General features: G+C 71.6%; 37 protein-coding genes and 2 pseudogenes (1 of these 39 only partly in view). 22 read left to right on the top strand and 17 right to left on the bottom strand.

All coding sequences use genetic code 11. The features are described from left to right. The 7 genes from ACIBW9_RS12250 to ACIBW9_RS12220 all read left to right on the top strand — a co-directional run. The coding region (locus tag ACIBW9_RS12250; RefSeq protein ID WP_398953919.1) for an alpha-glucosidase C-terminal domain-containing protein at positions 1 to 393 on the top strand (393 nt) is incomplete at its 5' end. Positions 394 to 415: 22 nt separating this feature from the next. Next, positions 416 to 1,777 (top strand): maltokinase, encoded by a 1,362-nt coding sequence (locus ACIBW9_RS12245; protein WP_398953917.1) that lies wholly within the window; start codon positions 416 to 418, stop codon positions 1,775 to 1,777. A gap of 4 nt (positions 1,778 to 1,781) precedes the next feature. Continuing rightward, on the top strand, positions 1,782 to 3,992 hold the full coding sequence (gene glgB / locus ACIBW9_RS12240; protein ID WP_398953915.1) for a 1,4-alpha-glucan branching enzyme: 2,211 nt from the start codon (positions 1,782 to 1,784) through the stop codon (positions 3,990 to 3,992). 64 nt (positions 3,993 to 4,056) lie between these two features. Beyond that, complete coding sequence (locus ACIBW9_RS12235; protein WP_398953913.1) at positions 4,057 to 5,145, top strand: glutamate--cysteine ligase; 1,089 nt, start codon at positions 4,057 to 4,059, stop codon at positions 5,143 to 5,145. Between the two features lie 124 nt (positions 5,146 to 5,269). After that, on the top strand, positions 5,270 to 7,177 hold the full coding sequence (locus ACIBW9_RS12230; protein WP_398953911.1) for an AMP-dependent synthetase/ligase: 1,908 nt from the start codon (positions 5,270 to 5,272) through the stop codon (positions 7,175 to 7,177). Between the two features lie 234 nt (positions 7,178 to 7,411). Next, on the top strand, positions 7,412 to 8,788 hold the full coding sequence (locus tag ACIBW9_RS12225) for an NAD(P)/FAD-dependent oxidoreductase (protein ID WP_398953909.1): 1,377 nt from the start codon (positions 7,412 to 7,414) through the stop codon (positions 8,786 to 8,788). 78 nt (positions 8,789 to 8,866) lie between these two features. Further along, positions 8,867 to 11,110 carry an FUSC family protein gene (locus ACIBW9_RS12220; protein WP_398953907.1) on the top strand — a complete coding sequence of 748 codons (2,244 nt, stop codon included), beginning with the start codon at positions 8,867 to 8,869 and terminating at the stop codon, positions 11,108 to 11,110. Between the two features lie 11 nt (positions 11,111 to 11,121). On the opposite strand, the gene ACIBW9_RS12215 is transcribed toward ACIBW9_RS12220, so the two are convergent. From ACIBW9_RS12215 to ACIBW9_RS12195, 5 genes are all read right to left on the bottom strand, one after another. Continuing rightward, positions 11,122 to 11,553 (bottom strand): hypothetical protein, encoded by a 432-nt coding sequence (locus ACIBW9_RS12215; protein ID WP_398953905.1) that lies wholly within the window; start codon positions 11,551 to 11,553, stop codon positions 11,122 to 11,124. Positions 11,554 to 11,581: 28 nt separating this feature from the next. Then, positions 11,582 to 12,421: a DUF1206 domain-containing protein gene (locus ACIBW9_RS12210; protein ID WP_398953903.1), complete on the bottom strand. Its 840-nt coding sequence runs from the start codon at positions 12,419 to 12,421 to the stop codon at positions 11,582 to 11,584. Positions 12,422 to 12,515: 94 nt separating this feature from the next. Next, complete coding sequence (locus ACIBW9_RS12205; RefSeq protein WP_398953901.1) at positions 12,516 to 12,746, bottom strand: DUF5133 domain-containing protein; 231 nt, start codon at positions 12,744 to 12,746, stop codon at positions 12,516 to 12,518. A 26-nt stretch (positions 12,747 to 12,772) separates the two neighbouring features. After that, complete coding sequence (locus ACIBW9_RS12200) at positions 12,773 to 13,621, bottom strand: SigB/SigF/SigG family RNA polymerase sigma factor (protein ID WP_398953899.1); 849 nt, start codon at positions 13,619 to 13,621, stop codon at positions 12,773 to 12,775. Between the two features lie 176 nt (positions 13,622 to 13,797). Next, complete coding sequence (locus ACIBW9_RS12195) at positions 13,798 to 14,241, bottom strand: ATP-binding protein (RefSeq protein WP_398953897.1); 444 nt, start codon at positions 14,239 to 14,241, stop codon at positions 13,798 to 13,800. Between the two features lie 261 nt (positions 14,242 to 14,502). Between ACIBW9_RS12195 and ACIBW9_RS12190 the strand changes: the two genes are divergently transcribed. The 3 genes from ACIBW9_RS12190 (at position 14,503) to ACIBW9_RS12180 (ending at position 17,051) form a co-directional block, all read left to right on the top strand. After that, positions 14,503 to 14,715 carry a hypothetical protein gene (locus ACIBW9_RS12190; RefSeq protein WP_398953895.1) on the top strand — a complete coding sequence of 71 codons (213 nt, stop codon included), beginning with the start codon at positions 14,503 to 14,505 and terminating at the stop codon, positions 14,713 to 14,715. A gap of 70 nt (positions 14,716 to 14,785) precedes the next feature. Beyond that, complete coding sequence (locus tag ACIBW9_RS12185; RefSeq protein ID WP_398953893.1) at positions 14,786 to 16,273, top strand: aminotransferase class I/II-fold pyridoxal phosphate-dependent enzyme; 1,488 nt, start codon at positions 14,786 to 14,788, stop codon at positions 16,271 to 16,273. 268 nt (positions 16,274 to 16,541) lie between these two features. After that, positions 16,542 to 17,051, top strand: a complete 510-nt coding sequence (locus ACIBW9_RS12180) for a cyclic nucleotide-binding domain-containing protein (protein WP_398953891.1) — start codon at positions 16,542 to 16,544, stop codon at positions 17,049 to 17,051. On the opposite strand, the gene ACIBW9_RS12175 is transcribed toward ACIBW9_RS12180, so the two are convergent. Both ACIBW9_RS12175 and ACIBW9_RS12170 read right to left on the bottom strand, forming a co-directional pair. Beyond that, positions 17,039 to 18,337: an MFS transporter gene (locus tag ACIBW9_RS12175; protein ID WP_398953889.1), complete on the bottom strand. Its 1,299-nt coding sequence runs from the start codon at positions 18,335 to 18,337 to the stop codon at positions 17,039 to 17,041. The genes ACIBW9_RS12180 and ACIBW9_RS12175 overlap by 13 nt on opposite strands. Before the next feature lie 108 nt (positions 18,338 to 18,445). Then, positions 18,446 to 18,656, bottom strand: a pseudogene (locus tag ACIBW9_RS12170) (amino acid transporter); the annotation flags it as partial. Positions 18,657 to 18,658: 2 nt separating this feature from the next. Here ACIBW9_RS12170 and ACIBW9_RS12165 point away from each other — a divergent pair. Next, positions 18,659 to 19,387, top strand: a pseudogene (locus ACIBW9_RS12165) (LysR family transcriptional regulator). Positions 19,388 to 19,419: 32 nt separating this feature from the next. Next, positions 19,420 to 19,905, top strand: coding sequence for a winged helix-turn-helix transcriptional regulator (locus ACIBW9_RS12160; RefSeq protein WP_398953887.1), 486 nt, complete (start codon positions 19,420 to 19,422; stop codon positions 19,903 to 19,905). On the opposite strand, the gene ACIBW9_RS12155 is transcribed toward ACIBW9_RS12160, so the two are convergent. From ACIBW9_RS12155 to ACIBW9_RS12145, 3 genes are all read right to left on the bottom strand, one after another. Continuing rightward, the gene (locus ACIBW9_RS12155; protein ID WP_398953885.1) at positions 19,863 to 21,542 is read right to left on the bottom strand and encodes an MBL fold metallo-hydrolase; all 1,680 of its coding nucleotides are present in this window, start codon (positions 21,540 to 21,542) and stop codon (positions 19,863 to 19,865) included. The two genes, ACIBW9_RS12160 and ACIBW9_RS12155, sit on opposite strands and share 43 nt — an antisense overlap. 19 nt (positions 21,543 to 21,561) lie before the next feature. Further along, positions 21,562 to 22,977 carry a DHA2 family efflux MFS transporter permease subunit gene (locus ACIBW9_RS12150; protein WP_398953883.1) on the bottom strand — a complete coding sequence of 472 codons (1,416 nt, stop codon included), beginning with the start codon at positions 22,975 to 22,977 and terminating at the stop codon, positions 21,562 to 21,564. Positions 22,978 to 23,076: 99 nt separating this feature from the next. Then, positions 23,077 to 23,784 carry a TetR/AcrR family transcriptional regulator gene (locus ACIBW9_RS12145; protein ID WP_398953881.1) on the bottom strand — a complete coding sequence of 236 codons (708 nt, stop codon included), beginning with the start codon at positions 23,782 to 23,784 and terminating at the stop codon, positions 23,077 to 23,079. Positions 23,785 to 23,894: 110 nt separating this feature from the next. Here ACIBW9_RS12145 and ACIBW9_RS12140 point away from each other — a divergent pair, with 110 nt between their 5' ends. Both ACIBW9_RS12140 and ACIBW9_RS12135 read left to right on the top strand, forming a co-directional pair. After that, on the top strand, positions 23,895 to 25,109 hold the full coding sequence (locus tag ACIBW9_RS12140) for a saccharopine dehydrogenase family protein (protein WP_398953879.1): 1,215 nt from the start codon (positions 23,895 to 23,897) through the stop codon (positions 25,107 to 25,109). 110 nt (positions 25,110 to 25,219) lie between these two features. Continuing rightward, a complete protein-coding gene (locus tag ACIBW9_RS12135; protein WP_389079773.1) occupies positions 25,220 to 25,477 on the top strand; it encodes a WhiB family transcriptional regulator in 258 nt (85 codons plus the stop codon). A gap of 18 nt (positions 25,478 to 25,495) precedes the next feature. On the opposite strand, the gene ACIBW9_RS12130 is transcribed toward ACIBW9_RS12135, so the two are convergent. The 4 genes from ACIBW9_RS12130 to ACIBW9_RS12115 are packed head-to-tail and all read right to left on the bottom strand — an operon-like array spanning position 25,496 to position 30,267. After that, positions 25,496 to 27,322: a sensor histidine kinase gene (locus tag ACIBW9_RS12130; protein ID WP_398953876.1), complete on the bottom strand. Its 1,827-nt coding sequence runs from the start codon at positions 27,320 to 27,322 to the stop codon at positions 25,496 to 25,498. Beyond that, positions 27,319 to 28,017 carry a response regulator transcription factor gene (locus ACIBW9_RS12125; protein WP_398953874.1) on the bottom strand — a complete coding sequence of 233 codons (699 nt, stop codon included), beginning with the start codon at positions 28,015 to 28,017 and terminating at the stop codon, positions 27,319 to 27,321. The genes ACIBW9_RS12130 and ACIBW9_RS12125 overlap by 4 nt, the downstream gene beginning before the upstream one ends. Before the next feature lie 19 nt (positions 28,018 to 28,036). Continuing rightward, on the bottom strand, positions 28,037 to 28,801 hold the full coding sequence (locus ACIBW9_RS12120; RefSeq protein WP_398953872.1) for a L,D-transpeptidase family protein: 765 nt from the start codon (positions 28,799 to 28,801) through the stop codon (positions 28,037 to 28,039). Beyond that, complete coding sequence (locus ACIBW9_RS12115; RefSeq protein ID WP_398953870.1) at positions 28,798 to 30,267, bottom strand: M1 family metallopeptidase; 1,470 nt, start codon at positions 30,265 to 30,267, stop codon at positions 28,798 to 28,800. Before ACIBW9_RS12115 ends, ACIBW9_RS12120 begins: the two co-directional genes overlap by 4 nt. Before the next feature lie 151 nt (positions 30,268 to 30,418). Here ACIBW9_RS12115 and ACIBW9_RS12110 point away from each other — a divergent pair, with 151 nt between their 5' ends. Beyond that, complete coding sequence (locus ACIBW9_RS12110; protein ID WP_398953869.1) at positions 30,419 to 30,778, top strand: DUF488 domain-containing protein; 360 nt, start codon at positions 30,419 to 30,421, stop codon at positions 30,776 to 30,778. Between the two features lie 95 nt (positions 30,779 to 30,873). On the opposite strand, the gene ACIBW9_RS12105 is transcribed toward ACIBW9_RS12110, so the two are convergent. Together ACIBW9_RS12105 and ACIBW9_RS12100 are read right to left on the bottom strand one after the other, a co-directional pair. Then, a complete protein-coding gene (locus ACIBW9_RS12105; RefSeq protein ID WP_398953867.1) occupies positions 30,874 to 32,544 on the bottom strand; it encodes an FAD-binding dehydrogenase in 1,671 nt (556 codons plus the stop codon). Between the two features lie 56 nt (positions 32,545 to 32,600). After that, positions 32,601 to 33,227, bottom strand: a complete 627-nt coding sequence (locus ACIBW9_RS12100) for a TetR/AcrR family transcriptional regulator (RefSeq protein ID WP_398953865.1) — start codon at positions 33,225 to 33,227, stop codon at positions 32,601 to 32,603. Between the two features lie 127 nt (positions 33,228 to 33,354). Between ACIBW9_RS12100 and ACIBW9_RS12095 the strand changes: the two genes are divergently transcribed. The 3 genes from ACIBW9_RS12095 to ACIBW9_RS12085 all read left to right on the top strand — a co-directional run bounded on the left by ACIBW9_RS12095 (position 33,355) and on the right by ACIBW9_RS12085 (position 36,182). Continuing rightward, entirely contained in the window at positions 33,355 to 33,975 is a 621-nt protein-coding gene (locus tag ACIBW9_RS12095) for an alpha-ketoglutarate-dependent dioxygenase AlkB (RefSeq protein WP_398954011.1), read from the top strand. Between the two features lie 183 nt (positions 33,976 to 34,158). Then, positions 34,159 to 34,905, top strand: a complete 747-nt coding sequence (locus tag ACIBW9_RS12090) for an MBL fold metallo-hydrolase (protein ID WP_398953863.1) — start codon at positions 34,159 to 34,161, stop codon at positions 34,903 to 34,905. Between the two features lie 41 nt (positions 34,906 to 34,946). Continuing rightward, positions 34,947 to 36,182 carry a DUF4032 domain-containing protein gene (locus ACIBW9_RS12085; RefSeq protein WP_398953861.1) on the top strand — a complete coding sequence of 412 codons (1,236 nt, stop codon included), beginning with the start codon at positions 34,947 to 34,949 and terminating at the stop codon, positions 36,180 to 36,182. A 1-nt stretch (position 36,183) separates the two neighbouring features. On the opposite strand, the gene ACIBW9_RS12080 is transcribed toward ACIBW9_RS12085, so the two are convergent. After that, a complete protein-coding gene (locus ACIBW9_RS12080) occupies positions 36,184 to 37,056 on the bottom strand; it encodes a universal stress protein (RefSeq protein WP_398953860.1) in 873 nt (290 codons plus the stop codon). A 61-nt stretch (positions 37,057 to 37,117) separates the two neighbouring features. Between ACIBW9_RS12080 and ACIBW9_RS12075 the strand changes: the two genes are divergently transcribed. The 4 genes from ACIBW9_RS12075 to ACIBW9_RS12060 form a co-directional block, all read left to right on the top strand. Further along, positions 37,118 to 37,471 carry a VOC family protein gene (locus tag ACIBW9_RS12075; protein ID WP_398953858.1) on the top strand — a complete coding sequence of 118 codons (354 nt, stop codon included), beginning with the start codon at positions 37,118 to 37,120 and terminating at the stop codon, positions 37,469 to 37,471. A 103-nt stretch (positions 37,472 to 37,574) separates the two neighbouring features. After that, a complete protein-coding gene (locus tag ACIBW9_RS12070; protein ID WP_398953856.1) occupies positions 37,575 to 39,251 on the top strand; it encodes an FAD-dependent oxidoreductase in 1,677 nt (558 codons plus the stop codon). Beyond that, positions 39,248 to 40,705, top strand: coding sequence for an ATP-binding protein (locus tag ACIBW9_RS12065; RefSeq protein ID WP_398953854.1), 1,458 nt, complete (start codon positions 39,248 to 39,250; stop codon positions 40,703 to 40,705). The genes ACIBW9_RS12070 and ACIBW9_RS12065 overlap by 4 nt, the downstream gene beginning before the upstream one ends. Further along, on the top strand, positions 40,702 to 40,839 hold the 5' end (the start) of the coding sequence (locus ACIBW9_RS12060) for a UBP-type zinc finger domain-containing protein (protein ID WP_398953852.1). 213 nt of this gene lie beyond the right edge of the window; only the first 138 of its 351 coding nucleotides appear in the window; its start codon is at positions 40,702 to 40,704; the stop codon falls past the right edge of the window. Before ACIBW9_RS12065 ends, ACIBW9_RS12060 begins: the two co-directional genes overlap by 4 nt.

Genomic DNA, 40,839 nt, shown 5'->3' with positions numbered 1-40,839 from the left:
GGCTACCAGGTCACCAACGTCGAGGCGTCGATGTCGTCGCCCTCCTCGCTGCTGCACTGGACCCGCCGCATGATCGAGATCCGCAAGCAGAACCCCGCCTTCGGCCTCGGGTCCTTCACGGAACTCCCCTCCTCCAACCCGGCGGTGCTGGCCTTCCTGCGGGAGTACGGCGACGACCTGGTGCTGTGCGTGAACAACTTCTCCCGGTTCGCGCAGCCCACCGAGCTCGATCTGCGGGCCTACGACGGGCGACACCCCGTGGAGCTCATCGGCGGTGTGCGCTTCCCCGCCATCGGAGAGCTGCCGTATCTGCTGACCCTCGCCGGCCACGGCTTCTACTGGTTCCGGCTCACCCGAGTCGCATCCCGCATCGGCCGCCGTCCTCTGGCGTGAGGCGAGGAAAGGACGCGTCACCATGGCGAAGACCGCATCGCTCCGCCCCAGACCCAGCCTCGCCGCCGGGCCCATGGCCTCGCTCGCCGGGCTGCTGCGCGAGTGGCTGCCGCGGCAGCGCTGGTTCGCGGGCAAGGACCGGCCCGTCACGGACCTCGGACTGCTGTCGATGACGGAGCTGTTCCCCGGCTGTCTGCACCTGCTGGTGCACACCGGACCGAGCGGCCTGCCCGCGCCCAGCGGTGCCACGCCGGCCGGTGACTGCTACCAGTTGCTGCTCGGCGTGCGCCGGCACGTGTCGCCGCGGCTCGGACGGGCTCTGATCGGCAGGGCGGAGGAAGGCCCGCTGGCCGGTCTGACGGTGTACGACGCGCTGCAGGACCCCCGTTCGGCGCAACTGCTCCTGGAGCGGCTGCGGCAGCCCGGTGCGGCGGGCCCGCTGCGCTTCGAGGCCGATCCGTCCGTGCATGTGCCCGCCGGGCTGGTGCCGCGGGTGCTGGAGGCCGAGCAGTCCAACTCCTCCTTGGTGTACGGCGACGAGTTCATCCTGAAGGTGTTCCGGCGCGTGCAGCCCGGCATCAACCCCGACCTGGAGGTGCCGGGTGCGCTGGCCGGGCAGGGCTGCGGCCGGGTGCCGGCGCCGGTGGCGTGGTTCCGTACGACGCATCCGCAGCAGGCGACGCTCGGTGTGCTGCAGCCGTTCCTGCCTGATGCCTCCGACGGCTGGGCGCTGGCCCTGCAGGCGCTCGCCGCCGGCGACGAGTTCACCGTGCAGGCCCGCGAGCTGGGCCGGGCCACCGCGGAGGTTCACCTGGCGCTGGCGGCCGCCTTCCCGTCCGGGGCGCACGACGAGAGCGTGCGGACGGCCGCGGCCATGACCGAGCGCCTGGACGCCGCGGCCCACTGCGTACCGGCACTTCGCCCGTACGTGCCCCGGCTGCGCACCGCCTTCGGGGCGCTCGTCGCCTGCGATCCCGGGCCGCCCGCCCAGCGCATCCACGGCGACCTGCACCTGGGTCAGGTGCTGCGGGCCGGCCGGGACTGGTTCGTCATCGACTTCGAGGGCGAGCCGTCCCGTCCGCTCGCCGAGCGGCGCAGCACCCAGTCCCCGGTGCGGGACATCGCGGGCATGCTGCGCTCCTTCGACTACGCCGCCCGCCAGCGCCGCCCCTGGCGCCCGGAGTGGGCGCGCCGCTGCCGCGAGGCCTACTGCGCGGGCTACGCCGAGCGGGCCGGCTGGGACCCGCGCAAGAAGCACGGACTGCTGCGTGCCTATGAGACCGATCGAGCCGTGTACGAGGTCCTGTACGAAGCCCGGCACCGGCCGGACTGGCTCCCCGTACCGATGGCGGCGATCGAGCGTCTCGCCGTAAGAGGAGGCTGAACCCGTGGCCCTGCGTGACACCTCGCTCCCCGAGCGGTCCGGACCGCTCGCCGCCGGATGCACGACCGCGCCCGCCCTGGATCCCGGCGAACGTGAACGCCTGCTCACCGGCCGGCACCACGACCCGCACGCGCTGCTGGGCGCCCACCCGGTCCCGGGCGGCATCGTCTTCCGGGCGCTGCGGCCCTACGCCCGCGCGGTGAGCGTCGTCGTCGACGGGAAGCGGGCGAAGCTGACCTCCGAAGGTGACGGCCTGTTCTCAGGCGTACTGCCGCTGGCTGCGATCCCGGCGTACACGCTGGTGGTGCGGTACGCGGACGGTGAGCACGAGACGGCCGACCCCTACCGCTTCCTGCCCGCCCTCGGTGAGCTGGACCTGCATCTGATCCGCGAGGGCCGGCACGAGCAGCTGTGGAAGGCTCTCGGTGCCGAGCCCATGGAACACGAGGGCGTGACCGGCACCCGGTTCACCGTGTGGGCCCCGAACGCCCAGGGAGTCCGGGTCGCCGGGGACTTCACCTGCTGGGACGGAACAGCTCTGCCGATGCGGTCCCTGGGTGCCTCGGGGGTGTGGGAGCTGTTCGTGCCCGGTATCGGGGAGGGCGCGCTGTACAAGTTCGAGATCACTTCGCGCTACGGCGGCCGTTTCCTCAAGGCCGACCCCATGGCGCGCTACGCGCAGGTCCCGCCGGACACGGCGTCGGTCGTGCACGCCTCGCACTACGAGTGGGGCGACGAGGAGTGGATGGCGCACCGCGGTGACCTCCCGGTGCACGAGGCCCCCTTCTCCGTGTACGAGATCCATCTCCCCTCCTGGCGGCACGGGCTGACCTATCGCCAACTCGCCGAGCAGCTGCCGCCGTACGTGAGCGATCTGGGGTTCACCCACGTCGAGTTCATGCCGGTCGCCCAGCACCCCTTCGCCGGTTCCTGGGGCTACCAGGTCACCGGTTTCTATGCGCCGATGTCGCGGCTGGGCACGCCCGACGACTTCAAGTACCTGATCGACGCCCTGCACCGGGCCGGCATCGGCGTGATCATGGACTGGGTGCCCGCCCACTTCCCCAAGGACGACTGGGCCCTGGCGCGGTTCGACGGTGATCCGCTGTACGAACCGGGGGACTCGCGGCGGGCCGAGCACCCGGACTGGGGGACCTACGAGTTCGACTTCGGCCGTATCGAGGTGCGCAACTTCCTCGTGGCGAACGCTGTTTACTGGTGCGAAGAGTTCCACATCGACGGTCTGCGGGTCGATGCCGTGGCCTCCATGCTGTACCTGGACTACTCGCGCGACTCGGGCCAGTGGACGCCGAACGTGCACGGGGGACGGGAGGACCTGGACGCGGTGGCGTTCCTGCAGGAGATGAACGCGACCGTGTACCGGAGGGCACCCGGCGTGGTGACCATCGCGGAGGAGTCCACGGCGTGGGACGGGGTCACCCGCCCCACCGACAGCGGCGGTCTTGGCTTCGGCCTGAAGTGGAACATGGGCTGGATGCACGACTCCCTCGGCTACATGGAGCACGAGCCGGTGCACCGCAAGTACCACCACAACGAGATGACGTTCTCGATGGTGTACGCCTACAGCGAGAACTACGTCCTGCCCATCTCGCACGACGAGGTGGTGCACGGCAAGCAGGCGCTGGTGTCGAAGATGCCGGGCGACTGGTGGCAGCGACGCGCCAACCACCGGGCGTACCTGGGGTTCATGTGGGCCCATCCGGGCAAGCAGCTGCTGTTCATGGGGCAGGAGTTCGCCCAGGGTTCCGAATGGTCCCAGGAGCACGGGCCCGACTGGTGGCTGGTCGATCCCGGCTACGGCGCCGAGCCCGACCACCGCGGGGTCCGCGACCTGGTGCGCGACCTCAACGCCGTCTACCGCCGCACCCCTGCGCTGTGGCAGCAGGACACCCGGCCCTGCGGCTTCCAGTGGGTGATGGGGGACGCCGCCGAGGACAACGTCTTCGCGTTCCTGCGGTTCGCCGCCGACGGCGGCCCGCTCCTCGCGGTCTCCAACTTCTCCCCCGTGGTGCGTCACGACTACCGCCTCTGGGCGCCGGACGAGGTGCCCGCCTGGCGGGAGATCCTCAACACCGACGCCCTGTGCTACGGCGGCAGCGACGTCACCAACCCCGACGACGTCAAGGTCGAGGAGGGAAGCGTCACGCTCACCCTGCCGCCGCTCGCCACGATCTGGCTGACTCCGCTGCTGTGACCCGCCAGGCGGGGTACTCGGTGCTCCTCGTAGCCGCAGCCCGGCCACAGAAAGGCGGACTCACGTGCGCACCGTCGGAGTGGAGGAGGAACTCCTCCTGGTGGACCCGGAGACGGGTGAGCCCAAGGCGCTGTCCGCCGCTGTGCTCGCCCGCGCGGCGCGGGACGACACCTGCGAGGGCGTGTTCGAGAAAGAGCTGTACAACCAGATGCTGGAGTTCAACACGCATCCCCAGTCCGACATGGCGGACCTGAACGCGGAGATCGTGCGCTGTCGCCGGGAGGCCGCTCGGCACGCCGGGGAGATCGGGTGCACGGTGGCAGCGCTCGCCACCTCACCGCTGCCCGTCAGCCCCACCGTCACCAGGGGAAGCCGCTACCAGTGGATGGAGGAGCAGTACGGCATCGCCGTTCAGCAGCAGCTCGTGCTCGGCTGTCACGTCCATGTGTCCGTCGACTCCGACGAGGAGGGGGTCGCGGTCCTCGACCGCATCCGGCCCTGGCTGTCGGTGATCTCCGCGCTGAGCGCCAACTCCCCGTTCTGGCAGGGCAGGGACACCCGCTACAACAGCTATCGCAGCCGGGTGTGGCAGCGCTGGCCGTCGGCGGGGCCCACCGAGGTCTTCGGTTCGGCCGAGCGGTACCACGGCCGGGTGGCGGACATGGTCGCGAGCGGGGTGATCCTCGACGAGGGGATGATCTACTTCGACGCCCGTCTGTCCCGGCAGTACCCGACCGTCGAGGTCCGGGTCGCGGACGTCTGCCTGCACGCCGGTACGGCGGCCCTCGTCGCCACGCTCACCCGGGGTCTCGTGGAGACCGCCGCGCGGGAGTGGTGGGACGGCCACCCGCCCCTCGACCACAGTGTCAGCCTGCTCCGGCTGGCCGCCTGGCAGGCCGCACGCTCCGGTCTCACCGACGAGCTGCTGCATCCCGTGACCATGCGGCGGCAGTCCGCCGAGAGCGTGGTGGGGGCGCTGCTGGAGCACATCGGCGAGGCGCTCGCCGACAGCGGCGACCTGGAGCGTGCCCGGGAGACGTGCGTCCGGCTGCTCAAGGGCGGCACCGGCGCACAGGTTCAGCGTGAACTCCTGGCGCGCAACGGCAATCTGCGGGAGGTCGTCACGGGCTGCGTGCGCCACACCCAGGCCTGATCATCACGGATCCGCAACTTCGCAGGTTCCGGTCACCATCGGCACCCACCTGGGCTAGATTCGAGCACCGCCGACAACGGAACTCTTCGGCATGGTCACCCTCCGTACAGCTCAGGAGCAGCGCATGCGCGACTTCGCCCTCGCTCCCCCCACCGTTTCGCCCCTGACCGGCGGACTGGCCGACACCGTCTTCGACACGGCAGCCCTCAATCCCACCCTGCCGATGCTGGCGCGCCGCCCCACCCCGTCCTCCACCACCTGGGAGGAGCTGACCGCCGTGGAGGTGCGGGACGAGGTGGTGGATCTGGCCAAGGGGCTGGTCGCCTCCGGCATTTCCCCCGGCCACCGTGTCGCGATCATGGCGCGCACCCGGTACGAGTGGACGGTGCTCAGCCATGCCCTGTGGGCCCTCGGTGCCGAAGTGGTACCGCTCTATCCGACCTCCTCGCGCGATCAGGTGGAGTGGGTGCTGCGGGACGCGGGCTGCGTGGCCGTGCTGGTGGAGGACGAGCAGGCGGTGATGACGGTCGGCTCCGTGTGCGGGTCGCTGCCGCTGCTGCGCCACGTCTGGCAGTTGGACGCGGGGGCTCTCGACCACCTGCGGGAGCGCGGCAGGTTCATCCCGCTCGCCACGGTCGACTCGCTGCGCCGCATCGTGCTGCCGGACTCCACGGCCGCCATCAGCTACACCTCCGGCACCACGGGCCGGGCCCTGGGCTGTGCGCTCAGCCACCGCAACCTGGCGAGCGCCTGCGACACCCTGCTGAGGGGCTGGGGTCACACCGTGATCCCGCCGGGCGAGCAGCAGGCCTCGGTGCTCGCCTTCCTGCCCTTCTCGCACGTCTACGGCCTTCTGGTGCAGACCCTGTGCATCCGCGGCGGCATGCTGATGGCGCACGAGCCCGACATGAGCGAGGAAGCGCTCTCGGCGTCCCTGCTCTCCTTCCGTCCCACGTATCTGTGCGCGGTTCCCTCGCTCCTGGAGAAGATCTACAAGAACTTCCTGCGCGTCGCCCAGGAGGCGGGCCGCGGGGCGCTGTTCGAGCGGGCCGCGGACACGGCACGGGACTTCGCCGCGGCGCTGGAGCGGCAGCGGCTGGGCGGCGGTTCGGGACCCGGTTTCGATCTGCGGCTGCAACACGCCCTGTTCGAGCGGACGGTGTACCGCAAGCTGCGCGCCGCCGTCGGGGGCCGGGTGATGCGGGCGTCGTCCGGCGGCTCCTCCCTCAGCCGTGAACTGTCGCTCTTCTACGAGGGGATCGGAATCTATGTGGACGACGGGTACGGCCTGACGGAGGCCGCCGGCGGCGTCACCGCGCAGCCGCTGGGCCGGGAGATGTCGGGCACCGTCGGGCAGGCGCTGCCCGGCAACGAGATCGCGGTGGCCGAGGACGGCGAGATCCTGGTCCGCGGTCCCTCGGTGTTCCAGGGCTACATCAACGCCGAGGCGGCGACCCGGGCCGTGCTGCGCGACGGGTGGCTGGCCACCGGCGACCTCGGACGGATCGACGCCCAGGGCTATCTGACGATCACCGGCCGCAAGAAGGACATCATCGTCACCAGCAGCGGCAAGAACGTCGCCCCGGCCGCCCTGGAGCAGCGGTTGAGGATGCATCCGCTGATCCACCAGGCGGTCGTCGTCGGCGACAACCGGCCCTGTGTGGGGGCGCTGATCACCCTGGATCCGAAGTTCCTGGCGTACTGGCGCGGTTCCCTGTCGCTGCAGAGCGACATGCCGAGCCGGGAGGCCCGCGAGGAGAACGCGCTGCGCGAGGAGATCGGGCGGGCCGTGGCGGCGGCCAACAGCGCCGTGTCGCGCTCGGAGTCGATCCGGGTCTTCCGGGTGCTGCCGGAGCAGTTCGACATGTCCAACGGGCTGATGACACCGTCCATGAAACTGCGGCGGGACGCGATCGTGCGGCACTACGCGTTCGAGATCGACGCGATGTACCAGGCACGCACCCGCGCTCCCCGGCAGACCGTGCCGGACGAACTGTCGAGCTGGGACGAGGCCGACAACGTGTTCCGCTGACCACTGGCTGAACACCATCCCGCCACTTTCTGCGCAGCTTGTGATCCAAAAGGTTCACTCCCGACCGGTGCGTTTCCGCACGCGGACGGGCATGGTGGTGCTCGACGCGTTCGTCTGCCTGCCGCACCCAGCTGGCGGAACGGCTGGGGCCACGGTGGGATCGATGTGGTGCAAGCAGCGATCCAGGGCATGCGAAGGGCGTTGGATGCAGACCGCCTGGAGCCGCAGAGAGGGATGAACACCGTGACACGACCCAGGATCCTGGTGGTTGGCGCAGGTTTCGCCGGCGTGGAGTGCGTACGCCGGCTGGAGCGGAAACTCGCGCCCGACGAAGCGGAGGTCACCCTGGTGACGCCGTTCGCCTACCAGCTCTATCTGCCGCTGCTGCCCCAGGTCGCCTCCGGCGTGCTGACGCCCCAGTCGATCGCCGTCTCGCTGCGGCGCAGCAAGAAGTACCGCACCCGGATCATTCCGGGCGGAGCCATCGGCGTCGACCTGAAGGCCAAGGTCTGCGTCATCCGCACCATCACCGACCGCATCGTCAACGAGCCGTACGACTACATCGTGCTGGCCACCGGCAGCGTCACCCGCACCTTCGACATCCCGGGTCTGACCGAGCACGCCTTCGGTATGAAGACCCTCGCCGAGGCCGCGTACATCCGCGATCACGTCATCTCCCAGCTCGACCTGGCCGACGCCAGCGACGATCCGGCGGAGCGGGCCTCGCGGCTGCAGTTCGTGGTGGTCGGCGGCGGCTACGCCGGCACCGAGACCGCGGCCTGCCTGCAGAAACTCACGCACGCCGCGGTCAAGCGCTACCCGCGCATCGATCCGGCGCTGATCAAGTGGCACCTGATCGACATCGCCCCGAAGCTGATGCCCGAACTGGGCGACAAGCTCGGCCGCAGCGCCCAGGAGATCCTCAAGCGGCGCGGCATCGACGTCTCGCTGGGTGTCTCCATCGCCAAGGCGGGCCCCGAGGAGGTCACCTTCACCGACGGCCGGGTGATCCCCACCCGCACCCTGATCTGGACCGCCGGTGTCGTCGCGAGCCCGCTCGTCGCCACGCTCGACGCGGAGACGGTACGGGGGCGGCTCGCCGTCACCGCCGAGATGAACCTGCCCGGCCACGACGGCGTGTTCGCGCTGGGCGACTCCGGCGCGGTGCCGGACAAGGCCAAGGACGACGAGTCGGCGATCTGCCCGCCGACCGCGCAGCACGCCATGCGGCAGGGCAAGCACGTCGCGGACAACGTCATCGCGACCCTGCGCGGCAAACCCCTGACGCCGTACGTCCACAAGGACCTCGGACTGGTCGTCGACCTCGGCGGCAAGGACGCCGTCTCCAAGCCGCTCGGCATCGAACTGCGCGGTCTACCCGCCCAGGTGGCCGCCCGCGGCTACCACTGGATGGCTCTGCGCACCAACGTCGCCAAGGTCCGCGTGGCGACGAACTGGACGCTCAACGCCCTGGCCGGCGACGATTTCGTCCGCACCGGCTTCCAGGCCCGCAAGGCGGCCACACTGAAGGACTTCGAGTTCACCAACGCCTATATGACGCCGGAACAGGTGCGTGCGCAGGTCGAGGGGACGGACCGCAAGGAGACCTGAGCCGGTGCGCGCGCCCCGGTCACGTCGTGCGATGCTGAGAACCGGATCATGACGTGAAGCGGGAGTGAGTACGGCGGCGTGAGGGCAGCGGAAAGGTCGGTCCGGGCACGGCTGCGCGATCTCGTCGCGGCCTCCGATCCCGGGCTGCTCCGGCTGGCCGCGGGCCTGAGGACGGTGGGCGCCATCGCCCTCACGCTGGCCGTGCTCTCCCTGCTCGGCGCCGACGTGCGCCATCTGGTGGCGGGCGCCATCGCGGCGATGGTCTCCACCTTCGCCATCCGGGAGAAGCAGCGCGGCCCGCAGGCCGTCACCCTCGCGCTGGGCCTTCCGGTCGCGCTGGCCTCCGTGTCGCTGGGTGCGGTGCTGCACTCCCGGGTGGTGGGCGGTGACCTCTTCTTCGTCGCGCTCATCTTCTGCGCCGTCTACGCCCGCCGCTTCGGCGACCGTGGCACCGCACTCGGACTGATCGGCTTCCAGGTCTACTTCATGTCCCTGTTCGTCGGGGCCACCGTGTCCGCGCTGCCGCAGCTGTGGGGCGTGGTCGCCGTCGCCGTCGCCTCCAGCGCCGTGGTGCGCTTCGCGCTCGTACCGGAGACGCCCGCGGGCATCCTGCAGCGGCTGCGGGAGGCCTTCCGCGCCCGGCTGGCGCAGCTGGTGACCGCGCAGCTCGCTCTGCTCGACGCCGGGCCGGACGAGATCGACAAGGCGGTTCAGGACGTGCGCGACGGCACCGCCCGCCTGCACGAGACGGCCATGATGATCCAGGGGCGGCTGGAGGAGGGCACCGCCGACGAAGCCGTGGCGCGGCTCGTGCAGCGCCGCATCGCGGATGCCGAGATCGCCGCCGAACGCCTCGGACTGCTGCTGCTGACCGCCCGCAGCGCCGAGCGGGCGGACACCCTGACCCTGCACCTGCCGGGCGCGTCCGTCCCGCCGGGCGGCCGCATGCCCGTACAGGACGAGTCGACCGCGACCCTGCGCCGCGATCTGGAGGCGCTGCGCCTGCTGGTCCTGCGGCCCGTCTCCGAGGACCTGGGAACCGGCCTGGCCCGACTGCGCAACCGGCTCCTCGGCTACCGCGACGAGGAGAACCTGCCGAAGGCCTCCCCCGCCGTCCAGGACGTCTTCCGCGGTGTGGGTGAGGCCGCCCGCGCGGTGCTCGGACTGCGGATCGCGCTCGGCGGTCCGCAGGACGAGTCGGACGACACCCCGTCGACGGCCCGCTCACGCGAGGAACTCGACGCGGAGGACGCGGCGATCGACGCGGGCGAGGACGCCGCCGAGGATGCGCCGACAAGGCTGCGGCGGCCCACCACGCGCGCTGCCGTGCAGGTCGCGCTGGGATCGGCGCTGGCCATCGTCGGCGGCGAGTTCCTCTCCAGCCAGCGCTGGTACTGGGCGGTGCTGACCTGCTGGATCGTGTTCATCAACACCGCCTCTACCGGAGAGATCCTGGTCAAGGGCTACCGGCGGCTGCTGGGCACGGTGCTCGGAGTGGTGGCCGGTCTGCTGCTCGCGGGGCTGGTCGGGCACCACACGTGGACGGCGTTCGCGCTGGTGCTGCTGTGCGTGTTCGCGATGTTCTACACGGCGCCGCTGTCGTACACGCTGATGTCCTTCTTCGTCACCGCGGCGCTGGGCGTGCTGTACACGCTGCTGCACACCTACAGCCTGTCGGTGCTGGTGCTGCGGGTGGAGGAGACGGCGCTGGGGGCGGCCTGCGGGATCATCGCGGCAGCGTTCGTGCTGCCGGTGCACACCGACCGCCGTACCAACGACCTCCTGGTCACCACCCTGGAGCGGCTCGCCGACGTCACCGAGGCCGCCGTCGACCAGCTCAGCGGCGGGGATGCGGCCGAGCTCCTCGACAAGGCGCGCGACCTCGACCAGGCGCTGGCCGACCTGCGCACCGCCACCCAGCCGCTCACCCACCCGGTCACCCCGCTGCGGGCCCGGCGCAACACCGCCCGCTACGTCGTCGCGCTGCTGGAGACCTGCGCGTACCACGCGCGTTCACTGGCCGCGATGGCCGAGCTGCTGCCGACGCATCCCTCGATCGCGGCGGATCCGCGGCTGCGGCGGGCCGGCAAGCGCATCCTCGGCAACATCGGGACGATCGCCGCGCGGGTCGCCGACGGGCGGGCCGCCGTCGAGGTCGAGACGGGGGCGAGCATCGCCTCCCTCCTGGAGGCCGACCTGCCCGGCGGCTCGCGCTACGGCCGCATCACCGACCGGGTGCTGCGGCATCTGCAGCGACTGGACGAGGCGGTGGTGGGCCTGGCCCGGCCGCTGGAGGTGCCGGTGGCGACGCCGAAGCGGTGAGCGCCCCGCCCTCAGAAGTCGGTGGGCAGACCGCTCACCTCGGCGATGCCCCGCAGTTCCTCGTCCTGGCGGTGCCGTTCGCGGATGTACTCGGCGATCTCACCCAGCCGCACCGGGTCCGATGCGGTGTCCGCATCGGTGATCACTCTGATCGGGCCGGTCCCCTCGAGGTCGATCTCGACGACCTCGTTGTCGAGCCGGCCGGTCACGGCGGCGGCGATGACCAGGGCGGCCTCGTCACGGACCTCCTGGGACAGCCCCTCCCCGTGGTCCTCGCCGAGCGCGAAGTCCACGGAGGGCATGCGCTGTTCCTCGATCGCCCGCAGGACCGGTTCGACCACGCCCAGCAGTTGCCGGTAGTCCTCCGTGTCCATCCGGGCGCGCAGGAGGCCGAGGTAGAGGTCGACGGGCCGGTGCTCCGGTGGAAACTCGGATTCGCTCATCAGATCCGTGTTCCCCGTGTGGCGCGTGTCAGACCCGGCGCCAGCGAGACAGCGCGAACGAGAACAACCCGAACAGGGCGAGACCGGCCGCGACGCAGGCCAGCAACGACGGACCCAGCGGAGTGTGGGCGAACGAGCGCAGGGTGTCGTCGAGCCCCTTGGCGCGCTTCGGGTCGTAGTCGACCGCGGCGCGCACGGCGAAGGTGCCCGCGGCGGCGAACACCAGGCCGCGCGCCGCGCCGCCGGCCACACCGGTGACGTCCACCAGCCGGCGAGCCCAAGGGGACATCTCGCCGAGCTTGAGCTGCTTGCGGTAGTCGCGCCGTACCGCCTGTACGGCGATCCACACGCCCGCCACGATGATGCCGGCCCCGGCCGCGCCCACGAGCCACTGCCCGGCGGGCAGGCCGAGGACCCTGGCCGTGACGTCGCGGGACTGGGCGTCACTCGATCGGCTGCCGCCGCCGCGGGGGCCCGCGGCGAACGTCAGCACCGAGTAGGCGACCACCGCGTAGAAGACGCAGCGGGCGACCGCGAGCAGCCGCTTGCGAGGCGTACGGCCGTCCTTGCCGACCGAGCCGAAGACGGCCTCCGACAGCCGCCACACCGCCATGCCGGCCAGCCCGAGACCGAGCGCCCACAGCAGCACGGTGCCGAACGGCTGCCCCGCCAGTGTGGCGAGGGCGCCGCCGCGGTCCGCCTGCCGGCTGCCGTCGCCGAAGGCGATCTGCAGCGCCAGGACGCCGACCAGCAGATAGATGACCCCGCGAGCGGCGAGCCCCGCCCGGGCGGCGCCCTCGGTCACCGAGCCGCGCGCCGCCCGCTCGGCCTCGAGCCTGCCCGTCCGTGGCAGGGCACTGGAGTTCACGGCCGCCTCCCGGGCTCCGTGGGGCAGGTGTGCTTCCCGACGACCGGGCCGCGCTCCGCCCGACCGACGACGTCGACGTTTCCCATGGCTGGTGTCACCGGACCCCGATCTCCGGTGTCTCGGATCTCTGCGGTATAGCCGCGAGCAGCCGGTGGGCCGCTTCCAGGGCCCGCCCCACGTTGCGCGTGCCGGTCGACACGCACAGGGTGTAGGCCAGGTCCTCGACCCGTGGGCTCGCCCCGCCGCCGCGCCCGGCCTCCTCGGCCAGCGCGGTCTCGTACTCCTCGACAAGCCTGCGCAGGACGGCAGGATGAGGGATCAGCATCGGTCCTCCTCCTCGCTGCGGGCCGCTCAAGCCGCGGCCGCCCGCCCGTTGCTGCCCGCCTGCCCGAGCGCCTCGGCCCGCACCCGGGCGCAGCTGCGGCTGATGAGGCGGGAGACGTGCATCTGCGAGATGCCGAACCGGTCGGCGATCCTGCTCTGGGTCATGTCCTCGAAGTAGCGCAGGTAGAGGATGGCGCGGTCGCGTTCGGGCAGGTGCCGCAGACCCTCCTTGGCCGCCTCGCGGTCGATGACGACGTCGTACGCGGAGTCCGCCGCGCCCAGGGTGTCGGCGAGGCTGTAGCCGTCCTCGTCGCCCGAGAGTTCGGCGTCCAGCGACAGGGTGCTGAAGCTGTCGAGGGCTTCCAGGCCGGAGTTGACCTCGTCCTCGGTGAGCCCGGTGTGGGCCGCGATGTCGGCGGCGGAGGGTTCCGCGCTGCCCGGGGTCTGGGTCAGCTCGCGGCGGGCCACCCGTACCTTGTTGCGCAGTTCCTGGATGCGGCGGGGCACCCTGAGGGCCCACATCCGGTCCCGGAAGTGCCGCTTGACCTCGCCGGTGATGGTGGGAACGGCGTAACTCTCGAAGGCTCCCCGCTCGGGGGCGTACCGGTCGATCGCCTTGACCAGGCCCAGTGCCGCGACCTGACGGAGGTCCTCGATGGACTCGCCGCGGTCGCGGAAGCGGCCGGCGATCCGGTGGGCCATGGGCAGCCAGGCCTTGACGAGTTCGTCGCGGACCGCCTCCCGCTCGGGGCCGTCCTCCAGGGTGGCCAGGCGGAGGAAGAGGTCCGCCGTGTCGGGGGCGTCGTCGTGGCGCCGGGTGGGGGCGGTCGTCCGGGCCTGCGTGCCGGAAGTGCTGGTCGACATGTCGATAAGCATGCGGATTCGCTCCTGAACGAGGGGTTTCAGGGACTTCCGCGGGAGGGCCGCCGCCCGGACCGTTGGGAGGGCCCGGGGCAGCCATGTGGCTCCCGCTGGCGCGCCTCCGGTCCGAAGCACGAACATCCGTATGCCCGGCGATTCCGCGAACAAACAACGCCTGTCGTGGAGGGTCCTCAGCGGAAGGCGACCACGGCGGTGATGCACTTCCCGCCGGCGGGAAGTTCCGACACGCGCACGTCGCGGGCCAGCCGGCACACGATGGGCCAGCCGTGGCCGCCGACGCGGTGCCGTCGCCGCGGATCCGAGGACGGCCTGGTGACGGGCAGCCGGTCGCTGCGGTCACTCACCGAGACGCGCACGCCCGTTCCGACGACGTCGACGCGGAAGTCCGTGACGCCGCCGCCGTGCAGGATCGCATTGGTCGTCAGTTCGGTGGCGACGAGCAGGGCATCGCCGAGTGCCTCTTCGTCGCAGGGGGTGTGAGTGGCCCTGCAGCGCTCGGTGACCGCCCGCTCGACCACCCTGCGCGCCTCGGCGGGCTTGCAGGAGCGCGGCGGCCCGGTCCGCTGCGCGCCCAGTCGCCCGAGGGCGGATTCGGTCCTGTGCTCCTCGCACATCGCGTGGCTCCCTGGTTCGGTGAAGAACCGGCCTCCAGGTGCGGGGAGAGGGAAGCCGGACCCTGCCTCACCCGCGGCCGCCGCAGTCCGGGAACGTACAAGCGCCCTCTCGGACACGGCTGTCTCCCCCGCCCGTCCGCAGCGATTGCGCCTCCGCTGCGCGAGCACCGCAGGTCTCTTTGTTCGGCTCGCCTGCGCGGGCCCCGCCAAACCTCCCGGCGGAAAGTACGTGCCCCGGCCATCGGGGGGTACGCGGATGTCATGACCGATGTCGTGGACTCAGACGAACTGCTGCGCCGTATCCAGCGTGCGCGGGCCTGCGCGCAGCAGGAGAAGCACCGGTGGCGTGCGCGGGACGAGGACCTGCGGGCGGACGAGCCGGAGGCGGCGCGCGAGGCCGCCGTACGGACGCTGGCCTATGAAGCCGTCCTCAGGGTCCTGGACGAGATCCTCACCCCCGGCAAAACCGGCTGACAGGGCCGGCGGACCCGGGGCTCGCTGTGGGCCCGATTGGCGATGTCCGATGGCGGGAACCCGGGTGCGCATGACAGTCGATCACAGCCGAGCGCCCATCCTGGAAGCACTGTCCGAATATCACCGCCGCGGACGGCTGGGGTTCACGCCTCCGGGCCACAAGCAGGCCCGCGGCGCCGATCCCGCCGTGCGGGAGGTGCTGGGCGATGCGGTGTTCCTCGGTGACGTGCTGGCGTCGGGCGGGCTGGACGACCGGCTCACCCGGGGGCAGGTGCTGGTCCGTGCCGAGGAGCTGATGGCCGACGCCGTGCACGCCGAGCACACCTTTTTCACCACGTGCGGCAGTTCGCTGTCCGTCAAGGCGGCGATGCTGGCCGTCGCGGGACCGCACGAGCAGCTGCTGGTCGGCCGGGACGCCCACAAGTCGGTCGTGGCGGGGTTGATCCTTTCGGGCATCGAGCCGGTCTGGGTCGAGCCGCGCTGGGACGCGCAGCGGCACCTGGCGCATCCGCCGTCCCCGGACGACTTCGAGGCGGCCTTCGAGGCCCATCCCGAGGCGAAGGGTGCGCTGGTCACCAGCCCGACGCCGTACGGCAGCTGCGCGGATCTGCAGGCGATCGCCGAGGTCTGTCACCGGCGCTCCGTGCCGCTGGTCGTGGACGAGGCCTGGGGCGCCCATCTGCCGTTCCATCCCGATCTGCCGACGTGGGCGATGGACGCGGGCGCGGACATCTGTGTGACGAGCATCCACAAGATGGGCAGCGGACTGGAACAGGGCTCCGTCTTCCACCTGCGCGGCGACCTCGTCCCGCCGGAGCTGCTGAAGATGCGCGCCGACCTGCTGGGCAGCACCAGCCCTTCGGTACTGATCTACGCCGGACTCGACGGCTGGCGCCGCCAGATGGCCCTGCACGGCAGGGAGCTGATGGGCGGTGCGCTGGACCTCGCGGCCGAGGTCCGTGCCGCGGTCGAGGAGATCGACGGGATGCACGTCAACGACCGGGAGGACTTCTGCGGTCCGGGCCTGGCCGACGACCTCGACCCGCTGCCGGTGATCATCGACATCAGCGGGCTGCACATCACCGGGTTCAGGGCCGCGGACTGGCTGCGCGAGCAGCGGGCCCTGGACGCCCATCTGGTGGACCACCGCCGCATCGGCGCGCAGATCACGCACGGCGACGACTGGCAGACGACCGGCGAACTGCTCTCCGCGCTCAAGGACCTGGCCCGCGCCGCGCCGGGACTCGGACCGGGCCCGCAGGTGGACGTGCCGTCACCGTCCGAGCTGCGCCTGCCCCAGGCCATGCTGCCCCGGGACGCCTTCTTCGGCCCCACGGAGAACGTGCCCACCGAGGAAGCCGCAGGCCGTGTCGCAGCGGAGATGATCACGCCGTACCCGCCCGGAATCCCGGCCCTGCTGCCCGGCGAGCGGCTCACGGAACCCGTGCTGCGCTATCTGCGCACCGGCCTGGAGGCGGGGATGTACCTGCCGGACCCCACCGATCCGAAGCTCGAGACGATCAGGGTCGTGGCGGCCGGTGAGGAGCCCAAGGAGTGAAACGGGTCACGTGACCCGGTTCTGGGTGAGCAAAACAAGAGCAGATGGTTTACGGTTCATTCATACGTGGTGACGGAGTCGACCGTACCGTCCTCCGACGCCACCGCTTACGGCCCTGGCTGGCCTCCCCCGTCCAGCCAGGGCTTTTTCATGTCCTGGCGGTTCTCGGCAGGAACTCATGTCCGCCGAGGTGCTCGGGGCGCCGGCAGCGGCTGAAATGAGCGTAGGGAAAGCACCGGAACCGATCCCCGGCGAGGAGCCCCGCGTCATGACCAAAGCGATAAAACTGCTGACCGCCCTTCCCCCGCCCCAGCGGCAGAGCCTGATGACGCTCGCACAGGAGGTCTCCTTCCCGGAGGACACCCGGATCTTCGAGGCGGGCGGCAAGGCCGACCGCTTCTGGGTCATCCGCTCGGGCGCCGTCTCCCTCGACCAGCGGGTCAACTCGCTGCATCGGGTGACCGTGGCGAGCCTCGGCTCGGGCGATCTGCTGGGCTGGTCCTGGCTGTTCCCGCCGCACGAATGGGACTTCGGCGCGGAGGCCTTCAGTCCCGTCCGCGCCTACGAGTTCGACGCGGCGGCGGTGCTGCGGCTGTGCGAGCAGGACACCCAGCTCGGCCTCGCGCTGGTGCGCAGCGTCGCGGAGATCCTCGCGCACCGGCTGGAGATGACCCGGGGCAAGCTCATGGAACAGCACGCGGGCCGCGGACGCGGCGCCCTCGGTCGGCTGCAGGGAACGGTGTGTTGCGGCCACCCCGAGCGGGGTCAGATGCGGTAGCGGCGCAGGGCCGGGATCGCGGCGGTCAGGATCAGCATCACGGCGATGACGAGGAGGCCGCCACCCGCCACGGCCGTGCGCGGGCCGAACACGGAGCCCGCGGTGCCGTGCAGGACGTCGGCCAGACGCGGGCCGCCCGCGACGACGACCGTGAAGACGCCCTGCATACGGCCGCGCATCTCGTCGGTGGCGGCGGACAGCAGGATCGCCCCGCGGAAGACCATCGAGACCATGTCGGCGACCCCGGCCAGGGCCAGGAACGCGGCCGCGACCCACAGGTTGCCGCTCAGCCCGAAGCCGGCGATCGCCGCGCCCCAGGCGACGACCGCGCCGATCACCATCCAGCCGTGTCGGCGGGCCCGGGAGAACGTGCCGGAGAACAGTCCCCCGAGCACCGCGCCGATGGGGATCGCCGCGAACAGCAGGCCCAGGGCGAGCCCTTCGCCGTAGGAGCCGTAGGTCTGGGCGGCGAGCTGCGGGAACAGGGCGCGGGGCATACCGAGGACCATCGCGATGATGTCGGCGAGGAAGGACAGCAGCAGCACCTTGTGCCCGGAGATGTAGCGGAAGCCCTCCACTATCTCCCTCACTCCCGCGCGTCGCTTCTCGGTGCCGGACAGGGGCGGCAGGGAGGGCAGCTTGTAGACCGCCCACACCGTGACGCACAGCGCGAGGGCGTCGATCAGATACAGCTCGGGCAGGCCGATGACCGGGATCAGGGCGCCCGCGAGCAGCGGTCCGACCACCTGCCCGGTCTGCATGACCGTCGAGCCGAGGGCGTTGGCCGCGGGCAGCTGGCCCTCGGGCACCAGGCGGGCTATGGAGGCGTTGCGGGCGGGGGCGTTCAGGCCCCAGAACGCCTGCTGGATCGCGAGCAGCACCATCAGCGCGGCCACGGACTCGAGCCCGGTGAAGGCCTGGAGCCAGAACAGCAGCGAGGTGACGGCGATGCCGCTGTTGGTGATCAGGAGCAGCTTGCGGCGGTCCATGCTGTCGGCGACCGCGCCGCCCCACAGCGCGAACACGATGAGCGGCAGCAGCCCGGCGAGGCTTGCCGCGCCGACCCACGCGGAGGAGCCGGTGATGTCGTAGATCTGCTTGGGCACGGCGACCGCGGTGAGCTGGCTGCCGACGGCGGTGACGATCGTCGAGGACCACAGCCGGCGGTAGGCCGGAATGCGCAGCGGCCGGGTGTCCATGGCCCACCGGCGCCAGCCGCGCCGAGGCGGGTCGACCACGACCGCGTCCGGTGTCTGCGGTTCGGTACTGCTCTCGCTGGTGTCCACGGGCTTCCTGGTTGCTCGGTACATCTTTCGGGTCCGGGTTCACTATCCCAGTACCGCCCGGGAGTTCGGGACGCGCGGTCTCAGCTTGTGGACTTCACGCCACGGGTTTCACGCCCCCGCAACGAGCATGCCGCCGAGGGCCGGCATCGTCGCGACGACCAGTCCGTCCAGGACCCGCCGGGCCGCGGGCCTGGCCAGGAAGCGGCCGAGCACCGAAGCCCAGCGCGGCGATCCAGCACAGGCCGGCGAGGCGGCACCGAGGCCGAACGTCCGGCGCAGGGGCCGCGTGCGCGGCGATCGAGCCGAGCAGGAACACGACAGGTGCGCACGCTGCCGGCCGTGGTGGACAAGGGCACGTTCGACGCGGCGGCCGCGGTGCACCATGTGATGTCCTCGGCGGTGAGTCAGCGGGTGAAGGCGCCGGACCAGCGCACCGGCCGGGTGCTGCTGATGCGTACGAAGCCGGTGCGACCGACCGAGTCGGGCGAGGTCGTCGTGCGGTTCGCCCGCCAGCTGGACCTTGCTCCTGCCGGTGTTGACGCGAGTGCGGCACGAGCCGCGGCTCTGTTTCGAGCTGCGTCGCTGCTGCGGGAAGGGTTGGTGATGGCGGCGGTGACGTCGTCCGCCGAGCCGGTGACGGGCTGCAGCGTGCGGGCGCTGGGGCCGATGCGTTATGTGCCGGTGGCCAGTCCGGACTTCGCCCGGGAGTACTTCGGCGGGCCGTTGCGGGAGGCGCCGACGGTGGCCTTCGACCGCAGCGACGACCTGCAGGACGCCTTCGCGCAGACTGCGACGCGGGAGAAGGGCCGCCAGTCCGGTACGGCACTTCGTGCCCACCTCGGAGGGGTATGCCGAGTCCGTCGCGGCGGGTCTGGGCTGGGGTCTGGTGCCCGAGCTGCAGGCCGAGCCGCTGCTGTGGGCCGGGCCCTCGACGTGCCGCTGTGCTGGCGGCAGTGGACGCTGGACTCCCCGACGCTCGCGGCGGTCGCCCGGGCGGTGACGGAGGCGGCTGCCGGGGCACTGCGCGGCGGGGCCGAGGGCCACCACTGACTTGCGTGATGCAATCGACGTACGATGGGGGCGTGCTTCCTCGTACGTACGAAGGTCAGGTCTGCTCGATCGCCCGGTCGCTCGAGGTGGTGGGCGAACGCTGGACGTTGCTGATCGTGCGGGACGCGCTGCGCGGCACACGGAGGTTCGAGGACTTCCGCGGCAGCCTCGGCATCGCGCACAACGTGCTGTCCGACCGGCTGGGCAAGCTCTGCGAGGCCGGGATTCTCGAGCGGCGGCTCTATCAGACGCGCCCGGAGCGGTACGAGTACGTGGTGACCCCGGCGGGCCTGGATCTTTGGCCGGTGATCATGTCCCTGCTGCTGTGGGGAGACGGGCACCGGGCTCCGCAGGGGCCGCCGCTGGTGGTCCTGCACCGCGGCTGCGGCGGCCGGTTGCGGCCCGGGCTCACCTGCTCCGCCTGCGGGAAGCCGCTGGGGCCGAACGACTGCGACATGCGGCCCGGGCCCGGTGCTCAGCCGGCGGATTCCACGGTCAGTCCCGCGAGCCCCGCGTAGTAGGCGAACCTGAACGGGCTGAAGAGCTGGTGCCGTTCGACGAGAGCGTGCAGGACCCGGCCGCGCAGCCCGGCGAGCGACGGGTCCTCCGGGTGGCTCAGCAGGGCGCAGTCGACGATCCTGAGGGCCGCGGCCGGCTCTCCGCGCGTCAGCAGTTGCTCACCCGCCGCAGCGAACGCCTCGGCCCGGCCGCCGGCCAGCAGGTCCAGCGCTGCGGCCCACTGCGCCCGGCCGACGGGGTCGACGCCCTCTCCGTCCGCCTTCCAGTAGCCGGTCCGCTGGTCGTGGACGCGCTGGATGAAGCCCTCGCGCATGACCAGGTACGGGAGGATCGCGGCCGGATGCCCGCGCAGCGCCTCGGGAAGGTGGTCACGTTGCAGCAGGTCGGTCAGCGACCGGCCCGCGACGATGTCGTCCGCGACGACGGCGTGCAGGTCCCGCAGGGCGGCGAGCAGGCCCGGCAGCGCCTCGACGGTGAAGTTCTCGGTCAGCGGCGGGTGACCGTGGATCAGCAGCCGGGGGCCGAGGTCCAGGACCGTCCGCAGTGCGTCGAACAGACCCTCTGCCGAGCCTTCGGCGAAGAACGGCGCACCCAGGTACGGCATGCACATGTCGCCGACGAACACCACGCCCTCGTCGGGAAGTTGGACGAGGAGACCGTCGCGTGTCTCGCCTCCGGCGATGGGGACGAGGGTGAACCTCCGCCCGCCGACGGTCAGCGTCCCGGGGTCCTCGACGAGCCGGTCCGGCACGACGTGCGGACGGCGCTCCTGGCCGTCCGGCAGCAGGGCCGGGAAGGGCGGCGGGCTCACGGCCTGCAGCGCGATTTCGTCGGGGAAGGCGGCCTGGGCGACGACCTGTGTCCCGGGGCCGGCGAGGGCTTCCAGGCCTCCGGTGTGGTCGAAGTGTGCGTGGGTGAGGATCACATGGGTGATCGGCGCGGGGGTGACGGCCCGCAGATCGCGCAGGGCCGCTTCGACGTGCCGGGGGTGGCTCGCCGCGTCGATCGCCACGATGCCGTCGTCCGTGACGACGAACGCGAAGTCGGCGAAGTCGTAGCCCTGGGCGACGTGCACGCCCGGCGCCATTTCCACCAGCCGTGGTGCGGTCATGCGCAGGCCGTCCTCGGCGCTGACCAGGTAGTCCGTGACGAGTGACAGGCCGGGGGCATGTCCGATGCGCTCGCGCGCGGCCCGGGCCTCCTCGGTACGGCCCCGGCAGGCGTAGGCGCGGGCCAGGGCGGCGTGCACGGAGTGCAGGAACCCGGCCGGGAACTGGTCCCGTACGGCGAGCACGAACTCCAGGTCGGCGATCGCCGTGTCGGCCCGGCCCGCGCAGTCCGGGAGGTTCGCGAGGGCGGTTCCCCTGAAGTACTGCGGCAGCCCGAGACCGCGTTCCGCGGCCGCGTCGAGCCGGGCGATCGCCTTCTCGTCCGGTCCGTCGAGGCGGGCCTGGAAGACTCCCGCCAGGCTTTCGGCCAGGGCCGATTCGGGGCGTTCGGCGCTGAGCGCGGTGAAGTAGTCGTATCCTTCGCGGAATTGGCGGGCGGCGAGCAGCTGCTGGGCGAGCACGGCGGTCACCCGGTCGGGAATGCCGGGCCAGCGCACGGCACGCCGCAGGGCGTCGGTCTCCTTCATGGCCACTCCTTCAGTGACGTCATGGTGCTTCGTTCAGGGGCGCGGTCCGCTGCGGGGCAGCCTTCTCGGGTTCCGGTCGCGGTGCCCGGACGCGGCCCAGGGCGAGTGAGACGACGGCGGCGAGCCAGCCGGCGCCGGTGATCATGAGCCAGGCGTGGCGGAAGCCGCCGAGGGCCTGGGGTCCGGCCGTACCGAGGAGGGCGACCAGCGCCGCGACTCCCACGACGGCGCCCAGTTGACGCAGGGCGGACGTCATGCCGATGCCGGTGGCCAGGCTCGGCGGCGGCAGTTCCAGGACGGCGGCGCCGCCGAGTGCGGGCAGGGACAGGCCGACTCCGACGCCGGTGATGGTCGCCGCCGGGAAAAGGACCGGCCAGTAGTGCGGCCTGGCCGTGGCGGTCAGGGCCAGCAGGAGCGGGCCGGCGCCGAACAGGAGGGTGCCGGGCACGGCGGCGACGCGCGGACCGTAGCGGTCCGTGAGCCGGCCGGCCAGTGGGGCCATGAGGGCGGCCATCACGGGTCCCGGCGTGACCGCGGCTCCGGCGCGCAGCACCGGCCACTGCCACACGGTGGTCAGGAACAGCACATTGCACAGCAGCGAGGCGAAGAACCCGGCGCCGAAGACGAACGTGCCGAGGTTGGCCACGGTGAAGGAACGGAGGCGGAACAGGCCGAGGTCGGCCACCGGTGTGGCGTGGCCGACGGACCTCAGGACGAACAGCGGCAGCAGTACGGCGGCGGTCCCGAATGCGGCGAGCACCGCGCCCGAACTCCAGCCCCAGTCCTCGCCCTTGACGATGCCCAGGGCGAGGCCGCCCACGGCGCCGACCAGCAGCAGCGCGCCGAGGGCGTCGGGAACGCCCTGCGCCCGCTCGTCGTGGCTCTCGCGCAGCAGCCGCGCGGCCGCCATGAACGCGGGCAGGCCGATGACGAGGTTGACGAAGAACACCGCACGCCAGCCCTGCCAGTCCACCAGCAGTCCGCCGAGCGAGGGTCCGACACCGGCGGCGACCGCTCCCGCCGCCGTCGACAGGGCGATCGCGGTGCCGCGCCGCTCGGGCGGGAACTCCGGCAGGGTCAGGCTCAGCGAGGTCGGCAGCACGGTCGCGGCGCCGAGTGCCTGCACGACACGGGCCGCGACCAGAACCGGTACCGACGCGGCCAGGCCGCTCGCCACGGACGCGGCAAGGAACAGCAGCAGCCCGCCGAGGAAGAGCCGTCGGCGTCCGTACCGGTCGGCGAGGCGGCCTGCCGGTACGAGGGCGGCGGCGAACACCACGCTGTATCCGTTCAGCACCCACGACAGATCGGCGAGGGAGTCGCGCGGGAACGACCGCCCGAGGTCGGTGAACGCGATGTTCACGATGGTGACGTCCAGCAGGGCCATGAAGACCACGGCCGAGGTGACGACGAGGACCTTCCAGCGACGCTCCATGTTCCGCCTCCGGCACCGAGCAGTCGATTGTTTGATGCAATCGACTCCACCGACTATAGAGACGCGACTTGCATGAAGCAATCGAGTGGGCGGATCACGTCAGGAACGCAGTGCCGCCAGCTGCGCCGCGGCGCTGTCCAGCAGCATCTCCAGTGCCGTCGGATACGCGCTGTCGACCATGCGGGCCGCCAGCAGGGGCGCCGCCTCGGCGATGCGCGGGTGGGTGGTGCGGGGCAGCCGGGCGTACGTCGAGCGCCACATGTCCTCGTCGGCGCGCAGCGCGGCGCTGGGCAGGGCGAGGGATGCGGCGTCGAGGGCGGCGAAGGCCAGGGTCTGGTCGATGAAGGCGTGGTAGAGGCGCACGGTGTCCGGCAGCGGGAATCCGGCGGTGCGCAGGATGTCCAGCACGGCCTCGTCGGCGGCCAGTTCGTTGGCCCGGCCGGTGACCCGGCTGGTGGTCAGTACCGCGGCCTGCGGGTGGGCGAGGTAGGCGGCGTGGATGCGCAGGCCGACCGAGCGCAGGTCGGGGCGCCACTCCCCCGTCGGGCGCCAGCCGTCGAGGGCCTGCCCGATGAGCGCGTCGCCGATGGCGAGGGTGAGCTCGTCCATGCCGCGGAAGTAGCGGTACAGGGTGCTCGGGTCGGCGTCCAGGGCGAGGCCCAGGCGGCGGGCGGTGAGGCCCGCGCTGCCGTGTTCGCGCAGCATGCGCAGCGCGGTGTCGACGATCAGCCGCTCCGACAGCACCGTGCCGCTCTTGGTGGGCCGGCGCCTGCGCCGCTTCTCCTCGGGCACCACCGGTTTGGGCATGACGACCTCCCTATGCCCTTATGCCAACGCCATTGACCTTACGTGGACCGGCGGCGTTGTATCTCCGGCGGGGCCCCTCGTCATCAATCCTCCGGACAGGGAGATCTGTCATGCGTGTCCTGCTCGTGGGCGCCGGCGGTGTCGGCACCGCCATCACCCGGATCGCCGCCCGCCGCCCGTTCTTCGAGGCGATGGTGGTCGCCGACCACGACCCGGCGCGGGCGGAAGCGGCCGTCGCGGCCCTCGACGACGACCGCTTCCTTTCCGTCCGTGTCGACGCGAGCGACGAGCCGGCCGTGGCGGAGCTGCTGCGGCGGCACGGCTGCGACGTGCTCCTCAACGCCACCGACCCGCGCTTCGTGATGCCGCTGTTCCGCGCGGCGCGCGCCGCCGGCGCGACCTACCTCGACATGGCGATGTCGCTGTCGCACCCGCACCCCGAGCGGCCGTACGCGGAGTGCGGGGTCAAGCTCGGCGACGACCAGTTCGCGCAGGCCGAGGAGTGGGCCAAGGCGGGCGCGCTGGCCCTGGTCGGCATGGGCGTGGAGCCCGGTCTGTCGGACGTCTTCGCCCGGTACGCCGCCGACGAACTCTTCGACGAGATCGAGGAGATCGGCGTCCGGGACGGCGCGAACCTCACCGTCGACGGCTATGACTTCGCCCCGTCCTTCAGCATCTGGAACACCATCGAGGAGTGCCTCAACCCGCCGGTGGTCTACGAGGCCGGGCGCGGCTGGTTCACCACCGAGCCGTTCAGCGAGCCGGAGGTCTTCGACTTCCCCGAGGGCATCGGTCCCGTCGAGTGCGTGAACGTCGAGCACGAGGAGGTGCTGCTCGTCCCGCGCTGGGTGGACGCACGCCGGGTCACCTTCAAGTACGGGCTGGGCCGGGAGTTCATCGAGACGCTGAAGACGCTGCACCTGCTGGGCCTGGACCGCACCGAGCCGGTGACCGTGCCGAGCGCCGCCGGACCGGTCTCCGTCTCGCCCCGGGACGTCGTCGCCGCCTGCCTGCCCGATCCGGCGACACTCGGCGAGCGGATGCACGGCAAGACCTGTGCGGGCACCTGGGTGCGCGGCGTCAAGGACGGTGCGCCGCGGGAGGTGTACCTGTACCACGTGGTCGACAACCAGTGGTCCATGGCGGAGTACGGCAGCCAGGCGGTGGTGTGGCAGACCGCCGTCAATCCGGTCGTCGCCCTCGAACTCCTCGCCACCGGCGCCTGGTCCGGCTCGGGCGTCCTCGGCCCGGAGGCGTTCCCCGCCCGCCCGTTCCTTGATCTGCTGACCGCCTACGGCTCCCCGTGGGGCATGCGCGAGCAATGAGCACCGGATCTGCGCGATTTCCGTCGTTTCACTCCCGCATCGACAGGTGACTCGAAACCGAGTAAGCCATTCGCGAGGGCACGTACGACTTCGATCGCAGGTGACATTTCATGGACAACTGGCGAGACCAGGCCGCGTGCCGAAACGAGGACCCCGAGCTGTTCTTCCCGATCGGCACCTCAGGCCCCGCGTTGATGCAGACGGAGAAGGCGAAGGCGGTGTGCGCCCGCTGCCCGGTCCGGGAGCAGTGCCTTGAATGGGCGCTGGGCCACGGGGAGATCCTGGGCGTGTGGGGCGGCACCGGCGAGACGGAACGGCACGCCATGCAACGCAGGCGGCGTCGGCGCGCGGCCGCGCGCAACGGATAGGGCCTGTCCGCGGGCGCCTCAGCTCTTCGGGGCCGGGGCGCCTGGCAGGCGCAGGGTGAACACCGCGCCCGCGCCCGGTTCGCACGCGGCGACCGCCGTTCCGCCGTGTGCGGCCACCAGGTGACGGACGATCGGCAGGCCGAGGCCGCTGCCGCCGGTGCGGCGGCTGCGGGACTTCTCGGCCCGCCAGAACCGGTCGAACACGTGCGGCAGATCATCCGGCGCGATGCCCGTGCCGGTGTCGGTGACGGTGAAGACGACGTCTTCGCCGTCGCGGCGGGCGGCCAGGGTGACGGTGCCGTCGGGAGGCGTGTGCCGCAGCGCGTTGGAGACGAGGTTGCCCAGCGCCTGCCGCATGCGCACCGGATCCGCGTCGAGCCACGGGGTGCCGTGCTGTTCGGTGCGTACGGTGACGCCGGCCGCGTCGGCGGCGACGCGGTGGGCGGCGGCGACCTGGTCCAGCAGTTCGTCGGCGCGGACCGGTTCGCGGTGCAGGCGCAGGGTGCCCGCGTCGGCGGCCGCGAGGTCCTGGAGGTCGTCGATGATGCGCTGCAGCACCAGCGCCTCCTCGTGCAGGGAGCCGAGCAGCGCGGGATCCGCGTCGACGACGCCGTCGCGGGTGACCTCCAGCCAGCCGCGGATGTTGGTCAGCGGGCTGCGCAGCTCGTGCGCGATGTCGCTGACCATGGCCTTGCGCTGGGCCTCCAGGCGGGCGCGCCGCTCGGTGAGGTCGTTGAACGCCTCGGCGAGGATGCCGGTCTCGTCCCGTGTGGTCACCGGTACCCGCACATGCCGGTCCGGCGGCTGCTGCGCCGCCTCGGTCAGCGCCCGCAGCGGCCGTACGAGCCGGGTGGCGACGACGGCCGTGACGGCGAGGGTGACGGCGAGGACGAGACCGGCCGCGCCGACGATCTTGGCCTTGTTGGCCGGGGACATGTCGAAGCGGGGCGGGGTGGTGTCGTCGCCGCCGAGGTAGAGCTCGGCCACGGGGGCGACATACGGGTCGAGTTGGGCGCGCAGGGCGTCGTCGGTGCAGGTCCGCGCCGTCTCCATCGCCTTCGCGTCGCCCTCCTTGGCGAACTTGGCGATGGCGTACCGGCTCACGGGTGTCTTGCCGGGGGGACTGAGCATGAGGTAGAGCGGCCTGCCGAGGTCCAGACCGTGCTGGTGCAGACAGGCACGGGCGCCCTGGGTCAGGTTGTCGAGCGCCTTCTTCTCGGTGCCTGTGGGATCGCTGAACAGCCCGTAGCCGCAGTCCTCGGTCGGATAGTCGGGGGCCGCGGTGCCGTCGGAGTTGACGATCATGGGGCGGCCGCTCGGGCTGTGCTCGACCTTGGTCTCGACGCCGAACCGGCGGTAGCACGTCCGCTGTTTCTCCGCGATCGCGTCCAGTTGGGCGCGCTCTTTCGCCGTGAGCCGGTAGGGGCCCACGGCCCGGGGGTCGATCCCGCTGAGCTGGGCGCCGGTCTCGGTGTAGGTGTCGGTGTGCAGGGGGTCGACGGTGGCGGCGGCGCCGAGCGGCAGGGAGGTGCCCTTGCCCGCCGAGTCGGCGATGAGGGTGCGTTCGGGGGTGGTCAGGGCGATGCGCCGGCCCATGGTGGCGGCCAGGGACCGGACGGTGGCCCCGACGCCCTTCCAGTCGGGGTGCGTTGCCGCATAGCCGCTGAGTTCCGCGAGGATCCGCATGTCGTCGGCGAGGTCCTGGCCCTGTTCCTCACGCAGGGCACGGGTGGTGGTCTCCACCGCCAGCCAGGCCGTCGCCGCCACCGAGCACACGGCGATCAGCACCGACGCGATCAGCAGCCGCACCAGCAGCCGTTTGCGCAGCGGTATGCGGCGCTTCACGGACGGCCGCCGCTGAGTTTGTAGCCGACCCCGAACACGGTCAGCAGGCGCACCGGCCGGCGCGGGTCGGCCTCGATCTTCTTGCGCAGGTTCATGATGTGGACGTCCACGGCCCGCTCGGTGGAGGCCCGGTCGAAACCGCGGGTGCACTGCAGCAACTGGCGCCGGGTGAAGACCCGTTCGGGTTCCGCCGCCATGGCCAGCAGGATCTGGAACTCGGCCGGTGTGCACTCCACGGGTACGCCCTCGCAGCGCACCTCGTGCCGTTCCGGATCGACGGCGAGCCCGGCCGCCCTGACGACGGGATCCTCCCGCACGCCCGCGGTCCGGCCGCTGCGCCGCAGCACGGTGCGGATGCGGGCCATCAGCTCGCGCGGGCTGTACGGCTTGGTCATGTAGTCGTCGGCGCCCAGTTCCAGGCCGAGCAGCACGTCGTCCTCCTCGGACCGTGCGGTCAGCATGAGCACCGGTATGTCCTCCTCGCCGCCGCGCAGCACCCGGCACACGCCGAAGCCGTCGACCACGGGCAGCATCAGGTCGAGGACCACGAGGTCGGGTCTCAGCCGGCGGGCGGCGTCCAGGGCGGCCGCGCCGTCATGGACCACCGTGGCCGTGTGGCCCTCCGCCAGCAGGGAGCGGCGTATGAGTTCGGCCTGCATCTCGTCGTCCTCGGCGACCAGCACATGTGCGCACACGCGGCGGATCCTAGGCGCTTCAGCGGGCGAGGGACTTCGCGTCGCCCATGACGACGACGGGGTGGAGGGCGGGGTCGAGCGCGCGCAGCAGGTCCTTCATGTGCTGCTCCGAGACGCTGACACAGCCGTGGGTGGGGCCGCCGTGGTCGACGTGGAACCAGATGCCGCCGCCGCGGCCCGCGCCGAGGGGGCGGGTCCAGTCGAGGGGCGAAGTGCCGGGCTCGCGGTTGTAGTTGATGGCGATCACGTAGTCGAAGGAGCCGGCGAGGGGCTCGCCCTCGAAGCCCGTGCCGGGTGAGGTGAACGCGCCGGAGCGGTGGTACGGCAGCCGGGTGCCGGGATCGCCGAGGAGCCCGCCGGCGTCGGTGAGGCCGTACACGCCGACGGGCGAGCGCAGGTCGCCGCCCGTGTGGTGCGCGGACCAGCCCTTGAGCGCGTTGTGCGCGGGCCAGCTCGCGCCGGCCTGCCAGCCGGCCGCGGTGCGCTCGTACAGCACGACCGTGGACAGCGGGGAGTTCCTGTCGCGTCCGGTGACGACGACTGCCTGCCGGGCGTCGGCGGGTATCGCGGCCAGTGTCTTCGGTCCCAGGCCGGGCAGGTGCAGCGGGGCGGCCTGGACGGACATCTGCGGTGCGGGCGGGGCGAGAGTGGCGACGTTCGATGTGCTCGTGGTGGCCGTGGGGGCGCCGGTGGGGTGGCCCGGCGAGGCCACTGCCCCGCCGCCGCATCCCGTGAGGAAAAGGGATGCGGCGAGCAGGGCGACACGGGGTCTATTCATGATCACGGATCGACTGTGACCGACACATGTGAGGAACTCGTCAGGTTCTGGGCTTCGTCCGGCTTACCGGGACTGTACAGCCACGAGGTGAACAAGTGGTTGAGGTCCTTGCCGGACTTCCGCTCCGCGAGGCGGATGAACTGTGCGGTCGTCCCGTGCCCGGCGCGGTGTTCGGTCGCCCAGGCACGCAGGATGCCGAAGAAGGTGCGGTCGCCGACGGCGGTGCGCAGTTCGTGCAGGGCCATGGCGCCGCGTGCGTAGACGGGGGTGTCGAAGATGTTCTTGCCGCTGCCGGGGTCGCCGGGCGGGAACGCCCACAGGTGGTCGCTCGCCGGGTGGCGGTAGAGTCCGTCGAAGGTCTTCTGGGCGCTGTCGCCGCCGTGCTGCTCGCTGTAGAGCCACTCGGCGTAGGTCGCGAAGCCCTCGTTGAGCCAGATGTCCTTCCAGGAGGTGAGCGACACGGAGTCGCCGAACCACTGGTGGGCGCTCTCGTGGACGAGGGTGCTCAGGTCCGGCGCCGAGTCGTACAGCGGCCGCGACTGGGTCTCCAGCGCGTATCCGACGTCCGGCGCGTGGTCCACGATCGACCCGGCGTTGCGGAACGGGTAGGGCCCGAAGAGCTTGCTCTCCCATTCCAGGACGGACGGCAGTTTCTTCAGCACGGGGGCCGCCCGGGACGCCTCGCGCGGGTCGACGGCGTTGTAGACGCGGATGCCGTCGCGGGTGGTGTACTGCTCCACCTTGAACTTCCCGATCGTCGCCGTGGCGAGGTAGGCGGCCATGGGCTCGGCCTGCCGCCAGTGGAAGGTGGTCTGCCGGTGCGCGGTCCGCTGCCCGACCAGGACGCCGTTGGCGACGGCGGTGCGGCCCTCGGGGACGGTGACCGTGATGTCGTACGAGGACTTGTCCTTGGGGTGGTTGTTCGCCGGGAACCAGGTCATGGCGCCCTGCGGCTCCCCGGCGACGAAGGCGCCGTCGTCGGTCGTTATCCAGCCGTCGGCCGAGCCGTCGGGATCGGTGACCTGCTTGGGGATGCCGCTGTAGGTGACGGTGACGCGGAACGTCTCGCCCTTGTGCAGGGGGCGGTGCGGGGTGACGACGAGTTCCTGGCCGTCGCGGCGGTACTGCGCCCGGTCGTGGTCGACGGTCAGGCCGGTGACCTTCAGCCCCTTGAAGTCGAGGTCGAAACGGGTCAGGTCCTGGGTGGCGCGGGCGGTGAGAACGGCGGTGCCGTCGAGGTGACGGCTCGTCGGGTCGTAACGGAGGCTCAGGTCGTAGTGGTCGACGTGGTAGCCGCCGTTGCCGGCGAGCGGGAAGTACGGGTCGCCGACGCCGGATGCACCTCCGGTGCCGGCGGTCGCGGGTCCGGCGGCGGCGAGCAGTGCCGCGAGGGCGACCGGAACGGTCGCGGTCAGGGCCTCACGGCGAAGGACCGTGGTGGATCTGACGGAGTGTCGGCCCGACTGCCTCATGTGCGCTCCTGGGGGGGTGGCTGATGATCATACGAAGCCAGGTTATGGGCAGTACTCCACGGTTTCCTCCTCGATCGGGTCAAGTGATACGGCGTCACCCGACGCCCGCGCACTACGCTCGACGTCACCCGCCACCCAGAAAGGCCCGATCGTGAGCGTTCGCGTGCGTCGCGTCTACGAACCGCCCGAGCCGGACGACGGCGTACGCGTCCTGGTCGACCGGCTGTGGCCGCGCGGCCTGTCCAAGGACGCCGCGCACGTGGACGAGTGGCCCAAGGCCCTCACCCCGTCCACCGAACTGCGCCGCTGGTATCACGCGGGTGAGGGGTCGTACGAGGAGTTCGCCGACCGTTACGAGGCGGAGCTGGACGCCCCGGAGGCCGCCGAAGTACTCGGCCGTGTGCGGGAATTGGCAGCCAAGGGACCCGTGACGCTGCTGACCGCGTCCAAGGAGCCCGAGCAGAGTCATGCCGAGGTGCTGCTCCGGCTGCTGGGTTCGCGTTCGAGGTAGGTCTCGGTGACGGCCAGGGCGGCCGCCATGATGCTCGGTTGCGGCAGGGGCGGTCGGGTCTCGGTCTCCGACCGCCCCTGCCGCCTGTCCGCCGGTCAGGCGGTCTGCTTCGCCGCCGCCCGGCCGGCTGCCCGCCCGGAGAAGAGGCAGCCGCCGAGGAAGGTGCCCTCCAGGGCGTTGTAGCCGTGCACGCCTCCGCCGCCGAAGCCCGCGACCTCGCCGGCCGCGTAGAGGCCGTCGATCGGGTGGCCGTCGGCACCCAGGGCGCGGGAGTCGAGGTCGGTCTGGATGCCGCCGAGCGTCTTGCGGGTGAGGACGTGCAGCTTGACGCCGATGAGCGGGCCGGCCGCCGGGTCGAGGATGCGGTGCGGGGTGGCGACGCGGCCGAGGCGGTCGCCGATGTAGCGGCGGGCGTTGCGGATGCCCTGGATCTGGGAGTCCTTGCTGTAGGGGTTGGCGATCTGCAGGTCGCGTGCCTCGATCTGGCGGCGCAGGACGTCCGCGTCGAGCAGTGGCTTGTCCGTCAACTCGTTCATCTTCGTGACGAGTTGTTCCAGGGTGGGTGCGGTCACGAAGTCGGCGCCCTTGCGCAGGAACGCGTCGACCGGGGCCGGGGCGCCCTTGCCCAGGCGGTTCTTCAGGACCGCGCCCTTGTCCTTGGCGGTGATGTCGGGGTTCTGCTCGGAGCCCGACAGCGCGAACTCCTTCTCGATGATCTTCTGGGTGAGGATGAACCAGGAGTGGTCGTAGTCCGCGATGTCCGGGGTGGTGCGCAGGTACTTGAGGGTGCCGAGGGTGTCGTAGCCCGGCAGGCAGGGGTCGGGCAGCCGGCGGCCGAGGGCGTCGAACCAGAGGGAGGACGGGCCGGGCAGGATGCGGATGCCGTGGCCGGGCCAGATCGGGTCCCAGTTCTGCAGGCCCTCGGTGTAGTGCCACATGCGGTCGCGGTTGACCAGGCGCACGCCGGCCCCGGCGCTGATGTCGAGCATGCGGCCGTCGACGTAGGCGGGGACGCCGGTGACCATCTGGGTGGGCGGGGTGCCGAGGCGCTCGGGCCAGTAGCGGCGGACGATGTCGTGGTTGGCGCCGATGCCGCCGGTGGTGACGACGACGGCCCGGGCGGTGAGTTCGAAGTCGCCGATGCGGTCGCGGTTGGAGGCCACGCCCCGGGGCGAGCGGTCTTCGGCGAGGACGGTGCCGCGCACTCCGCGGGCGGCGCCTTCCTCGATCACCAGCTCGTCGACCTGGTGGCGGTGGTAGAAGGTCAGCAGTCCGTCGCGGGCGGCCTGCTTGGCGTGGTCGACGAACGGCTCCACCACGCCGGTGCCGGTGCCCCAGGTGACATGGAAGCGTGGCACGGAGTTGCCGTGCCCGTCGGCCCGCAGGTCGCCGCGTTCGGCCCAGCCCACCGTCGGCAGCAGCTTGATGCCGTGCCCCTCCAGCCAGGACCGCTTCTCGCCCGCCGCCCACTCGACGTAGGCGCGGGCCCAGCGCACCGCCCAGGAGTCCTCGTCGTCGACCCGGTCGAACCCGGCGCTGCCCTGCCAGTCGTTCCAGGCCAGGTCGAAGGAGTCCTTGATGCCCAGGCGGCGCTGCTCCGGGGAGTCGACGAGGAACAGCCCGCCGAAGGACCAGAAGGCCTGGCCGCCCAGGTTGGCGGCGTTCTCCTGGTCGACCAGCGCGACCCTGCGGCCCCGGCTGGTGAGCTCGTGCGCGGCGACCAGGCCCGCGAGGCCCGCTCCGACGACGATGACGTCCGCATCCATGGCGAGGGTTCCTTTGCTCGTTGGGTGGTCCGGTTGAGGGGGCTCGTTCGGAGATCTCATCGGGAGGTGTGGCTGCCGTCGGTCAGCAGCGCGGTGAGCAGTTGCCTGAGCCAGCCGCGGGCGCTGTCCACGTCCTTGTCCAGCAGGAGTTGGGTGGTGACGCCGTCGTACGCGGCGACCACGGCGTGCGCCGCGCCGTCGATGTCGCCGAGAACGGCGGGCAGTTGGGCGAGGCCCTGCGCGCGGGCGAGCCGGTCGGCGACCGCCTGCCGCAGCCGCGCCCGGTGTTCCAGCAGGGTCTCCGCCACCTGTGGATCGCGGGCGGCGTGCACCAGGAAGTCCGTCTTCACCAGCAGCCAGTCCAGGTCGAGGAGCAGGACTTCGGTGACGCGGTCCACGGCGGCGGGCACGTCCAGGTCCGGTCCGTCCAGGGCGAGGGCACCGGAGACCTGGTCCGCGATGAGGTCGGCGCGCTGCCGGTAGAGGGCGAAGAACAGCTCGTCCAGGCTGCCGAAGTTGGAGTAGAAGGCTCCCCTGCTGTACCCGGCGGCCTCGCAGACCTCCTCGATGGAGACCCGCCCGAAGCCCTTGGCGGCGAACACCGAGAAGGCGGCGTCGAGGAGGTTGGCGCGGGTGCGGACCCGGCGCCTGGTCACGCGTGGGGCCTTTTCCTCCGTCGTCATCTTCGACCTCCGTTCGATACAGGAATGTATCCGATACACCGATGTATCGGAAGGTGGGCCGGTGCCATTCCGATCGCACGAGATAGGAACATGTTTTCGAATAGGGGAGTACGCTGAAGCTGTGGACATGCACCTCCAGGGCTCGCTCTTCGACCAGACCGACGAGCTGCGTCTCGGCTCCCTCAACGGGATCCGCCGGACGCATCTCGGCCTCGGAGCCTGGATCGACGTCCTGCCCGGATGGCTCGCCGGCTCGGACATCCTGTGCGAACGGCTGGCTGCCGAGGTGCCCTGGCGTGCGGAGCGCCGCAAGATGTACGACCAGGTCGTGGACGTACCGCGGCTGCTCGCGTTCTACGGTGCGGGCGACATACTCCCGCACCCGGTACTGGACGAGGCGCGCGAGGCCCTGTCCGCGCACTACGCCGACGAGCTGGGCGAGCCGTTCACCACGGCCGGGCTCTGCTACTACCGCGACGGGCGGGACAGTGTCGCCTGGCACGGCGACCGCATCGGACGGGGCGCCCGCGAGGACACCATGGTCGCCATCCTCTCCGTGGGCACGCCCCGCGATCTGCTGCTGCGTCCGATGGGGGGCGGCGAGAGCGTACGGCGGCCGCTGGGGCACGGCGATCTCATCGTGATGGGCGGCTCCTGCCAGCGGACCTGGGAGCACTGCGTCCCGAAGACCACACGCGCCGCGGGACCGCGCATCAGCATCCAGTTCCGCCCGCACGGCGTGCAGTGAGGCGGAGAGGCGGCTGCTTCGGCTGCACGCAGGGGGCTGCCTCCGGCGGACGGTGCCGGAGGCAGCCCTTTCTCCGGGGCGAGTCCCTGAGCCCGCAGATTGGCGCGGACCTGCCGCTTCCGGTGCGGGCCGGGTCTGCTTTGCTTGTGCCGTCGGGCAGGGACCTCACCACGCGGGGCAATCATGCAGGCAGACGTGCGGCAAGTCGCCGACGGCATTCACCTGGTGCACGGCAGCAACACCAACTGGGTGATCCTCACCGAGGGCGACGAGATCACCCTGGTGGACACCGGCTACCTCGGCGACCGGGAGCAGCTGCTCGCCTCGCTGGAGGCGGTGGGAGGTGCGCCGGAGGCCGTCGCGGCGGTGCTGATCACCCATGCGCACAACGACCATCTGGGCTCCGCCGAGTATCTGCGCTGCACCTACGGCACACCCGTGTATCTCCATGAGGCCGAAGTGCCGCACGCACGCCGGGAGTTCCTGCAGCAGGTGACCGTCGGGCAGGTCGTGAAGAACAGCTGGCGGCCGGGGGTCCTGCCCTGGTCGGTGCACACCCTGCGCGTCGGCGGCATGGCCCAGGTGCCGGTCGCCGCCCCGGAGCCGTTCCCGGCGGCGGGCCCGCTGGACCTGCCGGGCCGCCCCGTGCCGGTGCACACGCCCGGCCACACCGACGGCCACGCGGCCTTCCACCTGCCGGACGCCGGGGTGCTGATCTCGGGCGACGCCCTGGCCAGCGGCCACCCCACCTCGCGGCTCCAGGGACCCCAGCTGCTGCCCGACATGTTTCACCACGAGCGGGCCCGCGCCGTGGCCTCGCTGGACATCCTGGCCGCACTCGACGGCGAACTGCTGCTGCCCGGCCACGGCCCCGTGCACCGCGGTCCAGTGCGTGAAGCGGCACTTCAGGCCAAGGAGCGTGCCCTCTAAGGTGAGGTGACGATCACCCGCGAGGCAAGGACACGCACGCCATGGCACTGCAGATCAGCGCGACGAACCCGGAGCACCCCGCGCTCCTGCTGGCCCTGCCCTGGCATCTGCCCCTGGAGGAGTGGCCCGACGAATACCTCGTCCCGCTGCCGCGCGGCATATCCCGCCACGTCGTGCGCTACGCCCGCGCCGGCGACGAGGTGATCGCCGTCAAGGAACTCGCCGAACGGCCCGCCCTGCGCGAGTACGAGCTGCTGCGCGACCTGGACCGGCTCGGCATCCCGGCGGTGGACCCGCTGGCCGTGGTCACCGGACGCTCCGACCAGGCGGGCGACCCGCTGGAACCGGTGCTGATCACCCGGCATCTGCGCGGCTCACAGCCGTACCGCTCGATGTTCGAGACGACGATGCGCCCCGCCACCATGCACCGCCTCATGGACGCGCTGGCCGTGCTGCTGGTGCGGCTGCACCTCGCCGGGTTCGCGTGGGGCGACTGCTCGCTGTCCAACACCCTCTTCCGGCGCGACGCGGGCGCCTACGCCGCCTACCTCGTGGACGCCGAGACCGGTGATCTGCACCCCCAGCTCAGCGGCGGGCAGCGCGAGTACGACCTCGACCTCGCCCGTGTGAACATCAGCGGCGAGCTGCTCGACCTGGAGGCCTCCGGGGCACTGCACCCCTCCGTCGACCCGGTCGAGTTCGGCATGGAGATCTGCGCCCGCTACGGGGACCTGTGGCAGGAGCTCACCCGCACGTCCGTGTACCCGGCGGGCAAGTACCACTACATCGAGCGCCGCATCCGCCGCCTCAACGAACTCGGTTTCGACGTGGCCGAGATGCAGATCCAGCACTCCTCCAACGGGGACACGGTCACCTTCGTCCCCAAGGTCGTCGACGCCGGCCACCACCAGCGCCAGCTGCTGCGCCTGACCGGCCTGGACGCGGAGGAGAACCAGGCGCGGCGGCTGCTGAACGACCTGGAGAGCTGGATGGCCACCCAGGACGACTACGCGCCCGGCGACCCCCTCGCGGCCCGCCCCGAGGTGCTGGCCCACCGGTGGGTGCGGGACGTCTTCCGGCCCACCGTGCGCGCCGTACCCCTCGAACTGCGGGGCGCGATGGACCCGGCGGAGATCTACCACGAGCTGCTCGAGCACCGCTGGTACCTGTCCGAGCGGGCCCAGCACGACATAGGGCTGGACACGGCGGTCGAGGACTACATCGAGAACGTGCTGCCCAAGGCGCGCGAGACCCTGGAGCCGGTCACCCCGGAGTGACTCAGGCGTGCGGCACCACGGCCACCGGACAGTCGGCGTGGTGCAGGACGCCGTGCGCCACCGAGCCGATGCGGGCGCCGACGGCCGTGCGGTGCGCGCGCCGGCCGACGACCATCAGCTGGGCCCGCCCGGCCACCGACAGCAGCACCTGGCCCGCACTGCCGATCTCCAGGTGCTCGATCACGGGCACGTCGGGAAAGCGTTCCCGCCAGGGCCGCAGCGCGGCGGCCAGCGCCTTCGCCTCGAACGGTTCCAGGCCGCCTGCCTCGTCGAGGAGGTGCATCGAGCCCGGGCTGTACGCGAACACCGGCGGCAGCGTCCAGGCCCGCACCACCCGCACGGTGGCACCGCGGGCGGCCGCCGTCTCGAAGGCGAACCGCAGGGTGTCGGCGCTGTCGTCCGGTTGGCCCTGCTGGCCGACGACCACCTCCCGTCCGGCGGCCTCGGCCGCCGGCCGGTCGCCCGCGCGCACGAGCACCACCGGCCGCGTCGCCTCGGCGATCACCTGCTGCCCCACGGAGCCGAGCAGGAAGCCCACGACGGGCCCGTGCCCGCGTGAACCGAGCACCAGCATCTCGGACTCGGCAGCCGCAGCGAGCAGCGTGTCGACCGTCTCCCCCGCCACGACGTCCGTGGCGACGTCGAGGTCCGGATGGCGCGCGGTGACACTCCGGACGGCCTCGTCCAGCGCGTCCCGGACCCAGCCGGCCTGGGTGTCCGGGTCCGCCGCGTCGATCGCCTCGTACGGCTGGAAGTGCCAGACCTGCACCACCCGCAGCGGCAGTCCCCGGCGCACCGCCTCCCGGGCCGCCCAGTGCAGCGCCGCGATGCTCTCCTCGGTTCCGTCGAGACCTGCGGTGATCGGGCGGGTCATGCGGCTGCCTCCCAGTCTCGTGATCAGGGCATTCGGACCCAGTGTTCACTACGCTCCTGCCATGACCTTGGAATGGGAGCAAGTGGTTGTCGACGCGGCCGACCCCCTCACGCTGGGGCGGTGGTGGGCCGAAGCGCTCGGCTGGGTCGTGGTGAACGATGCGGCCGACGAGTACGAGATCCGGCCGGAGAAGGACCGGCTGCCGGGACTGCTGTTCGTCCCCGTCCCGGAGGGCAAGACCGTCAAGAACCGTCTCCATCTCGACTTCCGCCCGGACGACCGGGACGCCGAGGTGGCCCGGCTGCTGGCGCTGGGAGCCCGGCACGCGGACGTCGGACAGGGCGAGCAGACGTGGGTGACGATGGCGGATCCCGAGGGCAACGAGTTCTGCGTGCTCAGCTCACGGGCCACCTGACTCGTCCCGGAGCGAACCGGGACGATCGAACATACGATGGGCGGAGCCGGCGCGGTGACGAGGTCCCCGCGCCGAGCATCCGGCCACTCGGGGTGGGAGACGCATGGCACAGACGTCCGACGCTGCGCGGACCGTCATCATGACCGTGGACGACGATCCGGGGGTCTCCCGGGCCGTCGCCCGTGATCTGCGGCGGCGCTACGGCGAGTCGTACCGGATCGTGCGCGCGGAGTCCGGGGAGTCCGCACTGGAAGCGCTGCGGGAGCTGAAGCTGCGCGGCGACCTGGTGGCCGTGATCCTGGCCGACTACCGCATGCCTCAGATGAACGGCATCGAGTTCCTGGAGCAGGCCCTGGATGTGTATCCGGGTGCCCGGCGGGTGCTGCTGACCGCGTACGCGGACACCGGCGCGGCCATCGACGCGATCAACGTCGTCGACCTGGACCACTATCTGCTCAAGCCCTGGGACCCGCCCGAGGAGAAGCTCTACCCCGTCCTGGACGACCTGCTGGAGGCCTGGCGCTGCAGCGACTTCCGGCCGGTGCCCAGCACCAAGGTGGTCGGGCACCGCTGGTCGGCGCGGTCCTCGGACGTACGGGAGTTCCTGGCCCGCAACCAGGTGCCCTACCGCTGGTACTCGGCGGACGAGCCCGAGGGCAGGCGGCTGCTGACGGCGGCCGGGCATGACGGGCAGCGGCTGCCGCTCGTGGTCACCCCGGACGGGACGCCCCTGGTCGAGCCGGAGGCGCCCGAGCTCGCCGCGCGGGTGGGGCTGGCGACGACGCCGGCGGCGGACTTCTACGACCTCGTCGTCATCGGCGGCGGACCCGCCGGGCTCGGGGCCGCGGTCTACGGCGCGTCGGAGGGGCTGCGGACGGTGCTCGTGGAGCGGTCGGCGACCGGCGGGCAGGCGGGGCAGAGCTCGCGGATCGAGAACTACCTGGGCTTCCCGGACGGTGTGTCGGGGGCGCAGCTGACCGACCGGGCGCGGCGGCAGGCGACGAAGTTCGGCGCCGAGATCCTCACCGCGCGCCAGGTGACGGGACTCGAGGTCAACGGTGCCGCGCGGACCGTGCGGTTCTCCGACGGCTCGGCGGTCGCCGCGCACAGCGTGATCCTGGCGACCGGCGTGTCGTACCGGCAGCTCGACGCGCCGGGCTGCAACGACCTGACCGGCTGCGGGGTGTTCTACGGCTCGGCGCTGACCGAGGCGGCCTCCTGCCAGGGCCACGACGTGTACATCGTCGGCGGCGCCAACTCGGCCGGGCAGGCGGCGATGTACCTGTCGCGGGGCGCCAAGTCGGTGACGCTGCTGGTGCGCGGGCGGGACCTGTCCGCGTCGATGTCGTACTACCTGATCCAGCAGATCAACGAGGCGCCCAACATCTCGGTGCGCGCCCACACGGTCGTCGAGTCCGCGCACGGCTCCGGCCGGCTGGAGCAGCTCACCCTGCGCGACACGGAGACCGGCGAGACCGAACTCGTCGACGCCCAGTGGATGTTCGTGTTCATCGGCGCGGCCCCGCTGACCGACTGGCTCGACGGCACGGTGCTGCGCGACGAGCACGGGTTCATCCTCGCCGGGCCCGATCTGACCCCGGACGGGCGGCCGCCGGCGGACTGGGAGCTGGACCGGCCGCCGTACCACCTGGAGACCAACGTTCCCGGCGTGTTCGTGGCGGGCGACGCTCGCGCCGAGTCCGCGAAACGGGTCGCGTCCGCCGTCGGAGAGGGAGCCATGGCCGTGATGCTCGTCCACCGGTATCTGGAGCAGTCGTGAGCGGGCAGGTCATGCCCTGCAGCCCACAGGAGATCGGCTCGCTGTTCCTGTTCGAGAAGCTCACTCCTGAGCAGCTCGGGCGGCTGTGCAGCGAGGGGCGGGTGGAGCGGTTCGAGGCGGGGCCCGTGTACACCGAGGGCGAGCCCGCCACCTGCTTCTTCGTGATGATCGAGGGTACGGTCGTGCTCTCCCGGCGGGTCGGCGGTGACGACGTCGAGGTGACCCGCACCTCGCAGCCCGGCGTGTACGCGGGAGCCATGCAGGCCTATCTCGGGGACCGGGTGCGGCAGCTGTACAACAACTCCATGCGCGTGACCGAGCCGACGCGGTTCTTCGTGCTGCCCGCGGACACCTTCGCGGCCGTCATGCAGGAGTGGTTCCCGATGGCGGTGCATCTGCTGGAGGGGCTGTTCTTCGGTTCGAAGAGCACGCAGCAGGCCATCGGGCAGCGGGAACGGCTGCTCGCCCTGGGCTCGTTGTCCGCCGGGCTCACCCATGAGCTCAACAATCCGGCGGCGGCGGCCGTGCGGGCCACCGCGACGCTGCGCGAGCGGGTCGCGAAGATGCGGCACAAGCTGGGCGTCATCTCCGCGGGCCCGTATCCGCGCGAGGCCCTGGCGAACCTCATCGAGGTCCAGGAGCGCACCGCCGAACTCGTCGCCAAGGCGCCGACCTTGAGCCCGCTGGAGGCCGCGGACCGGGAGGACGCCCTCACCGACTGGCTCGACGACCACGGCATCCCGGACGGCTGGCGGCTCGCGCCCACGTTCGTGCAGGCCGGTCTGGACGTCGACTGGCTGGACCAGGTCGCGGCGGACGTGGATCCGGAGATCCTGCCCGGGGCGATCGGCTGGCTCAACTACACGGTCGAGACCGAGCTGTTGATGGACGAGATCGAGGACTCCACGACGCGTATCTCGCACCTGGTCGACGCGGCCAAGCAGTACTCGCAGCTCGACCGGGCCCCGTACCAGAACGCCGACGTCCACGAACTCCTAGACAGCACGCTGCTGATGCTCTCGGGCAAGATCGGCTCGCGGATCGAGGTCGTCAAGGACTACGACCGCACCCTGCCGAAGATCCCGGCCTACCCCGCGGAGCTCAACCAGGTGTGGACCAACCTGATCGACAACGCGGTCCACGCCATCAACAGCACCGGCGCAGAAGGCACCTTGACGGTGCGGACGGCTCTCGATCACGACCGGCTGCTGGTCGAGTTCCGCGACACCGGGCCCGGCGTGCCGCAGGAGATCCGCGGCCGCATCTTCGACCCGTTCTTCACCACCAAGCCGGTGGGCGAGGGCACCGGGCTGGGTCTGGACATCTCCTGGCGGATCGTCGTGAACAAGCACCACGGCACCCTCCAGGTGGAGTCCGAACCCGGCGACACCCGCTTCCAGGTCCTGCTGCCCCTGACCGCGACGGACGACGACACACCGGAGGAGCCCGCATGACCAGTGCCGACGGAATCGACCCCGCCGTCCCCCCGAGCGGTAGCGGGTGCGTCGAGTGCGACGCGGCCGGCGGCTGGTGGTTCCATCTGCGGCGCTGCGCGCAGTGCGGCCACATCGGCTGTTGCGACGACTCG

This window comes from Streptomyces sp. NPDC049541 (assembly GCF_044465725.1).
GTDB lineage: Bacteria > Actinomycetota > Actinomycetes > Streptomycetales > Streptomycetaceae > Streptomyces.
This window is presented reverse-complemented; position numbering and strand designations above follow the sequence as displayed.

Coding starts and splice junctions, on each gene's coding strand:
- ACIBW9_RS12090 (WP_398953863.1), top strand. CDS start 34,159: ATGCAGGCAGACGTGCGGCAAGTCGCCGACGGCATTCACCTGGTGCAC.
- ACIBW9_RS12155 (WP_398953885.1), bottom strand. CDS start 21,542: ATGAAGGAGACCGACGCCCTGCGGCGTGCCGTGCGCTGGCCCGGCATT.
- ACIBW9_RS12215 (WP_398953905.1), bottom strand. CDS start 11,553: ATGAGCGAATCCGAGTTTCCACCGGAGCACCGGCCCGTCGACCTCTAC.
- ACIBW9_RS12245 (WP_398953917.1), top strand. CDS start 416: ATGGCGAAGACCGCATCGCTCCGCCCCAGACCCAGCCTCGCCGCCGGG.
- ACIBW9_RS12100 (WP_398953865.1), bottom strand. CDS start 33,227: ATGACGACGGAGGAAAAGGCCCCACGCGTGACCAGGCGCCGGGTCCGC.
- ACIBW9_RS12200 (WP_398953899.1), bottom strand. CDS start 13,621: ATGCTTATCGACATGTCGACCAGCACTTCCGGCACGCAGGCCCGGACG.
- ACIBW9_RS12075 (WP_398953858.1), top strand. CDS start 37,118: ATGACCTTGGAATGGGAGCAAGTGGTTGTCGACGCGGCCGACCCCCTC.
- ACIBW9_RS12180 (WP_398953891.1), top strand. CDS start 16,542: ATGACCAAAGCGATAAAACTGCTGACCGCCCTTCCCCCGCCCCAGCGG.
- ACIBW9_RS12185 (WP_398953893.1), top strand. CDS start 14,786: ATGACAGTCGATCACAGCCGAGCGCCCATCCTGGAAGCACTGTCCGAA.
- ACIBW9_RS12095 (WP_398954011.1), top strand. CDS start 33,355: ATGCACCTCCAGGGCTCGCTCTTCGACCAGACCGACGAGCTGCGTCTC.
- ACIBW9_RS12140 (WP_398953879.1), top strand. CDS start 23,895: ATGCGTGTCCTGCTCGTGGGCGCCGGCGGTGTCGGCACCGCCATCACC.
- ACIBW9_RS12205 (WP_398953901.1), bottom strand. CDS start 12,746: ATGCTGATCCCTCATCCTGCCGTCCTGCGCAGGCTTGTCGAGGAGTAC.
- ACIBW9_RS12085 (WP_398953861.1), top strand. CDS start 34,947: ATGGCACTGCAGATCAGCGCGACGAACCCGGAGCACCCCGCGCTCCTG.
- ACIBW9_RS12115 (WP_398953870.1), bottom strand. CDS start 30,267: ATGAGGCAGTCGGGCCGACACTCCGTCAGATCCACCACGGTCCTTCGC.
- ACIBW9_RS12145 (WP_398953881.1), bottom strand. CDS start 23,784: ATGCCCAAACCGGTGGTGCCCGAGGAGAAGCGGCGCAGGCGCCGGCCC.
- ACIBW9_RS12230 (WP_398953911.1), top strand. CDS start 5,270: ATGCGCGACTTCGCCCTCGCTCCCCCCACCGTTTCGCCCCTGACCGGC.
- ACIBW9_RS12080 (WP_398953860.1), bottom strand. CDS start 37,056: ATGACCCGCCCGATCACCGCAGGTCTCGACGGAACCGAGGAGAGCATC.
- ACIBW9_RS12225 (WP_398953909.1), top strand. CDS start 7,412: ATGAACACCGTGACACGACCCAGGATCCTGGTGGTTGGCGCAGGTTTC.
- ACIBW9_RS12105 (WP_398953867.1), bottom strand. CDS start 32,544: ATGGATGCGGACGTCATCGTCGTCGGAGCGGGCCTCGCGGGCCTGGTC.
- ACIBW9_RS12195 (WP_398953897.1), bottom strand. CDS start 14,241: ATGTGCGAGGAGCACAGGACCGAATCCGCCCTCGGGCGACTGGGCGCG.
- ACIBW9_RS12190 (WP_398953895.1), top strand. CDS start 14,503: ATGACCGATGTCGTGGACTCAGACGAACTGCTGCGCCGTATCCAGCGT.
- ACIBW9_RS12135 (WP_389079773.1), top strand. CDS start 25,220: ATGGACAACTGGCGAGACCAGGCCGCGTGCCGAAACGAGGACCCCGAG.
- ACIBW9_RS12070 (WP_398953856.1), top strand. CDS start 37,575: ATGGCACAGACGTCCGACGCTGCGCGGACCGTCATCATGACCGTGGAC.
- ACIBW9_RS12150 (WP_398953883.1), bottom strand. CDS start 22,977: ATGGAGCGTCGCTGGAAGGTCCTCGTCGTCACCTCGGCCGTGGTCTTC.